The organism is Methylobacterium sp. C33D, from assembly GCF_053345825.1.
In genome coordinates this window covers 1-55,357 of record NZ_JBKFAV010000041.1, presented here as the reverse complement: position 1 = coordinate 55,357, position 55,357 = coordinate 1, and the positions used below count along the sequence as shown (strand labels likewise).

Here is a 55,357-nt window from a genome sequence, read left to right as displayed (position 1 = left end):
GCGGGACATCCGCACCTGGCCTTCCAGCGCCCGGAAGCGCTCGGCCTCGTCGCCGGCCGCGAACAGCCGGGGATCCGTGGTGGCCAGGATCGCCTGGGCGAGGTCCCCGCAGCGGCGTGTGCGCAGGGTCCGCTCGCCCGCCGGCGCGCGGAGCTTCGCGCTGCGCCCGTCCCCGGTGAAGCGCTCCGCGAGGTAGGGCTGGTGCATCATGCCCCGCACCGGCACGCCGTTGCGGGTCAGCCCGATCAGGGTGCCCCAGGTCGGCAGGCCGCCGATGAAGGCGCGGGTGCCGTCGATCGGGTCGAGGACCCAGACGCACTCGGCGTCGGTGCGCTCCGCGCCGAACTCCTCGCCGAGGATGCCGTGGCCCGGGAAGGTCTGGCCGATCATCGCCCGGAGGACGACCTCCGCGGCCCTGTCCGCCTCGGTGACCGGATCGAACGGCGCCCCGCCGCGGGCCTTGTCGTCCAGGCCGAACTGGGCGCGGAAGAACGGCAGGATCGCCTTCCCGGACGCGTCCGCGAGGTCGTCCATGAACCGGCCGAGTTCGACGACGCTCATCCGTTCCGTCCCCTGTTCCGCCCGAAGGCCGCGCGGCCGACCGGCCCGTCCCGACGAAGCCGGCGCGCGGCCCCGCCCGTCAAGCCCCCGTCTCCCCGTATCCTCGACTCACGCCCCGGCCGGGGCCGGCAGACGCGCCGCCGCGTCCCGGTCGTCGGCGGCGCTCTCGGCCGCACCGCCCGACCGGCCTTCCGCCGCCGCCGCCGCCGCCGCCGCCGCGCAGGTCGCGTCCTCCTGCGCGGCCGCCAGGATAGCCTCGACGGCCTCGCGCAGCGATCCCACCTGCGCGTCGGCCTCGGCGGCGCCCCCCGGCCCGCCGGCGAGGCGGCGGGCGCCGCCGTCCTGGGCGAGCCACAGGCCGAGCAGGACCGGCACGCCGGGGACCCGGCTCCGCAGCCGGCGGATCAGCCGGCGCAGGTGCGTCGGCTCGCCGTCGAGCGCCAGAGAGACCACGCAGGCGATCCGCGCCGGCCCGGCCTCGAACCGGCCGATCCGCACGGAGGCCGTCTCGGCGAAGGGGACCGCGCGGACGCCGAGGCCGCGCTTCTCCAGGATCTGCGCGAGGATCGCGGCCGCGGCCTCGTCCAGGAAGCCACGCCCCGCCACGCACAGCACCGCGCCCGCGCGCGTCCAGGCGGCGGGCAGCGCCTCCGGGGCCGGTCCCATCGGGAGCGGGCTGCAGGCGCTCTCCTCGCCATCGGCCGTCGCCCCCGCGACGGCGTCGCTCCGGTCGGAGAGGTCGGCGATCAGCTCGGTGAGCGCGGACCGCATCGCGCCCTTCTGCTGCGCGGTCAGCACCCCGCGGGCCGCGTCGCGGGCGGCGAGTTCCAGCGCCTTGAGCACGACCTCGTCGTAGTAGGACGAGAGCGAGCATTGCTGCAGGATCAGCTCGGCATGGCCCAGCACCTCCTCGGAATCGCCCGCCAGGATGCGCTGGTAGAAGTTCTGGACGGGCGTCAGCGCCGGCCGGTCGCCGAACAGCACGTCCAGGAACTCCAGGTGCTCGACGTAGCGGCCGAGCACCACGAGGCACACGGTCAGCGGCGTCGAGAGCAGCAGGCCGACCGGCCCCCATAGCCACGTCCAGAACAGGGCCGAGACCAGGACCGCGAAGGGTGAGAGACCGGTGGACTGCCCGTAGAAGATCGGCTCGAAGACCTGGCCGGTCAGCGGCTCCAGGACGACGAACAGGATCGCCACGGCGATCATCATGTTCCAGCTCGGATCGACCGCGGCGGCGAGCGCCATCGGCAGGATCGCCGACAGGACCGCCCCGAGATACGGGACGAAGCGCATCAGGGCCGCGAAGATCGCCCATAGCACCGGGTTCGGCACGCCGATGAGGTAGAGGCCGATGCCGATCACCACGCCGAAGGCGGCGTTGAGGGCGAGCTGCACCACGAAGTAGCGGCTCAGGCGCTTGGCCGCGTCGTCGATGGCCACGGTGGTCCGGTGCAGGTCGCTCGATCCGGCCAGCCGGATCATGCGGTCGCGCAGGTCCTCGCGCTGCATCAGCACGAACAGCAGCACCACGAACACGATGCCGACCGTGGCCAGGGGATGCATCACCGGGGTGAGCACGGTCGAGAGCATCTCCAGGGAGCCCGGCGGGCTCGTGGCGACCTCGACCAGGACCGGCTTGGGCGCGGCCTGGGCCTGATCGGGACCCGGCGACGGCGGCGGGGCGGCCGGCTGCGCCTCCGGGCTGCCGGCCTCCTTCGCGCCGCCGTGGAGCGCCCGCCCGATATTGGCGACGTACTCCGTGACGTGGCCCACGGGCGAGTCGCGCAGGCCGTTGATCTTGCGCTCGATGGTGGCCCGGTAGCGGGGGACGTCCCCCGCGAGATCGGCCGCCTGGATGCCGATCAGGGTCGCCAGGGCGGCCACGATGCCCACGGTCAGGAGCACGCTGACGCCCACCGCCGCGAGCCGCGGCAGCCGCAGCCGCCGCAGGCGGTTCACCAGCGGCGTCAGCACGAACGACAGCAGCAGCGCGATCGCGATCGGGATGAAGATCTCGCGGCCGAAGTACAGCGCCGCGATGATGGTCGCGCCGACCACGACCGGCGACGCCATGGCGGCCCGCGGCGTCTCGGCCGCGGCGACGCGGGTCGGCCGCGGCGGGATCAGGGAAGTCCCGGGCCGCGCTGCCGGTTCGACCCCGACCGGGGTTCTGGTGCCCATACCGTGATCCACGTCCCGAACGCCACGCGCGGGCGGCCGCCGGGAGCGGCGGAGGCCTCGCGGACGGGGAACGGCACGGGACGCGAAAACGATCCCGCGGGCTTCGCGTCCAGGTTAGGCTCCCGCGACGCCGGCCCGCGCCACGTCGCCCGCATCCCTCAACTCGGGCAGCGACCAGCACAGCTGCATCACCTTCCGCGCCTGCGCGTCCGGGAGGATTCCGGCGGCGAGGTCGGTGAACTTCGCCTCGAGCTGCGCGTCCGACATCGGCTTCTCGACGCTGCCGATCGCGTGCTCGATATGGCGGTGGAACGTCCGCCCGTCGTTCAGCGTCACGGTCATGTCGACCTGCGCGGGGTCGACGCCGGGGGTGATCACCGGGACCACCTTCTGGCGGAGGGCCACCACCCGCGGATCGTTCACCGCCCGGTCGCTGAACTGCTTCTCGCCGCCCGCGCCCTCCACGAAGGCGACCGCGGCCGCGTGGTAGATGCTGAACTTGCCCTCCAGACCGGTCTTCGGCGCGGTCTTGCCGGTCAGCTCCAGGACCAGCGGGTGGACCTTCAGGTCGACGCGCTGGATGTCCTCCGGCTTGACGTGGTCCTGGTCGCGGATCTGGATCGCCGCGTCGATCGTCGGGTGCATGACGATCCCGCAGGCGAAGGGCTTGTAGGTGTTGAGCTGCGCCTCGTAGCGGGTGCCGAGGCCGTCGGTGATCTGCGACCAGTCCTGCTTGGTGGAGATCGTGTTGGCCCAGCCGCGCTTGGCCTCGATCATCCCGTCCGACGAGGTGAAGCCCTTCGCGGCCAGGATCGCGGCGAACAGGCCGTTCGAGGCCGCGCGGCCCGGGTTGAAACTCTTGTTCATCGAGCCGAACGACTCGCGCAGCCCCACCGGCTGCGAGGCGGCGAGGCCGAGGGCGTAGACCATCTGCTGCTCGGTCAGCCCCATCAGCTTGCCCGCGGCAGCGGCCGAACCGAACACACCCGCGGTGCCCGTGATGTGCCAGCCGGCGTCGTAGTGGTTCGGGTAGACCGCGTTGCCGATCCGGCACTCGGCCTCGATGCCGACCACCAGCGCGTCGAGGAAGTCCTTGCCCGAGACCGGCTTCATCGCCGCGTAGGCCAGGATCGCCGAGGCGACCGGGCCGGCCGGGTGGATGATCGTCTTCAGGTGGGTGTCGTCGAAGTCGAAGATGTGGCTCGACACGCCGTTGAGGAAGGCGGCGTTCATGATGTCGAACCGCTCGGTCCGGCCGAACAGCCCGGCCTGCGGCGGCCCCGAGAAGGGCTGCAGCGCCGAGACCGCCACGTCGACCGTCTCGTGGTGCGAGCCGCCGATCGCCACCCCGACCCAGTTGAGGAAGCTGCGCACGCCCTCGCGGCGGACGGGCTCCGGCAGCGCGTCGTAGGAGGATCCCAGGATCCACTGCGCGAGGATCTTCGTGACGTGCGGCGGCGCTGCCTTCGCGGCTGCGTTCGCGGCCGGCTTCGCGGCCTCGGCCGCCTGCGCCCCCTGCAGGGCGGGCGCCGTCAGGGCGAGGCCCGCGGCCCCGATGAGCGAGCGGCGATTCATCGACATGGCGTTCTCCCGGATGGGGCCGCCCGGGGCGGCTCCGATTGCCGGACATGATAATGAATTCACCCCTGGGGCGGCAGCCTCCGTGTTTCACCCGGCCGGGTCTGACACGGGTTCCGCGCGGACGCCCCGGTGGACGGGGCCCGCACCGTCATCGCGGGCGCAACGAAGTGACCCGGGACGGCGCGACCGCGATGAAGGCGGCGCCGACCGGGTTGCATCGGTCCGCTCGCGAAGGCGGCGACGCCGCAGGCATCCGCCGGAACCGGTGTGGCCCGCCCTCACACCACCACCGGCAGCGCCTCCTGCTCGCCCACGGCGAAGACCCGCCGGTAGCGGGCGACCTCGTCGGCCGGCCCCTGCGCCTTCGTGGGATTGTCGGAGAGCTTCACGGTCGGCCGGCCGTCCGCCTCGGTGACCTTGCAGACGACGGAGACCGGATCGAGCTTGTGATCGGGTAGCAGGCCGCGGAAATCGTTGGTGAGCAACGTACCCCAGCCGTAGCCGATGCGCATGCGGCCGTGGAACCGGGCGTGGATGCGCTCGATCTCGTCGATGTCGAGCCCGTCGGAGAAGATGGCGAGCTTGTCCCGCGGGTCGTGTCCCCGATCCTGCCAGAAGCGGATCGCCTCCTCGCCGCCCTCGATCGGGTCCTTCGAGTCGATGCGAATGCCGGTCCAGTCGCTCACCCAGTCGGGGGCGTTCGCCAGGAACCCGGTGGTGCCGTAGGTGTCGGGCAGGATCACCAGCAGGTTGCCGCCGTAATCCTCTTGCCAGTCGGCCAGCACCGCGTAGGGCGCGGCGGCGAGCGCCGCGTCGTCCTCGGCGAGCGCCGCGTAGACCATCGGCAACTCGTGGGCGTTGGTACCGACCGGCTCGACCTCCTGCCGAGCCGCGATCAGGCAGTTGGAGGTGCCGAGGAACGCGCCGCCGAGGCCCTCCGCCATGGCCTGAACGCACCAGTCCTGCCACAGGAATCCGTGGCGCCGGCGCGTGCCGAAATCCGCCACCGACAGGTCCGGCAGCCTCTGCAGCCGCTCGATCTTCTCCCAGACCCGGGTCATGGCGCGGGCGTAGAGCACCTGCAGGTCGAGCTTGCCGAGGCCCCGCAGCACGGCCCGTGCCCGCAGCTCGTTGAGGATCGCGAGCGCCGGGACCTCCCACATTGTGGTCTCGACCCAGGGACCGTGGAAGGTCAGCTCGTACTGGCCGTCATGGACGGCGAGCTCGTATTCGGGGAGCTGGAAAGTCTCGAACCAGCTCACGAATTCGGGGCCGAGGATGCGCCCCTGGCCGCGGAACACGTTGCCCCGCAGCCACGTGATCTCGCCCTTGCTGAGGCGCAGCGTCCGCGCGTGGTCGAGCTGCTCACGCAGGAGCCCGGCATCGACCTCGTCGGCGATCCGGATCCGGCGGGTGCGATTGGTGATGCCGAAGGTGGTCCGGATGTCGGGGTGCCGGCGCAGGATCGTCTGCGCCATCAGGAGCTTGTAGAAATCGGTGTCGAGGAGCGACCGCACGATCGGGTCGATGCGGAAACTGTGATCGTAGACCCGTTTCGCCAGATCGAGCATTCGTCAGGCACTCTGCCGCGCTTGGAACGCGCAGAGCGCATGCCGGGACCGCAGCCGTCAAGCAGACGGGCGGTCTCCGCCCGGAGACCGCCCGCGAGATTGCCCATTCCGACGACCGATCCTCAGGCGAGGTCGACCTTCTTGGTCTCGGTCTTCGGGCTCTCGCCGGTGAGCGAGGCCTTCACGTAGCCGTAGAGGTGCAGCATCGTGCTGTTCGGGCTGTCCCAGTACTCGCCCTTCTCCGGATGGACGCGGATCAGTGCGACCTCGGGATCGTTCTTCCCGTTCGGGAACCAGGTCTTCAGGCTCTCATTCCACTTCGCGTCGATGATCGCCTGGTCGCGGACGATCTCGGCCTTGCCGGCCACCGAGACGTAGTTCTGGCTCGACGGGTCGGAATAGGCGAGGTTGATCTGGTTGTCCTTGCTGATCTCGGCCGTCTTGGGCGAGTGCAGCTTGGTGAAGAACCACAGGTCGCCGTTCTCGTCGGCGTCGTTGTTCCACATCGGGCGGCTGTTGAGCGTGCCGTCCGCATCGACGGTGGTCATCATGGCGATCTTCACGTCCTTGATGAGCTCGAACAGCTTCTTCGCGCCCTCGTGGTCGCGGTGGTTGCCCTGATGCATGAAAGTGGTCTCCTACGCGTCGTTTCGGTCCCGGCGGGGTCTCCGGAGGGGGCCCCGCCTGAAGGCTGCCCCGACAACGGATCAGTCTCCCGTTGGTTCAGCTTGCCCGTGCGGTGAGGAGGTTCGGATGCGACGTGTTCGGGGAATCGGCCGCGCGGCGGCGGCGCTGGCGCTCTGCGCGCTCGGACTCTGCGCGCTCGGGCTCTGCGCCGTGCCGGCGATCGCCGAGGTACGCTTCGGCCCGGGCGTGCGCATCGGCGGCCACGACTTCTCGAACCGGCGCTACGGCAGCGTCCATATCGAGCGCGTGAAGCGCCTGCGCGGCCCGCTCGGCTGTCGCCGCCTGCGCCACGGCTTCTACCGGCGCGGCGACGGGACCGCGGTGCGCGGCCCCATGGAGGAATGCAACCTCATCGCCCGCCCGCACTGACGCGCTCCGGGCGGGCCGTCGGCGCCGGCGCCGATTGCTCGCCCGGGGTCTGGTGTTCTGGGCCGGCTCGGTTACATGCACTGGCATACCTGCTTGCCCCGCTGGAGGACATCTTGGCGATCACCCGCGACGACGTGCTGAAGGCGCTCGCCGGCATCACGGTCGATGCCGCCGGCACCACCCTGCCCGGCTCGGGACGGCTCTCTCAGGTCGTGGTCGATCCGAACAACCGGGTGATGTTCTCGATCCTGGTCGATCCCAGCGAGGCCGAGCGGTTCGAGCCGGTGCGGCGGCAGGCCGAGGGCCGGGTGCTGCAGATGCCGGGCGTTTCGGGCGTGTTCGCCAGCCTCACCTCGGAGCGGAACCAGAGCCACCCGGCCCAGAGCAGCGCCGCCCCGCGACCCGTGACGCCGCCGCCGGTCGCGCCGCCGCGGCCCGGCGCACCGTCGAACCAGGGCCCGCAGATCGCGGGCGTGCGCCACATCGTGGCGGTGGCCTCCGGCAAGGGCGGGGTCGGCAAGTCCACCACCGCCTGCAACCTCGCCCTGGCGCTCCAGGCCCAGGGGCTAAAGGTCGGCCTCCTCGACGCCGACATCTACGGCCCGTCCGTGCCGAAGCTGTTCGGCCTCTCGGGCAAGCCGACCGTCGTCGACAACAAGGCGATGGAGCCGATGGTCGGCTACGGGCTCAAGGTCATGTCGATCGGCTTCCTGATCGAGCCCGAGACGGCGATGATCTGGCGCGGCCCGATGGTCCAGTCGGCCATCACCCAGATGCTGCGCGACGTGCTCTGGGGCGAGCTCGACGTGCTGCTCGTCGACATGCCGCCCGGCACCGGCGACGCGCAGCTCACCATGGCGCAGGCGACGCCGCTCTCGGGCGCCGTGATCGTCTCGACGCCGCAGGACCTCGCGCTGATCGACGCGCGGCGCGGCGTGACCATGTTCAAGAAGGTCGCGGTGCCGATCCTCGGCGTGATCGAGAACATGGCGACCTTCGTCTGTCCGAATTGCGGACACGCCTCCCACATCTTCGGGCATGGCGGCGCGCGGAACGAGGCGCAGCGGCTCGGCGTGCCGTTCCTCGGAGAGGTGCCGCTGAACATGACCATCCGCGAGACGTCGGATAACGGCCGGCCGGTGGTGGCGACCGACCCGGACGGGCCGCACGCCAAGGTCTATCGCGACATCGCCGCCCAGCTCTGGGCGAACCTGTCCGGCGCGCCGGCGGGGCGGGCGGCACCGAAGATCGTGTTCGAGTAAGGCCGTGGCGCCGCCGCCGGTCCTGGGCCTGATCCTGGCCGGCGGGCGGGCGCGGCGGATGGGCGGGGGCGACAAGCCGCTGCTGCGGCTCGGCGGCCGGACCCTGCTGGAGCGGGTGGTCGAGCGGCTCGGCCCGCAATGCGCGGCCGGGCTGGCGCTCAGCGCCAACGGCGACCCGGCGCGGTTCTCCGGCTTTCCCGGGCCGGTCCTGCCGGACCCCGTGCCGGACCAGCCGGGGCCGCTCGCCGGCATCCTCGCCGGGCTGGAGCACGCCGGCGCGCGGGGCGTCGCGCGGGTGGTGAGCGTGTCGGGCGACGCGCCGTTCCTGCCGGGGAATCTGGTGGCGCGGCTCCACGCTGTCGCGTCGGAAACCGGCATCGCGCTCGCGGCCTCAGGCGAACGGCAGCATTACACGATCGCGCTCTGGCCGACGGCGCTGCGCGATGGGCTCCGGGACTATCTCGAACGGGGCGAGCGGCGGGTCGGCGCCTTCATCGCGCGCCACGGGGCGGCGGTCGCGTCCTGGCCGGTCGAGCCGGTGGACCCGTTCCTCAACATCAACGCGCCGGAGGATCTGGCCGCGGCGGAAGCCCTGGACCGCGGGTGATAAGGATCCGCCGTCATCACGAGCGAAGCGAAGAGACCCTGGCCAGCGCGACATCTCGGAGATGTGGCGCGACCCTGGATTGCTTCGCTCCGCTCGCCAAGCCGGCGGAGCCGAAGCCATCGAGAGATGGCTTCGGACGCGAGGCTTGATCCGAGCTCAGGCCGCCGCGACGGTCGCCTTCACGATCTTGTCCGGAGAGCGCGGCGGCTCGCCCTTGTTGATCGTGTCGACCACGTCCATGCCTTCCACGACCTTGCCCCACACCGTGTACTGCTTGTCGAGGAAGCGGGCGTCGTCGAAGCAGATGAAGAACTGCGAGTTCGCCGAGTGCGGGAAGTTCGTCCGCGCCATGGAGCAGGTGCCGCGCACGTGCGGCTCGGCGTTGAACTCGGCCTTCAGGTCCGGCAGGTCGGAGCCGCCCGAGCCGGTGCCGGTCGGGTCGCCGGTCTGGGCCATGAACCCGTCGATCACCCGGTGGAACGGCACGCCGTCGTAGAAGCCCTGAGCGGCGAGCGTCTTGATCCGCTCGACGTGGCCCGGGGCGAGGTCGGGGCGCAGCGCGATCACGACGCGGCCCTTGGTGGTCTCCAGCACGATGGTCTCGTTGTCGGCCATGGTCTTTCCTTCCGGTTGGGGGAACTGTATCGGCGCGCGCCGGATCCGGCCAGCGCCCGTGACGGGTTCGCCGGCGCTCAGGCCGGCGGGCGGTAGACGAAGCGGAGCGCCACCGGCCGGCCCGCGATCGCCCGGCCCAGGCCCGGCGTGATGTGGGCCGGGGTGCAGCGCGCGAGGGCGTCGAGGGTCCCGCGCACGAGGGCGGTCCGCTGAGCGCCCGCGACGCCCGCCGCGTAGGTGACGCGGGGTGGCCCGATCAGGCTGCCGTCGCGCCGCAGCGCGAGCCGCAGGGTGATCTCGATGTCGTCGGCGCCGCCGCTCGGGCGGCCGAGGCCGCCCGGCGCCTGCCAGCAGGCGGCGAGCGCCGGGTAGAGTTCCGCCAGGGTGTCGGCGGGTCTGGTCGCCACCCGGGCGACCGGCACCGGGACCGTGGCGCGCAGGGTCTGGGGCAGGCTCAGCGGGTAGCCGCCGCCCGGCCCGTCGGCGTAGCCGTAGAAGGGGGCGCCGTCATAGGCCGCGGCGGCCGCCGGGATCAAGCTCAGCAGGAGGATCGAGGCGGCGCGCCGGCCCGGCATGCGGCCGCTACTTGGCCTTCTCGGCGAGCGTCATGCTGACGATCTTGTCGGGATCCTGGACGGCCCCGCCCGGCGCGCCCGGGGCGGCCTTCTTGATCTTGTCGAGGACGTCGAGCCCGTCCGTGACGTTGCCGACGATCGTGTACTGGCCGTTCAGGAACGGCGCGTCGCCGAGGCAGATGAAGAACTGCGAGTTCGCCGAGTTCGGGTCCTGCGAGCGGGCCATGCCCACGGTGCCGCGGCGGAACTGGGCCGACTGCGTGAACTCGGCCGGGATGTTCGGCAGGCTGGAGCCGCCGGTGCCGTTGCCCTTCGGGTCGCCGGTCTGGGCCATGAAGCCGTCGATGACGCGGTGGAACTTGAGGCCGTTGTAGAAGCCCTGCGAAACCAGCGTCTTGATCTGCTTGACGTGCTTGGGCGCGATGTCGGGCCGCAGCTCGATGGTGATCCGCCCGTCCTTGGTCTGGAGATAGACCGTGTTGGCGTCGGCGGCCCGGGCGGCCTGGGCGGTGCCGAGCGTGAGGGCGAGCGCGAGGAGGGCGTGGCGTCGGTTCATCGGAATCCTTTCGGGATCGGGCAATCGTCAGGACTGAGCGGCGAAGCGCTGCCTGAGGCGCGCGGCGACGGGAGCGGGCACGAAGGGCGAGACGTCGCCCCCCATGCCGGCGATCTGGCGCACCAGGGTCGCGGTGATCGGGCGGGCCTGCGTCGAGGCGGGCAGGAACACGGTCTGCACCTCGGGCGCCATGGCGCCGTTCATGCCGGCGAGCTGCATCTCGTAGTCGAGATCCGTGCCGTCGCGCAGGCCGCGGATGAAGATCGCAGCGCCGCAGCGCCGGGCGGCCGAGACGGCGAGATCGTCGAAGGTGACGATCTCCAGCGCCGCGCCCTCGGCCTGGGCCACCGGCCCGCAGGTCTCGGCCAGCAGTGCCGCCCGCTCCTCGGCGGAGAACAGCGGCGCCTTGCCGGGATGGACGCCGATGGCGATCACGAGGCGGTCCACCAGCCGGCAGGCTTGGCGGACCACGTCGAGATGGCCGTTCGTGACCGGATCGAACGAGCCGGCGTAGAGGGCGGTGCGGGTCATCGCGACCCGACCTAGAGCATTTTCGCGCCGGACGGAACCGGGCGGTGCCTCACGCCTCCTCGCCGCCCTCCGGGCCGGCCTCGGCGCCCTCGTCCTCGCCCTCGATGTGCTCCACCGAGACGACCTTCTCGTCCTTGGCGGTGTTGAACACCGTCACGCCCTGCGAGGCGCGGCCGACGATGCGGATGTCGTCCACCGGCACGCGGATCAGCTGGCCGCCGTCGGTCACCAGCATGATCTGGTCCGAGGCCTCGACGGGGAAGGACGCCACGAGGCTGCCGTTGCGGGGATTGACCCGCATCGCCGTGATGCCCTTACCCCCGCGTCCCGAGGTCCGGTACTCGAACGACGAGGAGCGCTTGCCGAAGCCCCGCTCCGACAGGGTCAGCACGTACTGCTCGGCCGCGCCCATCTCGTTGTAGCGGTCGAGCGAGATCGCCGCCGCCTCGGCGCCGTCCTCGGGCTCCGCGTCGCCGTTCTCCTCGGCCTCACCGGTCACGGCGCGACGCATCTTCAGGTAGCCGGCCCGCTCCTCCGCGGTGGCGTCGAAGGCGTTCAGGATGGTCATCGAGATGACCTTGTCGTCCTTGCCGAGCAGGATGCCGCGCACGCCGGTCGAATCGCGGCCCTTGAAGACGCGCACGTCCTCGACCGGGAAGCGGATGCACTGGCCCAGCGCCGTAGTCAGCAGAACGTTCTGGTCCGGACGGCAGATCTCGACATGGACGATGTGATCGCCCGGATCGAGCTTCATGGCGATCTTGCCGTTGCGGTTCACCGTGGTGAAGTCCGAGAGCTTGTTGCGCCGGACGTTGCCGCGGGCGGTCGCGAACATCACGTCGAGCGTCTCCCAGGACGCCTCGTCCTCCGGCAGCGGCATGATCGTGGTGATGCGCTCGGAGGTGTCCTGCAATTGCAGGATGTTCACCAGCGCCTTGCCGCGGGCGTTCGGGGCGGCCATCGGCAGGCGCCAGACCTTCTCCTTGTAGGCCTGGCCCTGGCTGGAGAAGAACAGCACCGGCGTGTGGGTGTTGGCCACGAACAGGCGGGTGACGAAATCCTCGTCGCGGGTCGCCATGCCGGAGCGGCCCTTCCCGCCGCGGCGCTGGGCCCGATAGGTCGAGAGCGGCACGCGCTTGACGTAGCCGGCGTGCGACACGGTCACGACCATGTCCTCGCGGGCGATCAGGTCCTCGTCCTCGACGCTGCCGTCGAAGTCGACGATCTCGGTCCGGCGTGGGGTCGCGAACTGCTCGCGCACCTCCACCAACTCCTGCTTCACGATGGTCTGGATGCGCACCCGCGAGCGGAGGATGTCGAGGTAGTCGGCGATCTCGTCGGCGAGCGTCTTCAGCTCGTCGCCGACCTCGTCGCGGCCGAGCGCCGTGAGGCGCTGCAGGCGCAGGTCGAGGATGGCACGGGCCTGGGTCTCGGAGAGGCGGTAGGTCCCGTCCTCGGCGACCCTGTGGCGCGGGTCATCGACGAGCGCGATCAGCGGCGCGATGTCGTGGGCCGGCCAGTCGCGGGCCATCAGGGCTTCGCGGGCGGTGTTCGGGTCCGGCGAGGTCCGGATCAGGCGGATCACCTCGTCGATGTTGGCGACCGCGATGGCGAGGCCGCACAAGACGTGGGCCCGCTCGCGGGCCTTGCCGAGGAGAAACTTGGTGCGGCGGGAGACGACCTCCTCGCGGAAATCCACGAAGGCCTGGAGCAGGTCCTTCAGGTTCATCAGCTCGGGGCGGCCGCCGTTCAGCGCCACCATGTTGCAGCCGAAGGAACTCTGCAGCGGCGTGAACCGGTAGAGCTGGTTCAGCACCACGTCGGCCATGGCGTCGCGCTTGATCTCGACGACGATGCGCATGCCCGTCCGGTCGGATTCGTCGCGCAGGTCGGAGATGCCCTCGACGCGCTTCTCCTTCACCAGCTCGGCGATCTTCTCGACCAGCGTCGCCTTGTTCACCTGATAGGGGATCTCGGTGAAGATCAGCGCCTCGCGCTCCTTGCGCAGCTCCTCGACATGCGACTTGGCGCGCATGATCACCGAGCCGCGGCCCGTCGCGTAGGCCTGCCGGGTGCCGGCGCGGCCGAGGATCATGCCGCCGGTCGGGAAGTCCGGACCGGGCACGATCTCGGTGAGCTGCTCGATGGTCAAACCCGGATCGTCGATCAGCGCCACGCAGGCGTCGATCAGCTCGCCGAGATTGTGCGGCGGGATGTTGGTCGCCATGCCGACCGCGATGCCGCCCGCGCCGTTGACCAGCAGGTTCGGGAAGCGGGCCGGCAGGACGGTCGGCTCCTCGCGCGACTCGTCGTAGTTCGGTCCGAAATCGACGGTGTTCTTGTCGATGTCGGTGAGCAGCGCGGTCGCGGGCTTGGCGAGCCTTGATTCGGTGTAGCGCATCGCGGCCGGCGGATCGCCGTCCACCGAGCCGAAATTGCCCTGCCCGTCGATGAGCATGAGGCGCATGGAGAAGTCCTGCGCCATCCGCACGAGTGCGTCGTAGATCGATTGGTCGCCGTGCGGGTGGTAGAGACCGATCACGTCGCCGACGATGCGCGCCGACTTGACGTATTTCCGCTCGGGCAGGTGCCCGGATTCGAAGGCGGAGTACAGGATGCGCCGGTGCACCGGCTTGAGCCCGTCGCGGGCGTCGGGAAGCGCCCGGCTCACGATCACGCTCATCGCGTAATCAAGGTAGGAGCGACGCATCTCGTCGGTGATGGAGACGGGGCGGATGTCGCTGGCGGGCGGGGCTGCGCCAGTCGGATCGTTCTCGGCCAAGTCGGTTTCCGTTCTGAAGCCCGGACGGGCGGTGCTCTCGGCCGTTCCTGGGCGGCGCGCGATGCGCCGGAACGGCCTCTCGGAAGAGCAGTGATATCAGACGGTTAAATAAGGTTTTCCAAGGCCGCCCGCAAGGTCGCAGCGCGGCTGCCGGCATGGTTGCCGGCCGGGGTGCGTCCCGGCCGGATCGGGCCGGGACGCGGAGGGCCGCGCTCAGTAGAACGTGACGTGCCGGTGGCCGTACGGGCGGCCGTACGGGCGGCCATGCCAGACGTGGTGGCGGTGCCAGTGGCGGCGGAAATGGTGGTGCCGGTGCCAGTGATGGCGACGGTGCCAGTAGTGGCGGCGGTGGTGCCAGTGGCGCCGCCAGTGGTGGTGGCGGTGCCAGTGGCGGCGGTAGCGCCAGTGGGCCTGCTGCACCGCCGGCGCGGGCGCGGCGGCCTCGGCGCTCGCGGGGACCGGCAGCGGCGCTGCGCGCGCGGGCGCACTCGCCAGCCCGCCGAGCAGCGCGGCGAGGAGGACCAGGATCGGCCAGGGTCGCATCGTTTCTCTCCCGTGTGAGCGCCCGTCCGAGTCCAGCGGATCCGGGCCGGCACGAGGCTCGCGCCGTCGCCTGAAACGGCCAAGGTCGGCAAACGGTTCGATCCGTTCTGACTGCGCAGACGCGCCGCCGTCGCGCAGCGCCCTCGCGCACCACCCTCGCTCGCCGCCCTTGCGCGGGGCCGGAAAGCGCCCAGTTTCCGACGACAGGCGCTTCCGGGCCGTCTCCCGCCCGGCTTCCCGATGAGCCGCGTAAGACCCCATGGCGTTCGCGTTCCCCGACACATTCCGCGCCCTCCTCCCGCGCCGCTTCCGGGACCGACGCCCGCGGGTCGCGGTGGTCCGGCTGTCGGGCACGATCGGCGCGGTCTCGCCGCTCCGGCCGGGGCTCTCGATCGGGGGCGTCGCGGGCAGCCTGGAGCGCGCCTTCGGGATGCCGGGGGTGAAGGCGGTGGCGCTGGTGATCAACTCGCCCGGCGGCTCGCCGGCGCAGTCGCACCTGATCCACCGCCGCATCCGGGCGCTGGCCGACGAGAAGGGTGTGCCGGTGATCGCCTTCGTGGAGGATGTCGCGGCCTCCGGCGGCTACATGATCGCCTGCGCGGCCGACGAGATCGTCGCCGACCCGACCTCGATCGTCGGCTCGATCGGCGTGGTCTCGGCCGGGTTCGGCTTCCACGGTCTCCTGGAGAAGCTCGGCGTCGAGCGCCGGGTCCACACGCAGGGCGAGGCGAAGTCGATGCTCGACCCGTTCCGCCCGGAGGATCCCGCCGACGTGGAGCGCCTGAAGCGCATCCAGGCCGACGTGCAGGACCTCTTCACCGGCCTCGTCACGGCCCGGCGCCCGGGCCTGTCGCGCTCCGAGAACCTGTTCACCGGCGCGGTCTGGACCGGGCGGCAGGCGCTGCCCCTCGGCCTCGTCGACGCGCTGGGCGACGTGCGCACCGCGATGCGCGCGCGCTTCGGCGAGAAGGTCGACCTACGCCTCGTCGCCGAGGCGCGCGGCGGCCTGCTCTCCCGCATCCTGCGCCGCGGCGGCGCGCCGGGCGGGATCGACCTGGCCGAGGGGGCGATGGCCGCGTTCGCGGAGCGCGCGGCCTTCGCCCGCTACGGGCTCTGAGGGCTCAGGCCGCGACCTGACCGAGGAAGCGCTCGATCTCGCCCTCGAGATCGGCCGCGACCGTGTCGACGGTCTGAGCCGCCTCGGTGACGGTGGCGGCCATGCGGGCCGAGCGCCGTGCGGCGCCGGCGACCGTGGTCAGGCCGCCCGCGATGGCCTCGGTGGCGCCGGCCGTGTCGGCGACGTTGCGGGAGATCTCCGCCGTGGCCGCCCCCTGGGCCGAGACCGCCGACGCGATCCCGCCCGTGGTGGCGCTGACCGCGCGCATCCGCTCGCCCATCCGGCCGATCGCCGCCACGGCCGCGGTCGTCGAGGCCTGCACGCCGGCGATCTGGCTGCCGATCTCCTCGGTCGCCCGCGCGGTCTGCGACGCCAGCGCCTTCACCTCCGCGGCCACCACGGCGAAGCCCTTGCCGGCGGCGCCGGCCCGGGCGGACTCGATCGTCGCGTTGAGGGCCAGCAGGTTGGTCTGCTCGGCGATCTGGCGGATCAGCCCGACCACGGCGCCGATGCGCCCCGCGGCCTCGGCGAGTTCGCCGATCTCGGCGTTCATCGCGTCCGACTCCGCGGCGGCCGTGGCCACCAGGGCCTCGGCCTGATCGAGCTGGGCGCCGATCTCGGCGATGGAGGCGGAGAGTTCCTCGGCGGCGCTCGCGACGGTCTGGACGCTGGCCGAGGTCTCGTGCGAGCCGCGCTCGGTCTCGGCGACGGCGACCTCCGCTTCGGCGGAGCTGGCCGCCATCTCGCCGGCCCGGGCGCGCATCGCGCCGGTGCTGGCGGTCAGCGCGTCCTTCAGGCGGACGACCTGCCCCCGGAACGCCTCGATGGCCCGGTCGAGGGCGGCCCGCCGCCGCGTCTCGTCGGCCGCGCCCGCGCTCTGCAGGCCCTCGAGCTCCCGGGTCCGCAGCCCGGCGACGCGCAGCACCTCGAGGGCGCGCGCCACGGTGCCGATCTCGTCGCCGCGCTCGGCGTGGGGGATCGCCGAGTCCAGGTCGCCGCCCGCGAGGCCCTCGATCCGCGAGGCGATCGCCGAGAAAGGCCGGAACAGCCGCGCCGCCGCGAGCCCGACGAGGGCGCAGGCCAGCACCGCGATGATCAGGGCGGCGACGCTGAGGCTCGTCATCGTCTGGGCATGGGCGTCGAAGTACATCTCGATCGGCAGGCCGACGAACAGGACGCCGTTCACCTTGCCGGCGGCGTCAACCGTCGGCTGGTACACCGTGTAGTAGCGCCGCCCGAACAGGGCCGCCGGCCCCTCGTAGATCCGCCCGGCGCGGATCGCGGCCTGGGCCGGGCTGTCGGCGGCGAGGGCCGTGCCGACCGCGCGGGTCCCGTCCTCCCGGCGCACCGTGGTCTGGCGCCGCACGAAGCTGTCGGAGGCGGGCTCGTAGCTGAACACCGTCGCCAGGCCGCCCGAATAGGCGACGGCGTCGTCCACGACGCCGGCATCGGCGAAGCCCGACAGGCTCGGCGTCGACACCCGGGCGACGCGCGCGCCGTCGAGATCGGCTGCCGCGCCCTCGGCCCGCGCCGCCAGGACGAGCGCCAGAGTTCTCAGGTTGCGCTCGCCGTTGCTGCGCTGACGCGCCTCCATCTGCGACCAGGTCTGCCGCGAGACCGTGATCCAGATGGCGCCGGCGGTGAGTGTCACGGCGAGCATCGCCAGCAGGATGACTTTCGTAGACAGAGTCATCCTGCGCAGCGAATAGGAATGTGTGCGCATATATTGGTATCCGTGCCTATAGCCGGCGCGCACACTCGATTGTGAAGTCGAAATGACGGGTTAAGGCTCGCCAGAAAGGCGATGCATCGTCGTCGATCTCAACCCTGACCTGCACGGCGAGCAGAGACGCGGGCGAGCGCCGCGAGGTCCTTCTCGCCGTCGCCGTGGGCGATCGCCTCGATGAGACCGTCCCGCAGCACGCTCGCGAACGGCATCGGCACCCCGGCGTCCTCGGCCGCCTGGAGGGCGAGCCGCACATCCTTGGCCCCGAGCTTGAGGATGAAGCCCGGCGGCTCGTAGCGGTTCTGCGCGATCGAGGCGCCGTAGCCCTTGTAGACCGGCGAGGCGAACAGCGTGTTGGTCATCAGGTCGAGGAAGTCGGCGCCCGGGACCCCGTGGCCCTCGGTGAGGGCGCAGGCCTCGGCCATGGCCTCGATCGCCGAGATCAGCATGAAGTTGCCGGCGAGCTTGACGGCGTTCGCCCGCGTCGGGTCGTCGCCGAAGCGCCAGGTCTTCGCGCCCATCGCGTCGAGGAGCGGGCCCGCGCGGTCGATCAGCGCCGCCTCCCCCGCCGCCACGATGTTGAGCTTGCCGGCCTCCGCGACGTCCGGCCGCCCGAAGACCGGTGCCGAGATGTACGGGACGCCCGCCCGCGCGTGCACCGCGGCGAGCTGCTTCGCCAGGGCCACCGAGACCGTGCTCATCCCGACATGCAGGCCGGGCCGCTCCGGCCGGTCGAGGAGGCCGCCGGCCACGATCACGGCCTCGAGGGCCGCGTCGTCGGCCAGCATGGTGACGACCGCATCGCCGGCGAAGGCCTCGGCGGCGCTCGCCACCGGGGTGACGCCGTCGATGCCGCGCGCGGCCTCCGGCGAGCGGTTCCAGGCGCGGATCGTGTGGCCGGCCCGCGCGAGGTTGGCCGCCATGCCGCGGCCCATCCGCCCCATTCCGATGAATCCGACGTCCATGCCGTGCTCCTCGACGCGCTCTGCCGTCTGGCAACCTGGGAAACCCCGGCCGGCGGTCAACGGCCCCGGCCGCATTTGCGGCGATGTCACGGCGTGGCAAGCTCGGTCCATGCCGCAGAATCGCATCACCGACATTCCCGGCCTGCGGGTCGGCCACGCCACCGACCTGCGGCTCGCCAGCGGCGTCACCGCGATCCTGTTCGATGAGCCGGCCATCGCCGCCGTCGACGTGCGCGGCGGCGGGCCGGGCACCCGCGAGACCGACCTGCTCGACCCCGAGCGCACGGTGGAACGGGTCGACGCCTTCGTCCTCTCCGGCGGTTCGGCCTTCGGCCTCGACGCGGGGGCCGGCGTGGCGGCGTGGCTCGCCGAGGCCGGGCGCGGCTTCGCGGTCGGCGCCGTGCGGGTGCCGATCGTCCCCGGGGCGGTCCTGTTCGATCTCCCCAACGGCGGCGACAAGGCCTGGGGCCGCTATCCGCCCTATCGCGAGCTGGGCTTTCAGGCCGCCGCGGCCGCGGCCGCGGATTTCGCCCTGGGCTCCGTCGGCGCCGGGACGGGCGCGCGCACCGGGCGACTGAAGGGCGGGATCGGATCCGCCTCGGCGCACGTGCCGGGAACGGGCTTCCGCGTCGGGGCGCTCGCGGCCGTGAACGCCTTCGGCAACGCGACGATCGGCGCCGGGCCGCATTTCTGGGCGGCGCCCTTCGAGGTGGGCGACGAGTTCGGCGGCCTGGGCGCGCCGGTCCGGGTGCCGCCGGAGGCCCACGCCTTTCCGGCCCGCGCGCTGCCGGGCGCCGCCACGACGCTGGCCGTGGTGGCGACCGACGCGGCGCTGACAAAGGCGCAGTGCCGGCGCCTCGCGGTCGCCGCGCAGGACGGACTCGCCCGCGCGCTCGTGCCGGCGCACACGCCCCTCGACGGCGACCTGGTCTTCGCCGCGGCGACCGGCGCCGTACCCCTCCCCGAGCCGGTGGTCGACCTCGCCCGCCTCGGCGACGTCGCCGCGCGGGTCCTGGCCCGGGCGGTGGCCCGCGGCGTGTTCTCCGCGACGAGCCTGCCCGGACACGCGCCGTCGCCGCCCCTGGCCGGGACGGGGCTTCCGCCGGCCTGGCGCGACGTGTTCGGCGCCTGAGCGGCGGTGCCGGCTCCGCCCGCGCGCGAAACAGCGCCACCGGCCTCGATCCAGGCCCGGTCGAGCGCGGTCGTCACGCATCGGGCCCGCCGCGCGGGCGGCCGCTTCCGTGGGGCCGGCGGTCAGCGCAGGGGCGAGCGTCCCTGGGGGAGCGCGATCGTCGCGGTCGCCTCCGCGATCTGGTCCGGGCCGCCCTTCGGGGGCCAGATCCCCGCTTCGTAGGCGCGGGTCCGCAGCGCGGCCCGCTCCTCCAGGCTCCGGAAGCCCCAGATGTGCGTGATGCGCGGCGCGCCGTCGAGGGCGTACAGGTTCACGACGAGGTGCTGCGTGTAGGCGCCTGCCGGCCCGATCGCGGCCTCCCAGGCCGCGAGGGTCGGCGGCAGGCCCCCCGGCTTCAAGCGATAGGTCCGGACCTCGTACACGCCGCCCCGGTCGCCCGTCCGGACCGGCGGCAGGAAGGGGAACGGGGCGTAGCTGTCCATCTCCAGCGCGGTGATCACGGGCCCGGCGTTGAACGGGTTGGCGCTGAGGAGGGCGCGCCGGCGCTCGGCGGTCATGTCCTCGGGCGCCGCGAACCCGCGCAGCACGATCAGGCGCCCCAGCGTGCCGATCTCGGTGCGCCAGCAGCCGACCAGCTCCCCCTTGGCATCGGGATCGTCCAGCCAAGCCTCGACGCCGGCAGAGACTTGGCCCACCGCGAGCAGCGGGCACGAGAGGGTCGCGAGTTCGTACAGCATGGGCGCCTCGGCGACGTCGTCCCGTCGACGTCAGGCCGTCAAAGCGGGAGAGCGTCTTTCGTTGCCATCGGGACGCCCGGACACGCCTCCGCCCGGGAGGCCCGGCCTCACAGCTCCGCGCGGGCATCCTCCAGCAGCTGCGCCAGCCCGCTGTCGACCTCGTCGGCGAGCATCGCCCGCTCGGCGTCGGTGAGGTCCTTCGCCCAGGCGCCGCTGCCGAACCCGTCCGTGCAGCGCGCCCGCTCCGAGGCGATGTAGGCCTCGGTCTCGACCGGCCGGGTCTTCATCGCGTGGACGAAGCCGAACCACGCCGCCCGCTCCACCACCGCGAGCCGCGCCCGCAGCCGGATGGCCACTGCCTTCTCCGGATCGATCCCGTCCGCACTCATCGTGGTTCTCCCGCGTCCTTCTCGGCGAGCCGATCGAGCAATCCCTGGAGCTGCCCCGGCACCGGCTCGGTCGCCGAACGCGCGTAGAGGACGCGCAGTTGCCGGCCGATCTCCGCGAGGCTCATGGAGCCCTTGGCGATCACCCGGTCGGCCTGCCGGTTCAGGCTCTCCTTCTCGGCCGCCGTGACCTCCTTGGCGGTGAGCACCACCACGGGCACGTCGCCGTCGGGCCGCGACCGGAGCGCCCGCAGGAAGCCGAAGCCGTCCATCTCGGGCATCATCAGGTCGAGCAGGATCAGGCTCGGCCGCGCCTGGCTCACCCGCTCCAGGGCGATCCGGCCGTTCTCAGCCTCGTCGACGGTCCAGCCCTCGCGGCCGAGGGACCGGCGCAGGCGCTCGCGGGCATCCGCGTCGTCGTCGACCACGAGGACCCGCGCCTCGTTCGGCGCCGCGGGCCGGTAGCGCTCCATCAGGCCCTTGAGCCGGTCCCAGTCGATCGGCTTGACGAAGTAGTCGGTGGCGCCGAGCGCCTGGCCGAGCCCCTGCTCGGCCACCACCGAGGTCATGATCACCGGCGTCCCGGCGAGGTCGGGGTCGCTGCGCACCGCGTGCAGCACCGCCCAGCCGTCCATGCGCGGCATCTCGACGTCGAGCAGGATCGCCCGCGGCTTCAGGGCCCGGGCGAGCGTCAGGCCGGCACGGCCGTCGTTGGCGCTGCGGACGTGGAAGCCCTCGCGCTCCAGGAAGCGCTGGAGCAATTCCCGCGCGGCCGGGTCGTCGTCGACCAGCAGCACCGTCTCGTGCTGCTCGTGCGGCTCTACCGGCGTGTGCGCCTCGGCCTCCGCCGGCGGCGCGTCCTCGGGCCGCAGGGTCGCGGGCAGGCGGACCGTGAAGGTCGCCCCGGCGCCCGGCGTGCTGGCGACGCCGATATCGCCGCCCATCGTCCGGCAGAAGGCGCGGGTGATGGCGAGCCCGAGGCCGGTGCCGCCGAACTGCCGGGTGGTCGAATCGTCGGCCTGGACGAACCGCTCGAACAGGCGGCCGATCTGGGCCTCGGTCAGGCCGATGCCGGTGTCGGCGACCGCGAAGGACAGCCAGTCGGCCCCCGCGTCCCGGTGCCGCCGCACCGTCAGGGTGATCGTCCCCCGCTCGGTGAACTTCGCGGCGTTGCCGATCAGGTTCAGCAGGCACTGGCGGATCTTGGTCTGGTCCTGGTGCATGGAGCCCAGGCCGTCCGCCCCCGCCGCGCCGGCGTCGAGGACGAAGCGGTTGCCCTTCTTCTCGACCAGGGATCCGGTGGAATCGGAGACGTCCCGGAGCAGGTCGGCCACCGTGAAGGTCTCGGCCGAGGCGGTCATGCGGCCGGCCTCGATCTTCGAGATGTCGAGGACGTCGTTGATCAGCGACAGCAGGTGGCGGGCGGCCGCCTCGATCTTGCGCAGGTCGGGCAGGAGGGCGGCCTGACCGATATCCTCCAGCTCCTCGCCGAGCATCTCGGAATAGCCGATCACCGCCGAGAGCGGCGTGCGCAGCTCGTGGCTCATGTTGGCGATGAACTGGCTCTTCGCCCGGTTGGCCGCCTCGGCGGCCTGCCGGGCACGCTCCACCGCCTCCTCGGCCTCCTTGCGCTCGGTGACGTCGACGCAGGTCCCGACCCATTCCCGCAGGGAGCCGTCCTCGGCGAGGACCGGCACGCCGCGCACCTCCATGGCACGCCAGGCCCCGTCGTGGCGGCGCAGCCTGTACTCGACCTCGTAGGTCGCGCGCGCCTCCACGCAGGCGGCCCAGGCATCGGCCGCGTGGCCCCGGTCTTCGGGATGGACGGCATCGAGCCAGCCCCAGCCCTGGTAGGCCTCCTCGGTCTGCCCGGTATAGGTGCTCCACCGGACCTGCGGCGGCATCAGCTCGCCCGCCGCGTCGGTGTTCCAGATCACCGCCGCCGAGGCGTCCACCAGCGCCCGGAAGCGCTGCTCCGAGTGGCGCAGGCGCTCCTCGACCGCGCGGCGGCCGGTGATGTCGGTGTTGGTCCCGTACCAGCGCAGGATCCGCCCGGCTTCGTCCCGGTAGGGCAGCGCCTTCGACAGGAACCAGCGATAGCTCCCGTCGCGACCGCGCAGCGGGAACGTGTCCTCCCAGGACCGGCCCAGCGTGATCGCGGCGCGGTAGCGCTCGGTCACCGCCGCGACGTGGTCCGGGTGGTGGACCGTGCGCCAGCCCCAGCCCCGCATCTCGTCGAGGGAGGTGCCGGTGTAGTCGTACCAGCGCTGATTGTACCAGACGATCGTGCCGTCGGCCTCGGCGATCCAGGCGAGCTGCGGCAGCGTCTCGGCGAGGTTGCGGTAATCGGCGTCCGTGACGGATCCTGGGCCGCTCTCAGTCTCGCTCATCGACCCGACGCTGTCCCGTCACCCGCCCCGGCGGCGGCTTGAACCAGTATTCCTTATACACGCATCGCGTCGGGATCCGACCGCGCCGCCGCGGCCGGCGGGCGGCGGAATCGCAGGGCGTCGACCGTGTAGAGCGCGAGCGCCGCCCAGATCAGCGCGAGCATCAGCGCCCGATGCGGCTCGACGCGCTCGCCGTAGACGAGGACGCTCAGGACGAGCAGGCAGGTCGGCGCCACGTACTGCAGGAGGCCCAGGGTCGTCAGCCGCAGGCGCACCGCCGCGGCGGCGAACCAGATCAGCGGCAGCGCGGTGGTCAGGCCGGTGAGCATCAGCAGGGCGCGGTCTGCCGGCGCGGCCGGCAGGAACGGCTCGGGCGACAGGACGAGCCAGACGACCGCGGCCGGCAGGAGCAGCAGGGTCTCGGCCAGGAAGCCGACCAGCGCGTCGACGCCGACGATCTTCCGGGCGAGCCCGTAGAGCGCGAAGGTCACCGCCAGCGACAGCGACACCAGGGGCAGCTCGCCGGCCCAGACCACCGCGGCGGCGACGCCGGTCGCGGCGATGCCGATCGCGACGGCCTGCGCCGGCCGCAGGCGCTCGCCCAGCACCACCCGGCCGAAGGCGACGCTCACGAGCGGATTGATGTAGTAGCCGAGGCTCGCGTCGAGCAGGTGCCCGCTGCTGACCGCGTGGAGGTAGAGCAGCCAGTTCACGCCGATCATCGCCGCCGAGAGCAGCAGCAGTGCGTGGCGCCTCCGGAGCGGCCGCGGCAGGTTGAGGCGGTGGCGGGCCGCGAGGATCAGCGCCAGCGCGCCGGCGAACACGCTCGACCAGACGATCCGCTCCGACAGGATGTGGTACGGCGAGTAGGCCCCGAGCATCCGGAAATGCACCGGGACCAGCAGGCCCCAGCTCAGGTAGGCGGCGAGCGCGTAGACGAGGCCCACGGAGTCCTCCCGATCGACCCGGATGGGAGGCCGGGTCCGCGGGCTTTAGCGCGCCGGCCCGGGCGCCGTCATGGGGGATGGTGCAGGGCTGCCATCCGGCCGGTTTCAGCCGGCCCGAATGGTCGCGCGGAAGCGCCGGACCTCGCCGATGCGCCCCGCGACGGTCTCGGTCGCCCCGACCTGTCGCGGACCTGTCCGTCGACCCGCGGCCTGGAGGGGCTGCCGCGGCGCCGGCGTCAGGGGGCCCGCCAGCCGCCCTGCCAGCCGGCATCCGAACGGTGCCAGGCCGCCCGCCGGTGGCCCCGTCGGTCGAGGTAGAGGAGATCCAGGCGCTCGGCCCGGACGAGAACGGCGGCGAAGTGCGGCCTGCCGAGCGTCGCGGCCGCGGTCTCGTCCGGAAGGCTGTAGGCGCCGCCCGCCGGCAGCGCCGTGCCGGGACCGGGCTGCGCCCCGTAGCACACCCGGCTCATCGCCCGGGACCCCGTCCAGGCGGCCTCGGCCAGCGCGTCGTCGGTGTGCAGCGCGGCGCGACCCTCGACGCGGATCTGGATCTTCGCCGCCGCGTCGTAGGCGGCGAGGGCGCAGGCGGGATCGGCCAGGATCTCGGAGGCCTTGTCGGAGCGGCGGTCGCAGTGGAACCGGAGCGTTCCCTCGGCCGGGTCGGCGGCGCGCAGGACCACGGTGCGCAGCCGCGGCCCGCCATCGGCCCCGACCGTCGCCAGGGCCGGCAGGTGGAGGCCGCCACGGCCATGGGCGGCGCCGTCCGCGAGCAGCCGCCAGAGTTCCGCGAAGGCGGCGTCGAGATCGTCGTAGAAGGCGGGCAGCGGCGTCCGTGTCATGCGGCGCCCCGCTTCCGCCGCCGCTCGCGGAAGATCAGCGCGAGGTTGCGCAGGTAGATGCCGGTGGAGAGGCCCTGGCCGATGATGATCACCGGCTCGCGGCGCACGAACCCGTAGACCAGCGTCATCATCCCGCCGAGGATCGACAGGAACCAGAACGACAGCGGCATCACGCTCCGCCCGGCCCGTTCGCTCGCGATCCATTGCAGGATGAAGCGCGATCCGAACACCACCTGGGCGACGATGCCGAACACCAGCCAGAAGTCGAGCCGGGTGACGAACACGTCGTAGAAATAGGCCGGCAGATCGTGGGCGAGCTGGATCAGCATCCGACGTCCTGGTCCGCGGGTTGGCCGGCCGGCGGCTCCGCCGACGCGCCGGTCGGGCCGGCGACCTCCTCGGGCCGCGGATCCGCGCGCTTGCGCCGGATCAGCCACCAGACGCCGGCGAGATCGAGGAGCCCGACCCAGAGGCGGTCGAACAGGCCGTAGTTCGACACGCCCGTCAGCCGCGGCCGGTCGACCACGTCGCGGTGGACGACCGAGAAGCCCTCGCGGGCGACCAGCGCCGGCATGAACCGGTGGAGCGCGTCGAAGTACGGCAGCCTGAGATACACGGCGCGGCGGAAGACCTTCAGGCCGCAGCCGGTGTCGCGGGTGGAGTCGTTGAGGATCCGGCCGCGCACGCCGTTGGCGATCCGGGACTGGAGCATCTTGAAGCGGCCGTCCTTGCGGCCGCGCCGCTGGCCCTGGGCGAGGCCGGCCCCCGGTCCCGCCGCCTCCAGGGCCGCGAGCAGCGTGGGGATGAAGGCCGGATCGTTCTGGCCGTCGCCGTCGAGGGTCGCGACGATCCCGCCGCGGGCCGCCAGGACGCCGCTGCGCACCGCCGCCGACTGGCCGCCGCTCCGCGCGTGGCGCAGCACCCGCAGCCAGGGGCGCCCCGTCCGGGCCGCCGCCAGCGCCGCCGGCGTGCCGTCGGTGGAGCCGTCATCCACGTAGATCAGCTCGAAGGCGAGATCCGCGCAGGCGGCCTCGATCTCGGCCACCAGGGGGGCGATGTTGCCGGCCTCGTTCTTGACCGGCACGACGACGCTGAGATGCGGGGATGCGCTCACGGGGCCACCGCGTAGGCCGTCACGAAGACCCGGCGGCCGGTGTTGAGGTTGAAGCCCTCGACCTCCGCCAGGGGCGCGGGCGCGCCGCGGCCCACCGGCCAGGCCGCGTTGAAGTCGTCGCGCTCGCGCGACTCCACGTAGAGCAGGCGGCAGCCGCCGCCCTCGAGGAAGGACCGGGCGGCGGCCCCGTCGGGCGGCAGGGCGAGGCCGGTGCCGATCAGGAAGACGAGGCTGGGCTCGCGGTAGCCGAGGCTCGCCACGAGCGGGTTCGCGCACGGCATCCGGTCGCGCAGGGCCGCGAGCCGCGGCGAGACCTTCAGCGCCGGCAGCGAGCGCTGCGCCACGCCCAGCACCGCCGGTCCGAGCAGGACGGAGGCCAGGACCCCCAGGACGAGGGCGCGCTCGGCCGAACCCTGCGCGAAGGCGAGCCAGGCCAGGAATGCGACCGCGCAGGCGGCGGCGAGCAGCGGGAGGGCCGGCCACGGGATCGTGTGGGCGTCGAGCCGCCAGCCGGCGAGGCAGAGGCCGAGGGTCAGGGCGACCGGGATCGCCGGCAACAGCAGGGCCGTCAGGCGCGCGCCCCGCAGGCGGGGGTCAAGCGCGCCCCGCTCCAGCGCCACCACGGTCAGGATCGCCAGCCAGGGCATCAGCGGCAGCACGTAGTGGGGCAGCTTGGTCGGGACCGCCTCGAAGATCAGCCACGCCGGCAGCACCGCGGCGATGAGGAAGGCCGGGGCGGCCTCCCGCCGCGCCCGCCACGCGAAGGGCAGGCTCATGGCGGTGAAGGAAGCCGCCGGCCAGAAGGTCGCGAAGAACACGAGGGCGTAGGCCCCGGGCGGTCCCCAGTGCCGCTCCGCCGCCCCGCCGACCTTGCCGAGCATGTCGTGCCCGACCGCCTCGGCGTAGAAGGCGCCGCCGCTCTTCCAGGCGATCGCCGCGAACCAGGGCGCCACCAGCAGCAGCGTGAGGGCGACGCCCGGCCACGGCCGCAGGGGCAGGAGCCAGCGGCCGGACCGCGCCGCGAGCGACAGGCCGAGCGCCGGAAGCGCGACGAACAGCGGCACCATCGGCCCCTTCACCAGGATCCCGACCGCCATCCCGAGCCAGAACGCCGCGAAGGTCGGTCCCGAGACCGGCCCGCCGTCCCGCGGCGCCAGCCACGCGCGGGCGAGCGCGGCGAGGCTCGCGGTGGCGCAGGCGGCGAGCAGCGCGTCGGTCTTGGCGAGGTGGGCCTCGGCCGAGAGCATCAGGCAGGCGCCGTAGAGGGCGGCCGCCAGCAGCGCCGACCGTCGCGGCAGGAAGGCGAGCGCCGCCCAGTAGGCGAGCAGCACCGAGGCGACGGCGCCGATCAGCGAGGGGATGCGGTACAGGGCGATCTGGGTGCGGGCGCCGGGCACGCCCAGCGCCTCGCCGGCCGCCACGGCGGCGGCCTGCGCCCAGTAGATCCCCACCGGCTTCTTGTGCCGCGCTTCCCCCTGGAAGCGGATATCCACGAGGTCGCCGCTCTCCAGCATCTGCTTCGAGGCCTGGGCGAACCGGGGCTCGTCCCGGTCCATCGGCTGCAGCGAGATCTGGCCCGGCAGGAACAGGATCAGGCACAGCGCCAGAAGGGCGGCGACGGCCCTGGCATGGGTGAGGCTCAGCGCGTCGAGCCCGCGACCGATCCGGTCGACGGGGGCAAGGCGCGGCGCGCCGCCGGCGGAGAGGCTCGTGGTCATGCCGGGCCGGTCAATCAGGAACGCGCCGCGAGGTCAAATACGGCGCTCTCGCCGCGACCGGGATCTCAGGCGCCCCGATCCTCACCTGTCCGGGACGGGGCCGCCCGGAGCGCGGCGCCCGGCCCCGTCCCGCCCTAGGACGCCGCCCGGAGGCGCGCGAAACCGGCGTCGAGGTCGGCCTTGAGGTCGGCGGTGTCCTCGAGGCCAATGTGGAAGCGGAGCGCCGGTCCGCCGGGGGCCCACCGGGTTGCGGTCCGGTAGCCGGCGCAGTCGAACGGGATCACGAGGCTCTCGAAGCCGCCCCAGGAGAAGCCCATCCCGAAGAGCTGCAGCCCGTCCAGCATGGCGGCCACCGCCGCCTCCGGCACCGGCTTGAGGATCACCCCGAACAGGCCCGAGGCGCCGGAGAAGTCGCGCTTCCAGATCGTGTGGCCGGGATCCTCGGGCAGGCCGGGATGCAGCACCCGCAGCACCTCGGGCCGCGCCTGGAACCATCGGGCCATCTCCAGACCGGCGCGTCCGTGCTCGCGCAGCCGCAGGGACATGGTCCGCAGGCCGCGCAGTGCCAGGAAGATGTCCTCGGCGCCGGCGCACATGGCGAAATGGTCGAAGGTGCGGCGCACGGCCGGGTAGTAGCGCGCGTTCGCGGAGGTCAGGCCGATCAGCAGGTCCGAGCCGCCGCTCAGGTACTTGGTGCCCGCCTCCACGGCGATGTCGACCCCGCGCGCGTGCGGCGGGAACAGCAGCGGCGTCGCCCAGGTGTTGTCCATGATCACGCAGGCGTCGTGGGCGTGCGCGACCTCGGCGATGGCCGGGATATCCTGCATCTCGAAGCTCTGCGAGCCGGGCGCCTCGACCAGCACGGCCCGGGTATTCGGGCGCATCAGATCCGCGATGCCGGCCCCGATGACCGGGTCGTAGTAGGTCACCTCGACGCCGTAGCGCGCCAGCACGCCGTCGCAGAACTGGCGGGTCGGCCGGTAGGCGGAATCGGTGACGAGGAGGTGGTCGCCCGCCGAGACCGCGGCCATCAGCGCGACGGTGAGCGCCGCGAGGCCGGAGGGCGTCACGACGGTGCCGGCGGCGCCGGCGAGTTCCGTCCACGCCTCCGTCAGCGAGTCCATCGTCGGCGTCGCCGAGGTCCCGTAATTGTAGCGGCCGCGCCGGTTCTTGATCGCGTCGTAGCTCGGGTAGAGGACCGTGGAGCCGCGGTAGATCGGCGTGTTCACGAAGCCGTGCTGCTCGCCCGGGTCACGGCCCGCGTGGACGAGGCGCGTCGCGGGCGCGAAGGTCTGCTTGGCGTCGGGCGAGGGCTTCAGGGACATCGAGGCTCGGAGATCGCGTTGCGGTGCACCGCACGAAGCGCGCCGCGCCGGGCGAGGTCAAGCCGGACGCGCGGCCTCCCGGCGCCGGCCCGCCGCGTTATCCGCGATCACGGCTTCTCGGGCGGGTCCGAGACGACGGCCTCCTCGTAGGCCTCCATCCAGGCGGCGCGCTCCTGGGAACCCTCGGGATAGGGGCATTCGCTCACGGGCTTCCCGTAGAGGCGCGCGTTGCGGCCCTGGATGAACGGGCTGTCGCTCGCGGTGGCCTGGACGTTGGTCAATATCGCCTCCCGAAGACTTGGAGTGGGGCTTCGTTAACGGCCGCGCCGTAAATCTGTTGCCGTCTCAAGTCGCGCCCCGGGTCGTCGCGTGCGTATCCTGCGTTCCCTTCTCGGCGCCGTCCTCGTCCTCGTCTCGACGGCGACCGTCGCCCTCGTCAGCGCCGACCGGCTCGCCCATCTGGCGCCGGCGCCGGTGGTCCGTGCCGCCCAGGCCGAGCCGTCGGCGACGGGGTCGATCCCGGCCCCGGCGAAGGCCGCGCCCGCGCCGAAGCCGGCCGTGCCCAGCATCCCGAACGGGTTCGACACGGAGCGGCTGCACGCGCTGATGCGCGGCGACCCGATCCTGCCGGGCCGCTGACGGCGGGCCGGATCGCGCTCACCCCGTTCCGGGTCTCATCGCGCGGCGCTCGGCGCGCGGCGCGACGGGGAATCGGGCCGATCGGCCGTGGACCGCCCTACCGCGCCGTCCGGAAAACCTGCAGGTCGAGGTCGCGGACCTTCTTGCGCAGGGTGTTGCGGTTGACGCCGAGCAGCTCCGCGGCCCGGATCTGGTTGCCGCGGGTGGCGGCGAGCGCCGCGCCGATCAGCGGTCCCTCGATCTCCCGCAGGATCCGGTGGTACAGCCCGGGGGGCGGCAGCGTGTCGCGATAGCCGGAGAAATAGTCCGAGAGGTGCCGCTCCACCGCGCTGGACAGGGTCTCCGATTCGCCGTTGGCCTTGCGGGCGGCGCCGTTGGCGGCCGGGGTCGCGGGCGTCGCCAGCGGCAGCGTGTCGAGCTCGGCCTCGATCACCGGGCCGGTGATCGTCTCCTGCGGGTAGAGGGCGGCGAGCCGCCGGACCAAGTTCTCGAGCTCGCGGACGTTTCCGGGCCAGCGGTAGCGCTTCAGCCGCTCCATCGCGTCGCCGTCGAGGGTCTTGCGAGTCAGGCCCTCGCGCTCGACCAGAACGAAGAAGTGGCGGACGAGGTCCGGCACGTCCTCCGAGCGCTCGCGCAGGGCCGGCAGCCGCAGCGGCACGACGTTGAGGCGGAAGAACAGGTCCTCGCGGAAGATGCCCTGCTGGATCGAGACCCGCAGGTCCTTGTTGGTGGCCGCGATGATCCGGACGTTGGTGCGGATCGGGACGCGCCCGCCCACCGTCGTGTACTCGCCCTGCTGCAGCACGCGCAGCAGCCGGGTCTGCGCCTCCATGGGCATGTCGCCGATCTCGTCGAGGAACAGCGTGCCGCCCTCGGCCTGCTCGAACCGGCCGGCGGAGCGCTGGAGCGCCCCCGTGAAGGCGCCCTTCTCGTGGCCGAACAGCTCGGACTCGATCAGGTCGCGCGGGATCGCCGCCATGTTCACCGGCACGAACGGGCCGGTGCGGCGGCGGCCGTAATCGTGCAGCGCCCGGGCGACCAGCTCCTTGCCGGTGCCGGACTCGCCGGTGATCATCACGGTCAGGTCGGTCGGCATCAGCCGGGCGAGCGCCCGGTAGATCTCCTGCATGGCCGGCGAGCGGCCGACCAGCGGGATGTCCTCATTCTCGGGGGGCGCCCCGGCCGGCGCCGCGCCGCGGGGGCGCGAGAGCGCCCGGCCCACGATGGCGATCAGCTCCTTGAGGTCGAAGGGCTTCGGCAGGTACTCGTAGGCGCCCCGCTCCGAGGCGCGGATCGCCGTCATGAAGGTGTTCTGCGCGCTCATGACGATGATCGGCAGCTCCGGCCGCACCCGCTTGATGCGCGGCAGCAGGTCGAACACGTTCTCGTCGGGCATGACCACGTCGGTGATGACGAGATCGCCCTCCCCCTGCGCGACCCAGCGCCAGAGGGTGGCGCAGTTGCCCGTCGAGCGGACCTCGTAGCCCGCCCGGGACAGCGCTTGGTTCAGCACGGTGCGGATGGCGGCGTCGTCGTCGGCGACGATGATGTGGCCGTTCGGCATGACTCTCTACTCAGACCTCCGACGGGGGCCGGATTCGGGGATCGACATCACGGATCGACCGCCGATTCGCGCCCGTCCCGGGCACTCGACATCGGCAGAAGGATGCGGAACGCCGTGCGGCGCGGGGCGGGATCGCACTCGACGATCCCGCCGTGATCGCCGACGATCTTGGCCACCAAAGCAAGACCCAGGCCGGAGCCCTGCGCCTTGGTGGTGACGAACGGGTCGAACAGGTCGGGCAGCAGGTCGGCCGAGATGCCCGGGCCGTTGTCGCGCACCGCCACCTCGATCGGCAGGCTGACCCGCTCCCGCGAGCCCGGGACCTGCAGGCGCAGGCCGGTGCGGAAGGCGGTCGACAGGGTGATCTCGCCCTCGACCGCGTCCGGGCCGATCGCCTCGGCGGCGTTCTTCACGAGGTTCAGGATCACCTGGATCAGCTGGTCGCGGTTGCCGAGCACCGGCGGCAGCGACGGGTCGTAGGTCTCGATGAACCGGATGTGCCGCGCGAAGCCCGACTGCGCCGAGCGCTTCACCTGGTCGAGCACCCCGTGGACGTTGACGGCGCCGCGATCCGAGGGGCGCTCGTCGCCGAACAGCTCCATGCGCTCGACGATGCGGACGATCCGGTCCGACTCGTCGCAGATCAGGCGGGTGAGCAGCCGGTCCTCCTCGGCGCCGGTGCTCTCCAGGAGCTGCGCCGCGCCCCGGATGCCCGCCAGCGGGTTCTTGATCTCGTGGGCCAGCATCGCGCCGAGCGCCACCATCGAGCGCGCCGCGCCGCGATGGGTGAGCTGGCGGTTCATCTTGTCGGCGATGGTGCGCTCCTGGAGCATCATCACCACGGCGTCGCCGTCGTCGCCGAGCGGCGTCGCGAACACGTCGACGCTGCGCTCCAGGCCGAGGCGCGGCTGGGTCAGCTCGACCCGGTACTCGCTGACGCTGGCGCGGCGGCGCCGGACCTCGGCCACGAGCGCGATGATCGGCGAGGCGAAGGGGATGATGTCGCGCAGCCGCCGGCGCTGCATCAGCCGCGCCGAGTAGTCGAAGAACGCCTCCGCGGCGTGGTTGCAGTGGAGGATCTGCTCGTCGGCGCCGATGGTCAGGACCGGCAGCGGCAGCGCGTTCAGCACGGCCTCGGCGGCGGTGTCGCGCCGGGTGCCGGGCTCGCGCGGGAGGGGCTCGTCGGTCACGCGGCCTCCTGGACGGGGTTCGCCGCGCCCGCGAAGGCCCGGGCCAGCAGGGTCAGCGCGATCCCCGGATCGGTCGTGGTGAGGAGAGTCGCGCGCTCCGCGGGGCTCAGCGCGCCGCCGGTCTCTGCGTAGGCGGCGAGGTGCTTGCGGGCGTGGCGCACGCCCATGTCGCGGCCGTAGAGCGACAGCAGCCCCGCGTAGTGCTCCGCGGCGAGGGCGGCCTGCTCGGCCCGGGACGGCTCCGCGGCGGGCCGCCCCGCGAGCGCCGCGGCGACCTGCCCGACCAGCCAGGGGCGGCCGGTCGCCGCGCGGCCGATCATGACCCCCGCGGCGCCCGAGGCGTCCAGGCAGGCGCGGGCGCTGGCGAGGTCGGTCACGTCGCCGTTGGCGATCACCGGGATCGACACCGCCGCGACGACGGCGCGGATCGCCGCCCAGTCGGCGCTGCCCTTGTAGAATTGCTGCCGGGTCCGCCCGTGGACGGTCACGGCGTTCAGGCCCAGGCGCTCGGCCCGGGCGGCGAGATCCGCGGCGTTGCGGCGCGCGTCGTCCCAGCCGAGGCGCATCTTCACCGTCACCGGGACCGACACCGCGCCCCGGACCGCGGCGAGGAGGCGCTCGGCGTGGTCGAGGTCGCGCATCAGCGCCGAGCCCGAGGCGATCCCCGTCACGATCTTGGCCGGGCAGCCCATGTTGACGTCGATCACGTGGGCGCCCCCGGCCTCCGCGAGCCGGGCGGCCTCCGCCATCGGGCCCGCCTCGCAGCCGGCGAGCTGGACCACGTGCAGGTCGACGCCCGACCCCTCGGCGCGCAGCGTCGCCTCGCCGGACCCGCGGGTGAGTTCCCGGGCCGCGACCATCTCGGAGACGACCGCGTCGGCGCCGCAGCGGCGGGCGACGCGGCGCATGTGCAGGTCGGTGACGCCCGAGAGCGGGGCGAGCAGGCAGAGCGGGGCGGGGTTCGCCCCTTCCGCGGTCGCTCCGGCGCGGCCGAGCGCGCTCAAATAATGGTCAGTCGTCATTCTGCACAACAATGAGGCAAGGCCGGTCCGCTGGCAAGCGGGACCGCGCGTTGATTTCGGGCCCTCCCCCGCTTAAACGACGGGCACCCTTCGCGGCAGGGTGACGCCGGCACTGCTGGCCCGCGCGCCGGCCGCCCCTCCGCCCCTCAGGACGTCGCGAGTTCGCCGCCCATGCCCGCCACCGGCACGCCAGCCACCGGACCCGCCAGCGCGGGAGCCGGCGTCGCCGCGGTGGTGGTGGCGGCCGGCCGCGGCATCCGCATCGGCGGCGGCACCCCCAAGCAGTACCGCCGGGTCGGCGGGCAGGCGGTCCTGACCCGCACCCTGGCGGCGCTCGCGGCGGACGACGCGATCGCGCGGATCCAGCCGGTGATCGCCGCCGACGCGGCGGCGTTCTTCCGCAGCTGCCTGGAGGAACTCGCGCCCGCGATCCGCGCCAAGATCACGCCGCCGGTCGAGGGCGGCGCGACGCGCCAGCTCTCCGTGCGCGCCGGTCTCGAGGCCCTGGCCGCCGGCGACGCGCCCGAGATCGTGCTCGTCCACGATGCCGCCCGCCCCTACGTGGATTCCGCGCTGATCGCCCGGGCGATCGCGGCCGGGCGCGACCACGGCGCGGCCGTTCCGGGCGTGCCGGTGACCGACACGGTCAAGCGCGTCGTCGACATCGCCCCGGGCATCGGCCGGGTGCACGAGACGCCGCCGCGGGAGCACCTGCGCGCGGTCCAGACGCCCCAGGCCTTCGCCTTCGGCCCGCTGCTCAAGGGCCACCGGGACGCCGCCGCGCAGGGCCTCGACGGTTTCACCGACGACGGCGCCCTCGCCGAATGGGCCGGGCTGCCGGTGGTGGTGTTCGCGGGCGACATCGCCAACCGCAAGATCACCCAGCCCGCCGACCTGATCGAGGCGGACCGCGCCTTCGCGATCGAGACCACCGCATTGCCAGCGCCGGGAGCCCGCGCCATGACCACCTACGTGACCCGCCTCGGCACCGGCTTCGACGTGCACGCCTTCACCACCGGCGACCATGTCTGGCTCGGCGGCGTGAAGATCCCGGCCGACCGCGGCGTGCTCGCCCATTCCGACGGCGACGTGGCGCTGCACGCCCTGACCGACGCCCTGCTCGGCGCCATTGCGGACGGCGATATCGGCACCCACTTCCCGCCCTCCGACGAGCGCTGGCGCGGAGCCGCCTCGGACCAGTTCCTGGCCCATGCCTGCGACCTCGTCCGCGCCCGTGGCGGCCGCATCGATCATCTCGACATCACCGTGCTCGCCGAGGCGCCCCGCATCGGCAAGCACCGCGAGGAGATCCGCGCGCGCATCGCCGCCATCGCGGGCGTCCCGCTCTCGGCGGTCTCCATCAAGGCGACGACCACCGAGAAGCTCGGCTTCGTCGGCCGGGCCGAGGGGCTCGCCGCCCAGGCGGCCGCGACGGTCCGGCTGCCCGAGGAGGACGGCCCCGCCCTCGACGCGCAGGCCGAGACCGCGATGCGGCAGGGCTGAGCGGCTTCGGGACCCGGCGCGGTTCCCCCTCCCGAGCGGGAGAGGGGCGCGCGTCGCGCTCGGTCTCAGGCCACCCGCACCAGCAGCGCGATCGCCGCGACGCCCAGGGCCGCCATCGTCAGAAGGATGCCGCCGCCCCGGCAGGCGAACTGGCGCGGCGAGTTCGGGGGCGCGAACATCCCGATCGGGTGCAGGATCCGGGCGGCCAGCAGGGCGACCAGCAGCGCCCGAACCAGCCCGTGACTGCCGCCGCTCGCCTCGAGCAGGCCGATGACGATCAGGGCCAGCGGCACGTACTCGGCGAAATTGGCGTGCGAGCGCACGCGCTTGAGGACCGTGTCGTCGCCGCCGTCGCCGAGCAGCACGTTCTCGGAGACGCGGGCCCCGATCACCCAACCCGAGAGGCCCAGATACACGAGAGCGAGCAGCCCGGCGTAGAAGGCCGTGGTCGCGGGGAAGATCATGGAAAGGGTGTCTCCGATCGGCGGCCGCCGGTCCTTGAGCCGGGCTCGGCCATGGGCCACAACCACCAGATAGGGCGCAGCCGCCCCGGGGGAGCCCGTTCGCCATGGTCGACGACGCAGAGCTTCTCGCCCGGGCCGAGGCGCTCGTGGCGGCCTACGCGGCGGCGGGGCTGACCGTCGCGACCGCCGAATCCTGCACGGGCGGCCTCGTGGCCGGCCTGCTCACCGCGGTGCCGGGCTCGTCGGCCGTCCTGGAGCGCGGCTTCGTCACCTACTCGAACGAGGCCAAGGCCGAGGCCATCGGCGTCCCCATGGACCTCATCCGCCGGCACGGCGCGGTCAGCGAGCCCGTGGCGCGGGCGATGGCCGCCGGGACGCTCGCGGCGTCGCGCGCCTCCGTCGCGGTGTCGATCACCGGCATCGCCGGCCCCGGGGGCGGGAGTGCCGAGAAGCCCGTCGGGCTGGTGCATTTCGGCCTCGGCCGGCGGGATGGCGAGACGCGCCATCTGGAGCGGCGCTACGGCGATCTCGGGCGGACGGGAATCCGCCGCGCCGCCGTGGCCGACGCGCTCGGTCTGCTGGAGGACGCTCTCGGCGACTGATCACGGTACGGGAAGGAGGGCCCCATGGACACGGTGACGACCCGCCTCTGCATCGTCGGCGGCGGCCCCGCCGGGATGATGGCCGGCCTGCTCTTCGCCCGCGCGGGCCTCGAGGTCACCGTGCTGGAGAAGCACGCCGACTTCCTGCGCGACTTCCGCGGCGACACCATCCATCCCTCCACCCTCGACCTGATGGACGAACTGGGCTTCACCGAGCGCTTCCGCGCCCTCCCCCAGCGCCGCGTCGAGAGCTTCTCCGGCGTCGTCGACGGGCGCAGCTACCGGGTCGCCGATTTCAGCCGGCTGCCGACCCGGAACCGCTTCATGTCCTTCATGCCGCAATGGGACTTCCTGGATTTCCTGGCCGGCGAGGCCGCCCGCTACCCGGCGTTCCGCCTGATCCGCCGCACCGAGGCGCAGGACCTGATCGAGGCGGAGGGGCGGGTCGCGGGCGTGCGCGCCGCGGGGCCGGACGGCCCGGTCGAGATCCGGTCCGACCTCGTGCTCTGCGCGGATGGCCGTCACTCGCGGATGCGCGCGCGAGCGGGCTTCGCGCCCCGGGCCTTCGGCGCGCCGATCGACGTGCTCTGGTTCCGCCTGCCGCGCCGCGACGGGGACCCGGAGGCGGCGGCGGGGCGGTTCGGGCCGGGACGGATCCTGATCACCCTCGACCGGGGCGACGCGTGGCAATGCGCCTACGTGGTGCCGAAGGGCGGCGACGCCGCGCTCCGGGCGAAGGGCCTGCCGGCCTTCCGGGCCGCGGTGGCCCAGATCGCCCCGTTCCTGGCCGACCGCACCGACGCCATCGCCGGCTGGGACGACGTCAAGCTCCTGACGGTCACGGTCGACCGGCTCGACCGCTGGCATCGGCCGGGCCTGATGTGCATCGGCGACGCCGCGCACGCCATGTCGCCGGTTGGCGGCGTCGGGATCAACCTCGCGATCCAGGACGCGGTGGCGGCGGCCAATCTCCTGGCCGAGCCCCTGCGGGCGGGGCGCCTCGCGGAGGCCGACCTCGCCCGGGTCCAGGCCCGGCGGATGTTCCCGGTGCGGGCCACGCAGGCGCTGCAGCGGATGATCCAGTCCCGCGTGATCGCCGCGTCGCTGGCGGCCGACGCGCCGTTCCGGGCGCCGCTCGCCCTGCGCCTCCTCGACGCCCTGCCGCGGCTCCAGGTCCTGCCGGCGCGGATGATCGGGATGGGCGTGCGGCCCGAGCACGTGCGCCCGCCGCTGCGGGCCTGACCGGACGCCCCGCCGGTCCGGCGGGGCGATGACACCCGGGCTACAGCAGGTGCCAGTCGGCCAGCCGGCCGTTCACGAAGACCAGCTCCAACCGATTGCCGGCGCCCCGGGCCCTGGCGGACGAGGCCGCGGAGGCGGCGGCGATCGTCTCGACATCGTTGACGCTGTTGCCGGCGCGATAGAGCGCCTCGCCCGCCCGCGAACCGAGCGGCGTCAGGGACGCGATGGCGCCCAGCGTGTCGCCGACCCCGGCCTTGACCGCCTCGGGCCGGATATAGGTCATGACGCTCCGGTCGCCCGACGGGGAGGCGACGTTGTCCCGGCTCGCCGGTGGGCCGTACAGCGCCAGGACCTGATCGACCGTCGTGCGCCTGACCTTGAGGTGAGCGTGGATGAAGGACGGGCCGAAGCGGTCCTCGGCCAGCGCCACCGGTACGGCGCTCGCGGCGGCCGCCGTCGGGGCCGCGCCTCCGCTCGAAGCCGTGCCGGTGCTGTTGCAGGCCGTCAGCGTGATCAGGGCAGCCGCCGACAGAGGAATGGCGAGTAACGCCTCCCGATAGGTCATGATCAGATCCCGAATGCGCTAGTAAATATACGGAATCGACAGGATTCCGGTGCGTTCTGCTGCCATGGCCCCCCAGAGCTGTAAAGCTGAGGGCCGCTGCGACGCCGTCCTGCGCATGGTCTGCGGTTTATCGTCTATTTATTGGTGGGTATAATAGGTACAAATATCTACCGATCGCGAATACAGTGCTGTCGCGATCGCTGCGTGAGTTGTGAAATATTGATGCGGACGCGATCGCGAGGTCTCGACGCTGTCAACCCGGTCACCCGACCTAGGCGGTCGTTACCGGATCGCCGGCGGTTCGCGCGCGCAGCGGAGTATCGGACGCGACGGTCCGGGAGCGCGAACCGCTGGGGGGGCGCGTCGCCGCGCCCGTGTGAACGCCGGCGCCGAAGGGGGCGCCTCAGGCGGTGCCGTACATCCGGTTCGCCCGCCCCTCGAAGGCGTCGGTGAACTTGCGGAAGGCCCGGTCGAACATCGTGCCCATGAGGAGCCCCAGGGTGCGGCTCTTGAACTCGTAGGTGATGAAGAAGTCGACGTTGCAGCCGCCGTCCGGGCCGTCCTTGAACAGCCAGCGGTTCTCCAGGTGCCGGAACGGGCCGTCGATATACTCGGCGACGATCTTCAAGCTCGCCGGATCGAGGGTGACCCGGGTGGTGAAGCGCTCGCGGATCGCCTTGTAGCCGACGCCCATCTCGGCGATCAGCACCTGCCCGCCATCGGGCATGTCCTGACGGCGGATCACCCGCAGGGATTCGCAGAGCGGCAGGAACTCGGGGTAGCGCTCCACGTCGGCGACGAGGTCGTACATCTGCTGCGGCGTGTGCTTCACCGCGCGGGTGACCCGGAAGGACGGCATGGTCTTCGGATATCCTCAGGCCGAGAGCGCGGGCGACAGTTTGGCCAGACGCGCCGCCTGCAAGCGCGCGAAATCCTCGCCGGCATGGTGCGAGGAGCGCGTGAGCGGCGTGGCCGAGACCAGCAGGAAACCCTTGGCGTAGGCGGTGGTCTCGTAGGCCTTGAACTCGTCCGGGGGGACGAAGCGCACGACCTCGTGGTGCTTCTTCGACGGCTGCAGGTACTGGCCGACGGTGAGGAAGTCGACGTCGGCCGAGCGCAGGTCGTCCATGAGCTGGAGGACCTCGTTCCGCTCCTCGCCGAGCCCGACCATGATGCCCGACTTGGTGAAGATCGTCGGGTCGAGCTCCTTCACCCGCTGCAGCAGGCGCACCGAGTGGAAGTAGCGGGCACCCGGCCGCACCGTGAGGTACTTGGCCGGCACCGTTTCCAGGTTGTGGTTGAACACGTCCGGCTTGGCGGCGACCACGACCTCGAGTGCCCCGTCCTTGCGCAGGAAGTCGGGCGTGAGGATCTCGACCGTCGTGCCGGGGCTCGCCCGCCGGATCGCCGCGATGGTGCGGGCGAAGTGCTCGGCGCCGCCGTCCTTCAGGTCGTCCCGGTCCACCGAGGTGATGACCACGTGGTGCAGGCCGAGCTTGGCCACCGAATCGGCGATCTTGTCCGGCTCGCCCAGGTCGAGGGCGTCGGGCAGGCCGGTGCGCACGTTGCAGAAGGCGCAGGCCCGCGTGCAGGTGTCGCCCATGATCATGAAGGTGGCGTGCCGCTTCTCCCAGCACTCGCCGATATTCGGACAGCCCGCCTCCTCGCAGACCGTGACCAGCCCGTGCTCGCGCACGATCTTCTGCGTCTCGGACCAAGCCCTGGAGCCGGGTGCCTTCACGCGGATCCAGTCCGGCTTCTTGGCCTGGACGGGCTGGTCGGGCCGGTGCGCCTTCTCGGGGTGGCGCAGGCGGACCGGCCGCGGATCGTTCTTCAGGGTGTCGAGGACGACGGCCATGGGTCGGGGGCACACCGCGGGCAAGCGCCCCAGGGGCGCGGTCGGGATCGCCCTGACTTAAGGCCCCAGGCCGCGCGCCGCAAACCGCCGCGACGCCGGGCCGCCCCGCGGTGGTTGAGGGTGCGGCCGTTCCGTCAGATCCCGAGCACCCGGACGAACAGTCCGGCCAGTACCGCTCCGACCAGGGGCGCGGCCACCGGGATCAGCGCGTAGCCCCAGTCGGAGGTGCCCTTTCCGGCGATCGGCAGCACCGCGTGGGCCACGCGCGGCCCCAGGTCGCGGGCCGGGTTGATGGCGTAGCCGGTGGTCCCGCCGAGCGACAGGCCGATGCCCCAGACCAGCATGCCGACCATGTAGGGCGCGACGGCCCGCGGGATCGCGCCGGCCGAGCCGAGCGTCGTGGTCACGAGGGCGGAGATCGTCAGGATCAGGAAGAAGGTCGCGATGATCTCGGAGATCCAGTTGGCCTTCGCGTCGCGGATCGCCGGACCGGTGCAGAAGCAGGCGAGCTTGAGGCCCGGATCCTGGGTCGCACCCCAGTGCGGCAGGTAGTGCAGCCAGACCAGCACGGCGCCCACGAAGGCGCCGAGCATCTGGGCCGGGATGTAGACCGGGATCTTGCTGAAATCGCCGGAGCTGACCGCGCCCGCCACGGTGACGGCCGGGTTGATGTGGGCGTCGGCGCTGCCGGTGGCGTTGGCGACGAAGACGCCGGCGAGGACCGCGAAGGCCCAGCCCGCCGTGATGGCGATCCAGCCGGCATTCTCGCCCTTGGAATGCTTGAGCAGGGCGCCGGCCACGACGCCGTCGCCGAGCACGATCAGGGTCATCGTGCCCAGGAATTCGCCCAGGAAGGGTGATGTCATCGTCTCGTCTCCCCCGTTCGCTGCTTTTTGTGAACGTTCAAAGCTTTGGCGAGCGCGTGACCGCCGGGGGCGGTCACCGGTATCGGCGCAGATCCCGTCCGCGTCCCGCATCCTGAGGTGCCGAGGCGCCGCGAAGGTCTCGACGGAGAGCTCCGGGGATCGCGCGGCTGGCCGGAGCCCTCCGTCGAGGCGGCTCCGCCGCAGCTCAGGATGCGGTCGCGTGGGCGATGGAGGCGGTCACGCGGCCGTCAGGCCCGCGCGCCGCGCGGACGAACCCGACGGCCCTCCGCTCAATCCTCGTCGGTCTTCCAGTCGAAGGAGCGCTGCACCGCCCGGCTCCAGGCGGCGGCGATCTTCTCGCGCTGGCCGGCATCCATCTTCGGCGTCCAGCGCTTGTCGACGCCCCAGTTGCGCTTGAGGTCGTCGAGGCCCTTCCAGTAGCCGACCGCGAGACCCGCCGCGTAGGCGGCGCCGAGCGCCGTCGTCTCGGCCACCTTCGGGCGCACCACCGGCACGTCGAGCAGGTCGGACTGGAACTGCATCAGGGTGGTGTTGGCGACCATGCCGCCATCGGCCCGCAATTCCTTGACGGGGATGCCGGAATCCTTCGCCATCGCCTGCAGCACCTCGCGGGTCTGGAAGGCGGTCGCCTCCAGCACCGAGCGGGCGATGTGGCCGCGGTTGACGTAGCGGGTCAGGCCGATGATCAGGCCGCGGGCGCCCTCGTTCCAGTGCGGCGCGTAGAGGCCCGAGAAGGCCGGCACGAAGTAGACGCCGCCGTTGTCCTCGACCGTCGTGGCGAGCGTCTCGACCTCGGCGGAATCCTTGATCATGTGCAGGTTGTCGCGCAGCCACTGCACCAGGGCGCCCGTGATGGCGATCGAGCCCTCCAGCGCGTAGGCCGGCTTCTGGCCGTCGAGGCGGTAGGCCAGCGTGGTGACGAGGCCGGCCTTCGACGGGACCGGCTCCGCGCCGGTGTTCATCAGCGCGAAGCAGCCGGTGCCGTAGGTGTTCTTGGCCTCGCCGGGCGCGAAGCAGGTCTGGCCGAACAGGGCCGCCTGCTGGTCGCCCAGGATGCCGGCGATCGGCACGCCGGCGAACGGCGCCCGGGTCTCGCCGTAGACCTCGCTCGACGAGACGATCTTCGGCAGCATCGCCCGCGGGATGCCGAAGGTCGTCAGCATGCCGTCGTCCCAGTCGAGTGTCTTGAGCGACATGAGCTGCGTGCGGCTCGCGTTGGTCACGTCGGTGACGTGGAGTCCGCCCTCGGTGCCGCCGGTCAGGTTCCAGACAAGCCACGTGTCGATGTTGCCGAACAGCACGTCCCCGGCCTCGGCCTTCTGCCGGGCGCCCTCGACGTGGTCGAGCAGCCAGCGCAGCTTGAGGCCCGAGAAATAGCTGGCGAGCGGCAGGCCGGTGAGGTCGCGGAACCGGTCGCGGCCGCCGTCACGGGCGAACTCGCCCACCAGCCGGTCGTTGCGGGTGTCCTGCCAGACCAGGGCGTTGTGCAGGGGCTTGCCGGTCGTCCGGTCCCAGATCAGCGTGGTCTCGCGCTGGTTGGTGATGCCGACCGCCGCGAGGTCGGACGGTTGGAGCCCGCCCTTCTCCAGCGCCTCGCGCATCACGCCCTGCGTCTTCGTCCAGATCTCCGTGGCGTCGTGCTCGACGTGGCCGGGAGCCGGGTAGATCTGCGCGTGCTCGGCCTGGGCGAGCGCGATCACGCTGCCCTCCCGGTCGAACACGATGAAGCGGCTGCTGGTTGTGCCCTGGTCGATGGCCCCGACGTAACGGCTCATCGTTCCCTCCCCTGATAGGCCCGACCGGTCTGCCGCCGGATCGGGTTCGAAATCGAAAGCGTCATCGAAAGCGTCAAGCGGCCTCGGCCCTGCGGTCGAGGTAGGCGGCGAGGCGCGCGGCGCTCTCCGCGCCGGTGCGCAGGCCGAGCTTGGACCGCCGCCACAGGATGTCGTCCGCGGTCACCGCCCATTCCTCGGTGCGCAGGTAATCGACCTCGGCCGCCGTGAGGCCGCCGTCGAAGGCCTCGCCGAGATCCGCCAGGGACTGGGCCGTCCCGACGATGTCCCGGGCCCGGGTGCCGTAGGCGCGGGCGAGCCGGCGGGCGGTCTCCTCCGGCAGGAACGGCTTCTCGGCCCGCAGCTTGGCGAGGAACTGGTCGAAATCGGCGTCCTTCATGGCGCCGCCCGGCAGGACCGCGTCGCCGGTCCAGGCCTTCTTGACGTGCGGGAAGTAGGGCTTCAGCTTCTCGAGCGCGTGCTCGGCGAGCCGCCGGTAGGTCGTGATCTTGCCGCCGAAGACCGACAGCACCGCCGCGGCCCCGCCCCGGTCCTCCACGTCGAGGACGTAGTCGCGGGTCACGGCCGACGCGTTCTCGGCCGCGTCGTCGTAGAGCGGGCGCACGCCCGAGTAGCTCCAGACCACGTCGGCCGGGGTGATCGTCGTGTCGAAGGAGCGGTTGATGCAGCCGCAGAGATAGTCGGTCTCGCTCTCGGAGATCGAGACCGGGCCGGGCTCGCCCTCGTAGGGGACGTCGGTGGTGCCGATCAGCGTGAAGTCGCGCTCGTAGGGGATCGCGAAGATGATGCGCTTGTCGGGCTGCTGCAGGATGTAGGCCTGGTCGCCCGCGAACAGGCGCTTGACCACGATGTGGCTGCCCTTGATCAGCCGCACCGCCGCGCGGCTGTTGATGCCGAGGGTGCCGCCCAGCGTCTCGCTGACCCAGGGGCCGGCGGCGTTGACGACGGCCTTCGCGTGGATCGTCCGCTCGGCGCCGCCGCGCTCGTCGCGCAGCGTCGCGACCCAGCCGTCACCCTCGCGCCGGGCCGAGACCACGCCGGTGCGGGTCAGCACCGTGGCGCCGCGCTCGCGGGCGTCCATGGCGTTGAGCACCACGAGGCGGCTGTCCTCGACCCAGCAGTCGGAATAGACGAAGCCGCGCTTCAGGCGCCGCTGCAGCGGCGCGCCGTAGGCGGAACCGCGCAGGTCGACCCCGTGCGAGCCCGGGAGCGTGCGCAGCCGCGCGAGGTGGTCGTAGAGGAACAGGCCGAGCCGCAGCATCCAGGCCGGGCGCAGGCCCTCGTCGTGGGGCAGGACGAAGCGCAGGGGCCAGATCACGTGCGGGGCGAGGCGCAGCAGCCGCTCGCGCTCGGCGAGCGCCTCGCGCACGAGGCGGAACTCGTAATACTCGAGGTAGCGCAGGCCGCCGTGGATCAGCTTCGTCGAGGACGAGGAGGTGAAGCCGGCTAGGTCCCCGCGCTCGGCCAGCAGGACCGACAGACCCCGGCCGGCCGCGTCCCGGGCGATGCCCGTGCCGTTGATGCCGCCGCCGATGATCAGGAGATCGTAGGCGTCGGACGGCTCGCGCTGTCGCGGTTCTGCCGCCATGGTTCCTCCAGCGCCGCCTTGGTGGCGGTTCGGCACTATATTGGCGCGGCGGCCGGCTTTCGCAAGCGAAAAATCGATGTTCGTTACGGCTCGTCCGCGCTGTCGGCGACCGCCAGGGTGACGCCCTGGCGGTCCATGAGCGCGGCGATCTCGGCCGGCGGCGCCCGGTCGGTGAAGAAGGTGTCGACCTGCTCCAGGCGCCCGACCTGGACCATCGGGCGGCGCGTGAACTTGGTATGGTCCGCCACCAGGAACGTCTTCCGGGCGTGGGCCAGGATGGTCTGCGTCGCCCGCACCTCCTCGTAATCGTAGTCGAGGAGCGCCCCGTCGCCGTCGATGCCGCTGATGCCGATCACCGCCACGTCGACCCGGAACTGGCTGAGCGTGTCGCAGGTGAGCTGCCCGAGCACCGCGCCGTCGCGGTTCCGCACGGTCCCGCCCGCCACGACGATGCGGAACTCGGTGGTCTCCGCCAGCGAGATCGCCACGTTGAGGTTGTTGGTGATGATGCTGAGATCGTCGTGCCGGGTCAGCTCGCGGGCGACGGCCTCCGGCGTCGTGCCGATGTTGATGAAGACCGAGCAGTGCGACGGGATGCGGCTCGCCGCGAGGCGGCCGATTCGGCTCTTCTCCGGCAGCAAGGTCACCCGGCGGTCGGCGTAGTCGATGTTCTCGACGCTGGAGGGAAGGCCGCCGCCGCCGCGGTAGCGTTCCAGGCGGCCCTCGGCGCTCAGTTCGTTGAGGTCGCGCCGGATCGTCTGGACGGTGACGCCGAACTGCGTCGCGAGGGCCTCGATCGTCACGAATCCGCGCTGACGGACCGAGGCGACGATGGCGCTGCGCCGCCCCTCGACGCCGGTCGCCTCGATCCTGTCGTCGGATCGTCGGTCGAGCGGTCGTGACATCGATGCTCCCTCGCCTTCTCTGGGGCTGCCGCGCGATGGACGACCGAGCGATGTTCGTTTGCGAACATTCTCCGAGGTCGCGGCTTTCGCGCGAGCTTGGACCGTGCCGCGTCTGTTCGCAACCGGCAGCCGCGATGCATTATGCTTCACGTCCGCGCGGCCGGCGCTTCGCCTGTGAACGGGCACAAAAAAGGCCTGCCGCGCGTGCGACAGGCCGTGCCACCCGGGCGACGCCGCCTGCGGCGCGCCCCGGTGTCCGCCGCTCACATGTGGTGGCGCATCCGGCGATGATGCTTCATGCGCTTGTGCTTCATGCGCTTGCGCATCATCGGACGCGCGGCCGGAGCGGCACCCTGCTCCATCGCGGCCGCCTCACCGGCGCGCTCCATGCCGCCGCGCGGGCCGCCGGCCTGAGCGCCAGAGGCGTTGTAGGGTGAGTTACCCTGGGCGTAAGCGGAGCCCGCGAGGAGCGTCAGCGACGCGGCGGCCAACAGAAGTTTCCTCATCGTCAATCCCTGGCGTAGACCGGCGCAGGCGAAGCACCGCACCTCGTCAGGCGCGTTGCCGCTGCGTCGGAAAATAAGCGGCTCAGACGAGACTTGGTTCCGCGTCATCGCGCCGGTGCGGCGCACAATTGCCGGCAGCGTTAACTCGGCCTATTTCGCGACCCGTCCCGGCCCGGCCGCGACCGAGCAACAGGGGAGCGGGTGGCGGTGGCCAGCAGCGGTTCGGCCTATCTCCTGCTGGATGTCGCCGGCACGGCCTGCGCCCTGCCCCGCGGCGCGGTCGCCGAGATCCTGCCGCTCCCGGATCTGCACACGCCGCCCGCCGCCGGCGGCTGGCTCATCGGCTTCCTCAATCTCGGTGGCACGCCGATCCCGGTCGTCGACCTCGCGGCCCTCCTCGGCCTCCGCCCGGTCGTCGCGCCGCCCGGTCTCTACGCCCATCTCGTCCTGATGCAGGGCGACGCCGTCGCGTACCTCGTCGATCGCGCGGCCGACCTCACGACGGTCGCCGAGTCCGCGATCCGGCCAGCCGAGGCGGCCGACACGCTGAACGGCTGCGTCGCCGCCGAGCTGGTCCTCGGCGAGCGCCTCGTCCACGCGCTGGCGCCGGAGCGCCTCCTGACCGTGCAGGAACGGGCGCGTGTCGACGCCCTGGCCCGGGCCGCCGCCGAACGTCTGGCCGCGCTGCCGCGCGCCGTCTGACCGCCCGATGGCCCGACCGGGTAATCCCCGTCCCGACCTGAGTGCCGATCCCGCCTACGCGCCGCTCAAGGCGCGGATCATCGCGCGCACCGGCCACCACTACTACACCGACAAGGACGAGTTGCTCATCGAGCGGCTGCACCGCCGCTTCCGCGCCGCGGCCGTGGGCGACTGCGCCGCCTACGCGGCCCTCCTGTCGAGCGGGGCGGAGGGCGAGGCGGAATGGGCCGGGCTCGAGGCGGAGATCACGGTCGGCGAGACGTTCTTCTTCCGCTACGCCGAGCAGTTCAACGCGCTGCGCGCGACGATCCTGCCGGCGCTGATCGCGGCGCGGGCGTCCGAGCGCGTCCTCCGGATCTGGAGCGCGGGCTGCTCCACCGGGGCCGAAGCCTATTCCCTGGCGATCCTGGTGCACGAGCTGCTCGGCGACGCCCGGTCCGACTGGCGGGTCTCGATCCTCGGCACCGACATCAGCGTCGAGGCGCTCGCCACGGCCCGCGCCGCCGAGTACGGCCGCTGGGCTCTCCGGACCATGCCGCCGGAGGAGCGGCTGCGCTACTTCACACGGCTGCCGGCCGCGCCGGGCATCCGGCGCGAGGGCGGCTACGCCCTCCGACCGGAATACCGCGGTTCGGTCCGCTTCGAGCGCGGCAACCTGCTGACCCTCGTCGACCCGGGGCCGCCGCAGGGCGAGCCCTTCGACCTGATCCTCTGCCGGAACGTGCTGATCTACTTCGACGCCCGGACGGTCGCCGCGGTGGTTCGCGGTCTCGGCCGCAGGCTGCGGCCGGAGGGCTGGCTGCTCCTCGGCCACGCCGAGCCGAGTCCCGCCTTCGCGAGCTTCCTCGACGCCGTCAGCCTGCCCGGGACCGTGGCCTACCGACCGCGCGCCGAGGCGCCCCCGGTCGCGCTGCCCGGAATGCCGGTGCCGGATCCCGTCCCTCCGACGGGGCAGGCGCCGGAGCCGCCCGCGCGGGATCCTGGTCGGGGCGGGTCCGCGGGCGCGTCCGCGGCCGACTCTGCGGGCGCCTGTCCGGGCGTGTCCGGGGCTGGACGACCCGACGCGGCGGTCGTTCCCGCGCCGGATCCGGTCGCCGCACGCGGGGCCGCGGCGGTCCCTGACGCGCCCGGGACGCGGGAACACGGAGCAGCCCTGGGGGCAGCGCTGGGGGAAACCCTGGGGGCAGCTCTGGACGAGGCCTTCGACCTCGACCGGATCCGCGCGCTGGCCGATTCCGGCGAGACCGGCGCGGCCTGGCGGGCGCTGCGGGCCGCCCTCGACCGCGACCCGACCGACACGGCGCTCCGCTTCTACGAGGGCCTGCTCGCCCGCACACTCGGACGCGACGCCGAGGCCGAGCGGGCGCTGCGGGCCGCGCTCTACCTCGACCGCGGCTTCGTGATGGCCCACTACCACCTCGGCCTGCTGCTGATCGCGCTGCAGCGGCCGGGCGAGGCGGTCCGCGCCCTCGACAACGCCGTCGCCTTGAGTCAAGCCCTCGGCCCGGACACGGCGCTGCCCGAGGGCGACGGCGCCTCCGCCGGCGAGATCGCGGCGAGCGCGGCCGCGGCCCGCGCCGCGCTCGCCGGCAGCAGGAGGTCCTGATGGGGGCACGCCCGAAGGCACAGGACGGCCCCCAGGTGAAGCGGCCGGAGCGGGATCTGCGCGCCGAGCGCGCGGTCGCCCTCGCGCGGCGCGGTGGCGTCGCGGTCGCGACCGATTCGGGTGTCGATCATCTCGTCTGCGCCTGCGGCGGCGAGCGCTACGGCGTGCCCCTGGCGGCCGTCGCCCAGGTCGTGCCTTCGCGCCCCACCACGCCGATGCCCGGGGCCGTGCCGGCGCTGGACGGCCTCATCGCCCTGTCCGGACGGATCGTCGGCGTGCTCAGCCTCGCCCGGGCCCTCGGCCGGCCGGATTCCGGCGCGGAGGCGGCCGGGCACCTGATCGTGCTGCGCGGCGTCCAGGCCCAGCCGCTCGCCCTCGCGGTGGACCGGGTCCTGGGCATCGCCCGGGCCGGAGGTGCGGCGGCCGCGGAGGCGGTCGATCCCGACGGCTTGGGGAACGAGGCCGCCTCGGTCTATGCCCCGGCTTCCGGGGCCGCGGACGACGGCCGGCCCGACTTCGTCGTCGTCGACCTCCCCCGCCTCCTGCGCCGCGCGCTGCCCTGACCGGGCCGCCTGCCCCAACCGGAGCCATCCCCGCCCGTGTCGCTCTCGATCGGAAAACGCATCCTTCTCGGTTTCTTCGCCATCACGGTCGTGGTGGTGGCGCTCGGTTTCTACGCGCTGGAGCAGATCGGCGCGGTGCGCGACACGACCGACGCGATCGTCCGGCGGGACATGACGATCCTGCGCCAGCTCGACGATCTCGGGAACGAGGCACGCGACCTCGGCCTCCTGCGCCGCACCGCCGTGATCGCGATGCTGATGCGGGCCCAGGGGCGCACGACCCAGGCCGGCGACACTCTGGCGGCCTGGCGCCAGACCGCGGCCCAGGTCGAGAACCGGCTCGCCACGACGATCCAGCTCGCCGGCGAGTACCGGACGCAGGTCGTGTCCGCCGAGCGCGTCGCGGCGTGGGACCGCATCGCCGCGGCGGCGACGGTGGTCCAGGGCTCGTTCCGCGAGGTCAGGGCGCAGGGCGAGGCGCAGTTCGCCGCCATCGCCCAGCAGGACGTCGCGGCGGTCGAGGCGCGCAACGCCGAGATCGCCCGCCTGCAGGCGCCCTTCCTCGAGGGGATCAAGACCCTCCGGTCGCAGCTCGACGGCGGCATGGCGCTGGGCCAGCGCGCCGCGCAGGAGGTCTACGAGCGCTCGCGCCTCTCGATCTACCTGACCCTGGCCGCCGCGGTGCTGCTGGCGATCCTGATCACGTGGCTGATCAGCCGCGCGGTGGTGCGGCCCCTCGAGACGGTCATGGCCTTCGTCGCCCGCGTCGGCGAGGGTGACCTGTCCGGTCAGCTGGCGGCGGGCGGGCGCGACGAGATCGGCCGTCTGAGCACGACTTTGAACACGATGGTGGCGGGTCTTTCGGACCTCGCGCGGACGAACCGCGCGGCGACGGCGGACCTGAACGCGGCCGCGGCCGAGATCCGGGCCTCGGCGCAGGAGCAGGCCGCCTCGGTCGAGCAGCAATTCGCCGCGGTGCAGGAGACGGCCGCCACGGTGGACGAGATCACCCACTCGGGGGCGCAGATCTCCAAGCGCGCCACCGAGGTGATCGCCACTGCCCAGGCGACCGCGCAGACCTCGCGCCAGGGTCTGCGCGCGGTGTCCGACACCGCCAAGGCCATGGACGCGATCCGCGAGCAGGCGGAGGCGGTGGCGGGCAACATCGTCAGCCTGTCGGAGAAGACCCAGACGATCGGCGACATCATCGAGACGGTCAACGACATCTCGGAGCGCACGCACCTGCTGGCGCTGAACGCGGCCATCGAGGCGGCCGCGGCCGGGGAGAGCGGGCGCAGCTTCTCGGTGGTGGCCTCGGAGATGAAGCTCCTGGCCGACCAGGCCAAGGCGGCGACCGGTCAGGTGCGGGGGATCCTGGGCGAGATCCAGCGGGGCATCAACACGTCGGTGATGCTGACCGAGGAGGCGGTCAAGCGCGCGGCGGCGGGCAAGACGCGCTCGGACACGACGCAGCGCACGATCGAGGAGATCACCGCGCGGGTGGAGGAGAACGTGCAGACGTTCCAGCAGATCGTGGCCTCGACCAACCAGCAGCAGCTGGGCATCGAGCAGGTGATGGGGGCGTTGCAGAACATCCGCCAGGCCAGCCAGCAGACGGCGGCCGGCACCCGGCAGGTCGAGGCCGCCTCCGCCAACCTCACCGAACTCGCCCAGGCCCTCATGGCCCTGGCCGAACGATACCGGCACTGATCCGCCGCTTCGACCGCGTCCACGCGCCCGCGGCCCACCGTCAGGGCCGGGTTCTCGATGATCGGTCGGTGCCGATCGGCTGAGCCGGGACGCTGTCAGCCGCGATGAGACGGTCGATGCGGCGCCTTCCGCCGGGAGGCGGTCGCGGCGCGCGCGCGGGCCGCCCGGACGCGCACGATGTCGGCCATCCCGACCGGCCGCGGCGGCGCCTCGCCGGTGAACGGCATCCGGCTGCGGACATCGCCGTAATAGTCCGAGCCGCCCATCCCGAAACCGCCGGCGACGACAGGGCCGTCGAGGGGCGGCTCTCCGGCGGACGCTCCGGCGGTGGCGAGGACGAGGAGAGGAATGGCGAGAAGGAAGCGCATGATCGCATGCGTACACCGAGCTGCGTCAGCTGTACGACGATGGCGGTCACGATGGCGTGGGCGCGGCCGGCCGACAGCGCCGCCCTCAGACGTCCTGGTCCGGGTCGCGATAGCGCGTCGGATGCGTGCGCGCCTTCTCCCAGCCGGTTCGCCCCTGCACCAAGCCGACCTCCAGGAAATGGACCAGCGGGTTGACGCCGGCGGCGCGGACATCCGGATTCGCGTCGAGGTAGCCGTCCGTGCTGAAATGCCCGCTCGGGTCGCGTCCCTCGCGCCAGCCGAGATCGAGATAGTGTCGTGCCGGACCGTGGGGATACTGGCACGTGTCGGCATACCAGCTGGTGTAATACTCCTCATCGAAGCCCGGAAGCGGGATCTCGAGGTAACGCTCGACACCGTACCGGTCACGGATATGGCCGGCGATGCGCGCGGCGACGGCCGCGTAATCCCGCAGATGCGTCCCGTCGACGAAGGCGCCATCCTCGGCCAACCCGAAACGGGAGCCGCGCAGCGACGCGAACGGGTCGAAGAACGAGGCGCCGCGGCGTTCGCACACCTCGCGGAGAAGATCGGAATAGACCTCGACTGCCTCGGGGACGCGCTCGGAAGTCTTCGAGACCGGCGTCGGCGGCAGCGCCGAGACCAGCGTGTCGAGAGTCCAGGCCTGGAGGCGATCGACGATACGGTCCGCTTGGCTCGAGAAATCGTCGGTTGCCGCTCTCCCGAGCGCCGCCGGTGATCGGATGTCGTTGGTCCCGATGATCAGGACCGCGAGGAACGCCGGCAGGGGCGCGGTCAGCAGGTCGAGGGCACGGCGATAGGAACGTGCCGTCGCTCCGGCGAGCCCGACATTCAGGACGGGACGGGACACGACCGGCCGCAGCATGTGAGCCGCGTGCGAGTCGCCGGCCAGGACGACGCAGCCGCTCGGCGCAGCGTCCAGGACGGCCTGGATGTGGCCGATCTTGTGACGTCGGAGGGCGCCGCCGCGAAGCGCCCTCACGGCCCCGGAAAAGCCCATACGAATCGTGATCACCGCCCCCGCGTGCCGCACCGTAGGAGGCTCAGTTTTCACAAGTCCAGTTCTTCCTGAGCACGCTGCCGCTTTTTAACGCCGTCGGTGTTGCCGGGTCACAGAGGCACGCGCGGCCCGGATCACGAATGCTGGCCAGCGGCGGAACCGATTTCGCCGGCGCGCTGTTGTGGAGCCCTCCGCGATGGTGCAATGGAGCCGCCCCTGCCGGCGCCGTCGACCGCCACGAATCCGTCTCGTGCTCTCGTCCCTGTTCAATCACATGGTCCGCGGCTACTTATCGTTCACGCCCTTCAAGTTGAGAGACCTTCACCCGGCGCCGGTTGCGCGGCGGCACGTCTTCTTCATCCACGGGTTCGACGCCCGCAGCGGCATCCGCTTTCCCGCCTTCTTCAAGCGCGAGCTCCACCGTCACACGACCCGGTTCGGGGCGATGCCGCGCGCGGTCTCCGAGATCCGGACCGACCCCGACGGGCTGAGCCGGATCTGGACGGTCGGCGCGCCGGCCGACGGTGACGGCGCGGCCGTCCGCTGCGAGACCCTGGTCTGGAGCGATCTGATCCACGCGGATCTCGCACGCCCCGTGGCGCGCAAGCTCGCGCTGCTGGCACGGAGCGTCGCCTCGGGCCTCGCGCAGGGACTGTTCTTCAAGACGTCCCGGTTCGGATGGCCCTACACCCTGCTGAGCGCGTTCCCGTTCTTCGTCGCCTTCGTGGCCCCCGCCCTGCTGGTCGCTCTCGGCGCCGCGATCTTCGCCGCCGTCGGCCCGTCGGCGCCTTCGGAGACGGTCTGGGTGGCACTGCTTCTCGCCGCCGCCGCTGCCACGCTCCTGTACGGCGCCAAGAGGGTGCTGGGTCGCCTGTTCTTCTGGCACATCCTGAGCATCCGGATCTTCTTCTGGCAGCACGCGACCGGTCGGCGACCGGATTACGCGGAGCGGGTCGCCGCCTTCCGGGAGCGTGTTCTGGCCGAACTGGCACACTGGCGCGCCAACCCCGCGGACGCGCCGGACGAGGTCATGATCGTCGGCCATTCCCTCGGGGCCGCCATGGCGGTCGAGGTCGCCGCGCAGGTCCTCGCGCGCCTCGGGACCGACGATCGCGCGCATCCGCGGCTGTCCCTCGTCACGCTGGGTTCGGGTCTCCCCTTCGTCGCGCTCCAGCGCGATGCGCAGGCGCTGCGTGACGACATCGCGACGCTCGTCTTCAGCGACCGCATCGTCTGGTGCGACTATCAGGCCCCGCAGGACTGGCTCAACTGCTACGGGTTCAACCCGATCTTCGATCTCGGCTTCGGACGACCGGCGTTCCTGGCCTGCAATCCGCTCATCCGCTCCGCCGGGGTCAAGGACCGTATACCCGAGGAGGACTACAAGCGTCTGCGCCTCAAACCCTTCCACATGCACTTCCAATTTCTGAAAGCCAATTTCAGGCCTGGCGAGTACGATTTCTTCGAGATGATCCTCGGCCGGCAGTCGCTGCTCGACCGCGCCCTGCGTCCGATCTGCCGGCGCCCCGCCCCGCCCGCGCCGGGCGCGTGAGCCTGTCCGGCGGCGGAAAGACGGCACGCGCGACCGCGCGGCTCCCCGGGATCGCGCCGCCGGATATCAGACGGCCACATTGCGGTCGTCAGCCTCGGCCGGAATGCCGCGGGGCGCCGTGCTCGGGCGCGGATCGGAGTGGGAGATGGGCGTGAACGTGTTGACGGGTGTGGTTTCGCCGAGGCTCGCCGCCGTCTCCGCGATGGTGGCGGTGCTCGTCGCGCCGGCCGGAGGCGAGGCCGGCTGGAAGGGGCCGGAGGCGCAGCCGCTGTTCGTCAACGAGGCCAACCCGGCCGGCTACAACTACGCGCCGAGCGTCATCACCGAGAACGGGACGACCGACATCTGGTGGTGCGGCCAGGGCAAGACCGACGTCATCTTCCATCGCTCCTACACGCCGGAGAGCGGCTTCTCGCCGGCGCGGATCGTGTTCCAGCCGACGCCCGGCTCGTGGAATCGGCAGTACGTCTGCGATCCCAGCGTGATCCGGGGCCGCTTCGTCAATCCGGCGGACGGGCAGACCTACGCCTACGCGATGTACTATTCGGGCGCCGACAACCTGCCGGGCAACAACAACCAGACGGGCCTCGCCTTCTCGAACGACAGGGTGACGTGGGTCGACTACCCGGACCCGGTCATCAAGCCGATCAATCCCGTAGTCGCGCAGGGCAATTACGGCACCGGCCAGCCCGCGACCTTCTCGGACGGCCGGTCGGGCCTCTTCGTCGTCACGACGGATCTCACCGGCCCGCAGGGCGTGCGGGGTTTCGGGGATCTCTACGTCCGGCACACGGCAGACGGCGTGCATTTCGAGGCGCCGTTGCGCATTCCCAACCTCACCACGGACGGCACGACCATCAACCCGAACTCGGATTTCGCCTACGACCCGAAGGCCGGCGAGGTCTACGTCATCACCGGGCTGCCCGGACGCGCGTGCCAGCAGGTGGCCTGCAAGGATCCCGTGCGCAATCCGGATCGGGAAACCTACCAGATGGGGCTGTTCAAGATGCCGCTGAAGGCCCTCTTGAGCGGGGCACCGGCGGCCTGGACGCCCCTGGGCTACCTGAACTCCGACGTCACCGGCTTCTATCTGAACCACAGTCCCGGTTTCCAGCGCGACGGAGCGGGTTACCTGACGCCGTTCCTGCCGGACATCACGGTTTTCTTCTCTGGCGGCGACCCCTACCCCGGCACGTGGCGGATCGCCGAGGCGCGGCGGCCGAGCAAGGCCGACCGCCTTCCCCTGCAGCGCGCCCTCGGGCCCGGCGGACACTGGGTGACGACCGGCTATATCGGCCCGGGTTACACGATCGAGCGCAGCGTCGGCACCGTGCTGTCGCTCCCGGCGCCGGGCACCGCGATGCTGATGAGCTGCGCGGCTGGCCAGGACCACTTCCTCAGCCGGGACGCGCGGTGCGAGGGACAGACGCCCCTCGGGCAGACCGGATACGTCTACGCGGCGCACAGGCCGGGCAGCCACCCGATCTATCGCTGCATCGCCGGCGGGCGCGACCATTTCGTCTCGACCGCGCCGGACTGCGAGGGGCACACGTCCGAAGGGCTGCTCGGCTACGCGCTCGATTGAGCCAGCCGCGCGCGGCGCGACGGATCGGCCGGTTCGACGGAGCCGCGCGTTCGAAAACCGGCGCGTGCTGTGGTTCAAGGTCTTTTTGGCATCCCGGCCGGCCCGATCCGCACTCGGGCCGGCCGGGACAGGCTTCCGCGCGAGGCGCGTACATTTCCCGGTAACGCTACCGATTCGCCGGAAATACTCGCGCAGTTAATTCGGACTTAACCCTAACCGGTATTCTTAGGCATCCCCGAGAATCGGGTTGCTCCGGTTGGAAAGATAGCGATCCATGTCCTCCATCACCCTGTCGGCCGCGACGCGCCAGAACCTGCTCTCGCTGCAGGATACCGCCCAGCTGATGGCGACCACCCAGAACCGGCTCGCGACCGGCAAGACGGTCAATTCCGCCCTCGACAACCCGACCAACTTCTTCACCTCCCAGGCCCTCGACGGCCGCTCCTCGAGCCTGAACACCCTCCTCGACGGCATCTCCAACGGCATCCAGTCGATCCAGGCCGCCAACCAGGGCATCACCTCGATCCAGAAGCTCGTGGATCAGGCCAAGTCGATCGCCAACCAGGCGCTCTCGACCCAGCTCTCCACCACCGGCACCGCCGCCAACGCCTACAGCGCCAGCACCGCCTCCCAGACGGTCCTGCTGACCATCAACGGTAGCTCGGTCTCCGCCACGATCGCCGGCTCCTCGAGCGTCAACGCGACGGTCGCCGCCCTCAACGCCGCGGTCAGCTCGGCCTCGACCTCGTCCAGCGGCGCCTTCGGCGCCGGCGCGATCTTCTCGGTCGACAGCACCGGCACCAAGATCGTCCTGAACGCCCAGGCCGACGTCGAATTCCAGAACTCCGGCAGCCAGACGACGCTGGGCTTCACCGCCTCGGGCACCACCGCCTCGACCTACGGCACCGCCGCCAGCACCGTCGTGTCCAGCGACCTGTCGATCTCGGGCACGGCCCAGCGCGCCTCGCTGGCGAACCAGTACAACAACCTGCTCAACCAGATCACCCAGCTCGCCAGCGACGCCAGCTACAACGGCGTCAACCTCATTGCCGGCAAGGGCAATGACATGAACATCAAGTTCAACGACACCGGCAGCTCGAAC

The 55,357-nt window shown here is 72.3% G+C and carries 53 protein-coding genes (1 of these 53 cut by a window edge); 16 read left to right on the top strand and 37 right to left on the bottom strand.

Annotated features, from left to right (window positions below; translation table 11 throughout):
• The 5 genes from hisN to ACLBXO_RS25910 all read right to left on the bottom strand — a co-directional run.
• Positions 1-561 carry the 5' portion of a histidinol-phosphatase gene (gene hisN / locus ACLBXO_RS25930; protein WP_331318704.1) on the bottom strand. 228 nt of this gene lie to the left of the window's left edge, so 561 of the gene's 789 nt are visible here — the first part of the coding sequence; the start codon lies at positions 559-561; its stop codon lies off the left edge, out of view.
• A gap of 108 nt (positions 562-669) precedes the next feature.
• On the bottom strand, positions 670-2,745 hold the full coding sequence (locus ACLBXO_RS25925) for an AI-2E family transporter (RefSeq protein WP_447687186.1): 2,076 nt from the start codon (positions 2,743-2,745) through the stop codon (positions 670-672).
• A gap of 114 nt (positions 2,746-2,859) precedes the next feature.
• Complete coding sequence (locus ACLBXO_RS25920) at positions 2,860-4,326, bottom strand: MmgE/PrpD family protein (protein ID WP_447687185.1); 1,467 nt, start codon at positions 4,324-4,326, stop codon at positions 2,860-2,862.
• Positions 4,327-4,604: 278 nt separating this feature from the next.
• Positions 4,605-5,897 carry a nicotinate phosphoribosyltransferase gene (locus tag ACLBXO_RS25915; RefSeq protein ID WP_331318700.1) on the bottom strand — a complete coding sequence of 431 codons (1,293 nt, stop codon included), beginning with the start codon at positions 5,895-5,897 and terminating at the stop codon, positions 4,605-4,607.
• A 122-nt stretch (positions 5,898-6,019) separates the two neighbouring features.
• Positions 6,020-6,523 (bottom strand): pyridoxamine 5'-phosphate oxidase family protein, encoded by a 504-nt coding sequence (locus ACLBXO_RS25910; protein ID WP_447687184.1) that lies wholly within the window; start codon positions 6,521-6,523, stop codon positions 6,020-6,022.
• 127 nt (positions 6,524-6,650) lie between these two features.
• Between ACLBXO_RS25910 and ACLBXO_RS25905 the strand changes: the two genes are divergently transcribed.
• The 3 genes from ACLBXO_RS25905 to mobA all read left to right on the top strand — a co-directional run bounded on the left by ACLBXO_RS25905 (position 6,651) and on the right by mobA (position 8,822).
• Entirely contained in the window at positions 6,651-6,953 is a 303-nt protein-coding gene (locus ACLBXO_RS25905) for a hypothetical protein (RefSeq protein WP_447687183.1), read from the top strand.
• 113 nt (positions 6,954-7,066) lie between these two features.
• Positions 7,067-8,215 (top strand): iron-sulfur cluster carrier protein ApbC, encoded by a 1,149-nt coding sequence (gene apbC, locus ACLBXO_RS25900; protein ID WP_447687182.1) that lies wholly within the window; start codon positions 7,067-7,069, stop codon positions 8,213-8,215.
• 4 nt (positions 8,216-8,219) lie between these two features.
• Entirely contained in the window at positions 8,220-8,822 is a 603-nt protein-coding gene (mobA, locus tag ACLBXO_RS25895; RefSeq protein ID WP_447687181.1) for a molybdenum cofactor guanylyltransferase MobA, read from the top strand.
• 156 nt (positions 8,823-8,978) lie between these two features.
• Here mobA and ACLBXO_RS25890 read toward each other — a convergent pair whose 3' ends face one another.
• From ACLBXO_RS25890 to ACLBXO_RS25865, 6 genes are all read right to left on the bottom strand, one after another.
• Positions 8,979-9,437, bottom strand: a complete 459-nt coding sequence (locus ACLBXO_RS25890) for a peptidylprolyl isomerase (RefSeq protein WP_010686120.1) — start codon at positions 9,435-9,437, stop codon at positions 8,979-8,981.
• A 77-nt stretch (positions 9,438-9,514) separates the two neighbouring features.
• Entirely contained in the window at positions 9,515-10,012 is a 498-nt protein-coding gene (locus ACLBXO_RS25885) for a hypothetical protein (RefSeq protein ID WP_447687180.1), read from the bottom strand.
• Between the two features lie 7 nt (positions 10,013-10,019).
• Positions 10,020-10,568, bottom strand: a complete 549-nt coding sequence (locus ACLBXO_RS25880; protein ID WP_020095390.1) for a peptidylprolyl isomerase — start codon at positions 10,566-10,568, stop codon at positions 10,020-10,022.
• 27 nt (positions 10,569-10,595) lie between these two features.
• Positions 10,596-11,099: a pantetheine-phosphate adenylyltransferase gene (coaD, locus tag ACLBXO_RS25875; RefSeq protein ID WP_447687179.1), complete on the bottom strand. Its 504-nt coding sequence runs from the start codon at positions 11,097-11,099 to the stop codon at positions 10,596-10,598.
• A 49-nt stretch (positions 11,100-11,148) separates the two neighbouring features.
• Positions 11,149-13,881: a DNA gyrase subunit A gene (gyrA, locus tag ACLBXO_RS25870; RefSeq protein WP_447687178.1), complete on the bottom strand. Its 2,733-nt coding sequence runs from the start codon at positions 13,879-13,881 to the stop codon at positions 11,149-11,151.
• 213 nt (positions 13,882-14,094) lie between these two features.
• Positions 14,095-14,424 (bottom strand): hypothetical protein, encoded by a 330-nt coding sequence (locus ACLBXO_RS25865; protein ID WP_447687177.1) that lies wholly within the window; start codon positions 14,422-14,424, stop codon positions 14,095-14,097.
• A gap of 259 nt (positions 14,425-14,683) precedes the next feature.
• Here ACLBXO_RS25865 and ACLBXO_RS25860 point away from each other — a divergent pair, with 259 nt between their 5' ends.
• Positions 14,684-15,541 (top strand): S49 family peptidase, encoded by an 858-nt coding sequence (locus ACLBXO_RS25860; RefSeq protein WP_331318580.1) that lies wholly within the window; start codon positions 14,684-14,686, stop codon positions 15,539-15,541.
• A gap of 4 nt (positions 15,542-15,545) precedes the next feature.
• On the opposite strand, the gene ACLBXO_RS25855 is transcribed toward ACLBXO_RS25860, so the two are convergent.
• Both ACLBXO_RS25855 and ACLBXO_RS25850 read right to left on the bottom strand, forming a co-directional pair.
• The gene (locus ACLBXO_RS25855) at positions 15,546-17,264 is read right to left on the bottom strand and encodes a methyl-accepting chemotaxis protein (RefSeq protein ID WP_447687176.1); all 1,719 of its coding nucleotides are present in this window, start codon (positions 17,262-17,264) and stop codon (positions 15,546-15,548) included.
• Positions 17,265-17,362: 98 nt separating this feature from the next.
• Entirely contained in the window at positions 17,363-18,232 is an 870-nt protein-coding gene (locus ACLBXO_RS25850; RefSeq protein ID WP_447687175.1) for an NAD(P)-dependent oxidoreductase, read from the bottom strand.
• A gap of 109 nt (positions 18,233-18,341) precedes the next feature.
• On the opposite strand from ACLBXO_RS25850, the gene ACLBXO_RS25845 reads away from it, so the two are divergent.
• Positions 18,342-19,364 carry a P1 family peptidase gene (locus ACLBXO_RS25845; protein ID WP_447687174.1) on the top strand — a complete coding sequence of 341 codons (1,023 nt, stop codon included), beginning with the start codon at positions 18,342-18,344 and terminating at the stop codon, positions 19,362-19,364.
• 122 nt (positions 19,365-19,486) lie between these two features.
• Here the strand turns inward: ACLBXO_RS25845 and ACLBXO_RS25840 are convergent, their stop codons facing one another.
• The 10 genes from ACLBXO_RS25840 to ACLBXO_RS25795 all read right to left on the bottom strand — a co-directional run bounded on the left by ACLBXO_RS25840 (position 19,487) and on the right by ACLBXO_RS25795 (position 29,101).
• Positions 19,487-20,101: an NIPSNAP family protein gene (locus ACLBXO_RS25840; RefSeq protein WP_447687173.1), complete on the bottom strand. Its 615-nt coding sequence runs from the start codon at positions 20,099-20,101 to the stop codon at positions 19,487-19,489.
• A 107-nt stretch (positions 20,102-20,208) separates the two neighbouring features.
• The gene (locus ACLBXO_RS25835) at positions 20,209-20,490 is read right to left on the bottom strand and encodes a hypothetical protein (RefSeq protein ID WP_331318575.1); all 282 of its coding nucleotides are present in this window, start codon (positions 20,488-20,490) and stop codon (positions 20,209-20,211) included.
• Positions 20,487-22,877, bottom strand: a complete 2,391-nt coding sequence (locus tag ACLBXO_RS25830) for a response regulator (protein ID WP_447687172.1) — start codon at positions 22,875-22,877, stop codon at positions 20,487-20,489. Before ACLBXO_RS25830 ends, ACLBXO_RS25835 begins: the two co-directional genes overlap by 4 nt.
• Before the next feature lie 53 nt (positions 22,878-22,930).
• A complete protein-coding gene (gene rarD, locus ACLBXO_RS25825) occupies positions 22,931-23,824 on the bottom strand; it encodes an EamA family transporter RarD (RefSeq protein ID WP_331318573.1) in 894 nt (297 codons plus the stop codon).
• A 236-nt stretch (positions 23,825-24,060) separates the two neighbouring features.
• Positions 24,061-24,663, bottom strand: a complete 603-nt coding sequence (locus ACLBXO_RS25820) for a pyridoxamine 5'-phosphate oxidase family protein (RefSeq protein WP_447687171.1) — start codon at positions 24,661-24,663, stop codon at positions 24,061-24,063.
• A complete protein-coding gene (locus tag ACLBXO_RS25815; protein ID WP_012319136.1) occupies positions 24,660-24,992 on the bottom strand; it encodes a lipid-A-disaccharide synthase N-terminal domain-containing protein in 333 nt (110 codons plus the stop codon). Before ACLBXO_RS25815 ends, ACLBXO_RS25820 begins: the two co-directional genes overlap by 4 nt.
• On the bottom strand, positions 24,986-25,777 hold the full coding sequence (locus ACLBXO_RS25810) for a glycosyltransferase family 2 protein (RefSeq protein WP_447687170.1): 792 nt from the start codon (positions 25,775-25,777) through the stop codon (positions 24,986-24,988). Before ACLBXO_RS25810 ends, ACLBXO_RS25815 begins: the two co-directional genes overlap by 7 nt.
• Positions 25,774-27,495 carry an ArnT family glycosyltransferase gene (locus ACLBXO_RS25805; RefSeq protein ID WP_331318570.1) on the bottom strand — a complete coding sequence of 574 codons (1,722 nt, stop codon included), beginning with the start codon at positions 27,493-27,495 and terminating at the stop codon, positions 25,774-25,776. Before ACLBXO_RS25805 ends, ACLBXO_RS25810 begins: the two co-directional genes overlap by 4 nt.
• A gap of 134 nt (positions 27,496-27,629) precedes the next feature.
• On the bottom strand, positions 27,630-28,820 hold the full coding sequence (metC, locus tag ACLBXO_RS25800; protein ID WP_331318569.1) for a cystathionine beta-lyase: 1,191 nt from the start codon (positions 28,818-28,820) through the stop codon (positions 27,630-27,632).
• A gap of 107 nt (positions 28,821-28,927) precedes the next feature.
• Positions 28,928-29,101 (bottom strand): ribosome modulation factor, encoded by a 174-nt coding sequence (locus ACLBXO_RS25795; protein WP_012319140.1) that lies wholly within the window; start codon positions 29,099-29,101, stop codon positions 28,928-28,930.
• Positions 29,102-29,189: 88 nt separating this feature from the next.
• Between ACLBXO_RS25795 and ACLBXO_RS25790 the strand changes: the two genes are divergently transcribed.
• The gene (locus ACLBXO_RS25790) at positions 29,190-29,459 is read left to right on the top strand and encodes a hypothetical protein (RefSeq protein WP_273563933.1); all 270 of its coding nucleotides are present in this window, start codon (positions 29,190-29,192) and stop codon (positions 29,457-29,459) included.
• A 97-nt stretch (positions 29,460-29,556) separates the two neighbouring features.
• Here ACLBXO_RS25790 and ntrC read toward each other — a convergent pair whose 3' ends face one another.
• Genes ntrC through dusB form a run of 3 tightly spaced genes read right to left on the bottom strand, consistent with a single transcriptional unit; the run spans position 29,557 to position 33,235 of the window.
• Positions 29,557-31,023, bottom strand: coding sequence for a nitrogen regulation protein NR(I) (gene ntrC, locus ACLBXO_RS25785; RefSeq protein WP_331318568.1), 1,467 nt, complete (start codon positions 31,021-31,023; stop codon positions 29,557-29,559).
• Between the two features lie 47 nt (positions 31,024-31,070).
• Positions 31,071-32,213 carry a two-component system sensor histidine kinase NtrB gene (locus tag ACLBXO_RS25780; RefSeq protein ID WP_331318567.1) on the bottom strand — a complete coding sequence of 381 codons (1,143 nt, stop codon included), beginning with the start codon at positions 32,211-32,213 and terminating at the stop codon, positions 31,071-31,073.
• A complete protein-coding gene (gene dusB / locus ACLBXO_RS25775; protein ID WP_447687169.1) occupies positions 32,210-33,235 on the bottom strand; it encodes a tRNA dihydrouridine synthase DusB in 1,026 nt (341 codons plus the stop codon). The genes ACLBXO_RS25780 and dusB overlap by 4 nt, the downstream gene beginning before the upstream one ends.
• Positions 33,236-33,406: 171 nt before the next feature.
• On the opposite strand from dusB, the gene ACLBXO_RS25770 reads away from it, so the two are divergent.
• On the top strand, positions 33,407-34,738 hold the full coding sequence (locus ACLBXO_RS25770) for a bifunctional 2-C-methyl-D-erythritol 4-phosphate cytidylyltransferase/2-C-methyl-D-erythritol 2,4-cyclodiphosphate synthase (protein WP_447687168.1): 1,332 nt from the start codon (positions 33,407-33,409) through the stop codon (positions 34,736-34,738).
• Positions 34,739-34,803: 65 nt separating this feature from the next.
• Here ACLBXO_RS25770 and ACLBXO_RS25765 read toward each other — a convergent pair whose 3' ends face one another.
• Positions 34,804-35,202, bottom strand: a complete 399-nt coding sequence (locus ACLBXO_RS25765) for an MAPEG family protein (protein ID WP_447687167.1) — start codon at positions 35,200-35,202, stop codon at positions 34,804-34,806.
• A gap of 104 nt (positions 35,203-35,306) precedes the next feature.
• Here ACLBXO_RS25765 and ACLBXO_RS25760 point away from each other — a divergent pair, with 104 nt between their 5' ends.
• The gene (locus ACLBXO_RS25760) at positions 35,307-35,804 is read left to right on the top strand and encodes a CinA family protein (RefSeq protein WP_447687166.1); all 498 of its coding nucleotides are present in this window, start codon (positions 35,307-35,309) and stop codon (positions 35,802-35,804) included.
• A 24-nt stretch (positions 35,805-35,828) separates the two neighbouring features.
• Positions 35,829-37,046 (top strand): FAD-dependent oxidoreductase, encoded by a 1,218-nt coding sequence (locus ACLBXO_RS25755; protein WP_447687165.1) that lies wholly within the window; start codon positions 35,829-35,831, stop codon positions 37,044-37,046.
• A 40-nt stretch (positions 37,047-37,086) separates the two neighbouring features.
• On the opposite strand, the gene ACLBXO_RS25750 is transcribed toward ACLBXO_RS25755, so the two are convergent.
• The 8 genes from ACLBXO_RS25750 to ACLBXO_RS25715 form a co-directional block, all read right to left on the bottom strand.
• A complete protein-coding gene (locus ACLBXO_RS25750; RefSeq protein WP_331318559.1) occupies positions 37,087-37,611 on the bottom strand; it encodes a hypothetical protein in 525 nt (174 codons plus the stop codon).
• A 403-nt stretch (positions 37,612-38,014) separates the two neighbouring features.
• On the bottom strand, positions 38,015-38,470 hold the full coding sequence (locus ACLBXO_RS25745; protein ID WP_331318557.1) for a type II toxin-antitoxin system RatA family toxin: 456 nt from the start codon (positions 38,468-38,470) through the stop codon (positions 38,015-38,017).
• A gap of 15 nt (positions 38,471-38,485) precedes the next feature.
• Positions 38,486-39,469 carry a lipoyl synthase gene (gene lipA, locus ACLBXO_RS25740; protein ID WP_447681040.1) on the bottom strand — a complete coding sequence of 328 codons (984 nt, stop codon included), beginning with the start codon at positions 39,467-39,469 and terminating at the stop codon, positions 38,486-38,488.
• A 134-nt stretch (positions 39,470-39,603) separates the two neighbouring features.
• The gene (locus ACLBXO_RS25735) at positions 39,604-40,335 is read right to left on the bottom strand and encodes an MIP/aquaporin family protein (RefSeq protein ID WP_331318554.1); all 732 of its coding nucleotides are present in this window, start codon (positions 40,333-40,335) and stop codon (positions 39,604-39,606) included.
• 290 nt (positions 40,336-40,625) lie between these two features.
• Complete coding sequence (gene glpK / locus ACLBXO_RS25730; protein ID WP_447687164.1) at positions 40,626-42,131, bottom strand: glycerol kinase GlpK; 1,506 nt, start codon at positions 42,129-42,131, stop codon at positions 40,626-40,628.
• 73 nt (positions 42,132-42,204) lie between these two features.
• On the bottom strand, positions 42,205-43,737 hold the full coding sequence (gene glpD / locus ACLBXO_RS25725; RefSeq protein WP_331318551.1) for a glycerol-3-phosphate dehydrogenase: 1,533 nt from the start codon (positions 43,735-43,737) through the stop codon (positions 42,205-42,207).
• Between the two features lie 83 nt (positions 43,738-43,820).
• Complete coding sequence (locus ACLBXO_RS25720; RefSeq protein ID WP_331318549.1) at positions 43,821-44,642, bottom strand: DeoR/GlpR family DNA-binding transcription regulator; 822 nt, start codon at positions 44,640-44,642, stop codon at positions 43,821-43,823.
• Between the two features lie 263 nt (positions 44,643-44,905).
• Positions 44,906-45,148 carry a hypothetical protein gene (locus ACLBXO_RS25715; RefSeq protein WP_331318547.1) on the bottom strand — a complete coding sequence of 81 codons (243 nt, stop codon included), beginning with the start codon at positions 45,146-45,148 and terminating at the stop codon, positions 44,906-44,908.
• Between the two features lie 207 nt (positions 45,149-45,355).
• On the opposite strand from ACLBXO_RS25715, the gene ACLBXO_RS25710 reads away from it, so the two are divergent.
• The 4 genes from ACLBXO_RS25710 to ACLBXO_RS25695 are packed head-to-tail and all read left to right on the top strand — an operon-like array spanning position 45,356 to position 49,729.
• Positions 45,356-45,850, top strand: coding sequence for a chemotaxis protein CheW (locus tag ACLBXO_RS25710; protein ID WP_331318545.1), 495 nt, complete (start codon positions 45,356-45,358; stop codon positions 45,848-45,850).
• A gap of 7 nt (positions 45,851-45,857) precedes the next feature.
• The gene (locus tag ACLBXO_RS25705) at positions 45,858-47,456 is read left to right on the top strand and encodes a CheR family methyltransferase (protein WP_447687163.1); all 1,599 of its coding nucleotides are present in this window, start codon (positions 45,858-45,860) and stop codon (positions 47,454-47,456) included.
• Positions 47,456-48,019, top strand: coding sequence for a chemotaxis protein CheW (locus ACLBXO_RS25700; RefSeq protein ID WP_447687162.1), 564 nt, complete (start codon positions 47,456-47,458; stop codon positions 48,017-48,019). Before ACLBXO_RS25705 ends, ACLBXO_RS25700 begins: the two co-directional genes overlap by 1 nt.
• A gap of 36 nt (positions 48,020-48,055) precedes the next feature.
• Positions 48,056-49,729 (top strand): methyl-accepting chemotaxis protein, encoded by a 1,674-nt coding sequence (locus ACLBXO_RS25695; protein WP_447687161.1) that lies wholly within the window; start codon positions 48,056-48,058, stop codon positions 49,727-49,729.
• Positions 49,730-49,824: 95 nt separating this feature from the next.
• Here ACLBXO_RS25695 and ACLBXO_RS25690 read toward each other — a convergent pair whose 3' ends face one another.
• Together ACLBXO_RS25690 and ACLBXO_RS25685 are read right to left on the bottom strand one after the other, a co-directional pair.
• On the bottom strand, positions 49,825-50,097 hold the full coding sequence (locus ACLBXO_RS25690) for a hypothetical protein (protein ID WP_447687160.1): 273 nt from the start codon (positions 50,095-50,097) through the stop codon (positions 49,825-49,827).
• A gap of 85 nt (positions 50,098-50,182) precedes the next feature.
• Positions 50,183-51,133, bottom strand: coding sequence for an SGNH/GDSL hydrolase family protein (locus ACLBXO_RS25685; protein WP_447687159.1), 951 nt, complete (start codon positions 51,131-51,133; stop codon positions 50,183-50,185).
• A gap of 235 nt (positions 51,134-51,368) precedes the next feature.
• Here ACLBXO_RS25685 and ACLBXO_RS25680 point away from each other — a divergent pair, with 235 nt between their 5' ends.
• From ACLBXO_RS25680 to ACLBXO_RS25670, 3 genes are all read left to right on the top strand, one after another.
• Positions 51,369-52,670 carry a lipase family protein gene (locus tag ACLBXO_RS25680; protein ID WP_447687158.1) on the top strand — a complete coding sequence of 434 codons (1,302 nt, stop codon included), beginning with the start codon at positions 51,369-51,371 and terminating at the stop codon, positions 52,668-52,670.
• 145 nt (positions 52,671-52,815) lie between these two features.
• Entirely contained in the window at positions 52,816-54,255 is a 1,440-nt protein-coding gene (locus ACLBXO_RS25675) for a hypothetical protein (protein WP_447687157.1), read from the top strand.
• Positions 54,256-54,529: 274 nt separating this feature from the next.
• Positions 54,530-55,357 (top strand): flagellin N-terminal helical domain-containing protein (locus ACLBXO_RS25670; RefSeq protein ID WP_447687156.1); only part of this gene is annotated, 828 nt, incomplete at its 3' end.

Excerpts from the sequence above, each read along its gene's own strand:
- ACLBXO_RS25925 (WP_447687186.1), bottom strand. The coding sequence starts at position 2,745 with ATGGGCACCAGAACCCCGGTCGGGGTCGAACCGGCAGCGCGGCCCGGG.
- ACLBXO_RS25920 (WP_447687185.1), bottom strand. The coding sequence starts at position 4,326 with ATGTCGATGAATCGCCGCTCGCTCATCGGGGCCGCGGGCCTCGCCCTG.
- ACLBXO_RS25915 (WP_331318700.1), bottom strand. The coding sequence starts at position 5,897 with ATGCTCGATCTGGCGAAACGGGTCTACGATCACAGTTTCCGCATCGAC.
- ACLBXO_RS25910 (WP_447687184.1), bottom strand. The coding sequence starts at position 6,523 with ATGCATCAGGGCAACCACCGCGACCACGAGGGCGCGAAGAAGCTGTTC.
- ACLBXO_RS25905 (WP_447687183.1), top strand. The coding sequence starts at position 6,651 with ATGCGACGTGTTCGGGGAATCGGCCGCGCGGCGGCGGCGCTGGCGCTC.
- ACLBXO_RS25890 (WP_010686120.1), bottom strand. The coding sequence starts at position 9,437 with ATGGCCGACAACGAGACCATCGTGCTGGAGACCACCAAGGGCCGCGTC.
- ACLBXO_RS25885 (WP_447687180.1), bottom strand. The coding sequence starts at position 10,012 with ATGCCGGGCCGGCGCGCCGCCTCGATCCTCCTGCTGAGCTTGATCCCG.
- ACLBXO_RS25880 (WP_020095390.1), bottom strand. The coding sequence starts at position 10,568 with ATGAACCGACGCCACGCCCTCCTCGCGCTCGCCCTCACGCTCGGCACC.
- coaD (WP_447687179.1), bottom strand. The coding sequence starts at position 11,099 with ATGACCCGCACCGCCCTCTACGCCGGCTCGTTCGATCCGGTCACGAAC.
- ACLBXO_RS25865 (WP_447687177.1), bottom strand. The coding sequence starts at position 14,424 with ATGCGACCCTGGCCGATCCTGGTCCTCCTCGCCGCGCTGCTCGGCGGG.
- ACLBXO_RS25860 (WP_331318580.1), top strand. The coding sequence starts at position 14,684 with ATGGCGTTCGCGTTCCCCGACACATTCCGCGCCCTCCTCCCGCGCCGC.
- ACLBXO_RS25855 (WP_447687176.1), bottom strand. The coding sequence starts at position 17,264 with ATGCGCACACATTCCTATTCGCTGCGCAGGATGACTCTGTCTACGAAA.
- ACLBXO_RS25850 (WP_447687175.1), bottom strand. The coding sequence starts at position 18,232 with ATGGACGTCGGATTCATCGGAATGGGGCGGATGGGCCGCGGCATGGCG.
- ACLBXO_RS25845 (WP_447687174.1), top strand. The coding sequence starts at position 18,342 with ATGCCGCAGAATCGCATCACCGACATTCCCGGCCTGCGGGTCGGCCAC.
- ACLBXO_RS25840 (WP_447687173.1), bottom strand. The coding sequence starts at position 20,101 with ATGCTGTACGAACTCGCGACCCTCTCGTGCCCGCTGCTCGCGGTGGGC.
- ACLBXO_RS25835 (WP_331318575.1), bottom strand. The coding sequence starts at position 20,490 with ATGAGTGCGGACGGGATCGATCCGGAGAAGGCAGTGGCCATCCGGCTG.
- ACLBXO_RS25830 (WP_447687172.1), bottom strand. The coding sequence starts at position 22,877 with ATGAGCGAGACTGAGAGCGGCCCAGGATCCGTCACGGACGCCGATTAC.
- ACLBXO_RS25820 (WP_447687171.1), bottom strand. The coding sequence starts at position 24,663 with ATGACACGGACGCCGCTGCCCGCCTTCTACGACGATCTCGACGCCGCC.
- ACLBXO_RS25815 (WP_012319136.1), bottom strand. The coding sequence starts at position 24,992 with ATGCTGATCCAGCTCGCCCACGATCTGCCGGCCTATTTCTACGACGTG.
- ACLBXO_RS25805 (WP_331318570.1), bottom strand. The coding sequence starts at position 27,495 with ATGACCACGAGCCTCTCCGCCGGCGGCGCGCCGCGCCTTGCCCCCGTC.
- metC (WP_331318569.1), bottom strand. The coding sequence starts at position 28,820 with ATGTCCCTGAAGCCCTCGCCCGACGCCAAGCAGACCTTCGCGCCCGCG.
- ntrC (WP_331318568.1), bottom strand. The coding sequence starts at position 31,023 with ATGCCGAACGGCCACATCATCGTCGCCGACGACGACGCCGCCATCCGC.
- dusB (WP_447687169.1), bottom strand. The coding sequence starts at position 33,235 with ATGACGACTGACCATTATTTGAGCGCGCTCGGCCGCGCCGGAGCGACC.
- ACLBXO_RS25770 (WP_447687168.1), top strand. The coding sequence starts at position 33,407 with ATGCCCGCCACCGGCACGCCAGCCACCGGACCCGCCAGCGCGGGAGCC.
- ACLBXO_RS25765 (WP_447687167.1), bottom strand. The coding sequence starts at position 35,202 with ATGATCTTCCCCGCGACCACGGCCTTCTACGCCGGGCTGCTCGCTCTC.
- ACLBXO_RS25760 (WP_447687166.1), top strand. The coding sequence starts at position 35,307 with ATGGTCGACGACGCAGAGCTTCTCGCCCGGGCCGAGGCGCTCGTGGCG.
- ACLBXO_RS25755 (WP_447687165.1), top strand. The coding sequence starts at position 35,829 with ATGGACACGGTGACGACCCGCCTCTGCATCGTCGGCGGCGGCCCCGCC.
- ACLBXO_RS25750 (WP_331318559.1), bottom strand. The coding sequence starts at position 37,611 with ATGACCTATCGGGAGGCGTTACTCGCCATTCCTCTGTCGGCGGCTGCC.
- ACLBXO_RS25745 (WP_331318557.1), bottom strand. The coding sequence starts at position 38,470 with ATGCCGTCCTTCCGGGTCACCCGCGCGGTGAAGCACACGCCGCAGCAG.
- lipA (WP_447681040.1), bottom strand. The coding sequence starts at position 39,469 with ATGGCCGTCGTCCTCGACACCCTGAAGAACGATCCGCGGCCGGTCCGC.
- ACLBXO_RS25735 (WP_331318554.1), bottom strand. The coding sequence starts at position 40,335 with ATGACATCACCCTTCCTGGGCGAATTCCTGGGCACGATGACCCTGATC.
- glpK (WP_447687164.1), bottom strand. The coding sequence starts at position 42,131 with ATGAGCCGTTACGTCGGGGCCATCGACCAGGGCACAACCAGCAGCCGC.
- glpD (WP_331318551.1), bottom strand. The coding sequence starts at position 43,737 with ATGGCGGCAGAACCGCGACAGCGCGAGCCGTCCGACGCCTACGATCTC.
- ACLBXO_RS25720 (WP_331318549.1), bottom strand. The coding sequence starts at position 44,642 with ATGTCACGACCGCTCGACCGACGATCCGACGACAGGATCGAGGCGACC.
- ACLBXO_RS25715 (WP_331318547.1), bottom strand. The coding sequence starts at position 45,148 with ATGAGGAAACTTCTGTTGGCCGCCGCGTCGCTGACGCTCCTCGCGGGC.
- ACLBXO_RS25705 (WP_447687163.1), top strand. The coding sequence starts at position 45,858 with ATGGCCCGACCGGGTAATCCCCGTCCCGACCTGAGTGCCGATCCCGCC.
- ACLBXO_RS25700 (WP_447687162.1), top strand. The coding sequence starts at position 47,456 with ATGGGGGCACGCCCGAAGGCACAGGACGGCCCCCAGGTGAAGCGGCCG.
- ACLBXO_RS25690 (WP_447687160.1), bottom strand. The coding sequence starts at position 50,097 with ATGCGCTTCCTTCTCGCCATTCCTCTCCTCGTCCTCGCCACCGCCGGA.
- ACLBXO_RS25675 (WP_447687157.1), top strand. The coding sequence starts at position 52,816 with ATGGGCGTGAACGTGTTGACGGGTGTGGTTTCGCCGAGGCTCGCCGCC.